This window comes from Ralstonia pickettii (assembly GCF_000607165.1).
GTDB lineage: Bacteria > Pseudomonadota > Gammaproteobacteria > Burkholderiales > Burkholderiaceae > Ralstonia > Ralstonia holmesii.
Map to the genome: position 1 here is coordinate 115,344 of NZ_JFZG01000026.1, position 56,815 is coordinate 172,158.

General features: G+C 63.9%; 53 protein-coding genes and 1 tRNA gene (2 of these 54 only partly in view). 17 read left to right on the forward strand and 37 right to left on the reverse strand.

What is annotated here, in order from left to right:
• The 3 genes in view from BG83_RS0124080 to BG83_RS0124090 are tightly spaced (at most 45 nt apart) and all read right to left on the reverse strand, a layout consistent with a single transcriptional unit that may run on beyond the window.
• A protein-coding gene (locus BG83_RS0124080) for an ATP-binding protein (RefSeq protein ID WP_024979150.1) crosses the window boundary here: on the reverse strand, window positions 1–853 show its 5' portion. It extends 1,187 nt beyond the left edge of the window; only the first 853 of its 2,040 coding nucleotides appear in the window; its start codon is at window positions 851–853; its stop codon lies beyond the left edge, outside the window.
• Window positions 850–1,116, reverse strand: a complete 267-nt coding sequence (locus BG83_RS0124085; RefSeq protein WP_024979151.1) for a hypothetical protein — start codon at window positions 1,114–1,116, stop codon at window positions 850–852. Before BG83_RS0124085 ends, BG83_RS0124080 begins: the two co-directional genes overlap by 4 nt.
• 45 nt (window positions 1,117–1,161) lie before the next feature.
• Window positions 1,162–2,070: a cytochrome C assembly family protein gene (locus BG83_RS0124090; RefSeq protein WP_024979152.1), complete on the reverse strand. Its 909-nt coding sequence runs from the start codon at window positions 2,068–2,070 to the stop codon at window positions 1,162–1,164.
• Between the two features lie 173 nt (window positions 2,071–2,243).
• On the opposite strand from BG83_RS0124090, the gene ffh reads away from it, so the two are divergent.
• Together ffh and BG83_RS0124100 are read left to right on the forward strand one after the other, a co-directional pair.
• Entirely contained in the window at window positions 2,244–3,659 is a 1,416-nt protein-coding gene (gene ffh / locus BG83_RS0124095) for a signal recognition particle protein (RefSeq protein ID WP_024979153.1), read from the forward strand.
• A gap of 68 nt (window positions 3,660–3,727) precedes the next feature.
• Entirely contained in the window at window positions 3,728–4,276 is a 549-nt protein-coding gene (locus BG83_RS0124100) for a hypoxanthine-guanine phosphoribosyltransferase (RefSeq protein WP_024979154.1), read from the forward strand.
• Window positions 4,277–4,343: 67 nt separating this feature from the next.
• On the opposite strand, the gene BG83_RS0124105 is transcribed toward BG83_RS0124100, so the two are convergent.
• The 4 genes from BG83_RS0124105 to BG83_RS0124120 all read right to left on the reverse strand — a co-directional run bounded on the left by BG83_RS0124105 (window position 4,344) and on the right by BG83_RS0124120 (window position 8,393).
• On the reverse strand, window positions 4,344–4,937 hold the full coding sequence (locus BG83_RS0124105) for a MarC family protein (protein ID WP_024979155.1): 594 nt from the start codon (window positions 4,935–4,937) through the stop codon (window positions 4,344–4,346).
• A gap of 13 nt (window positions 4,938–4,950) precedes the next feature.
• Window positions 4,951–5,817 (reverse strand): 2OG-Fe(II) oxygenase, encoded by an 867-nt coding sequence (locus tag BG83_RS0124110; RefSeq protein WP_024979156.1) that lies wholly within the window; start codon window positions 5,815–5,817, stop codon window positions 4,951–4,953.
• Window positions 5,818–5,883: 66 nt separating this feature from the next.
• Window positions 5,884–6,645 carry a lytic transglycosylase domain-containing protein gene (locus BG83_RS0124115; protein ID WP_024979157.1) on the reverse strand — a complete coding sequence of 254 codons (762 nt, stop codon included), beginning with the start codon at window positions 6,643–6,645 and terminating at the stop codon, window positions 5,884–5,886.
• 23 nt (window positions 6,646–6,668) lie between these two features.
• Window positions 6,669–8,393 carry a proline--tRNA ligase gene (locus tag BG83_RS0124120; protein WP_024979158.1) on the reverse strand — a complete coding sequence of 575 codons (1,725 nt, stop codon included), beginning with the start codon at window positions 8,391–8,393 and terminating at the stop codon, window positions 6,669–6,671.
• A gap of 220 nt (window positions 8,394–8,613) precedes the next feature.
• Between BG83_RS0124120 and BG83_RS0124125 the strand changes: the two genes are divergently transcribed.
• Both BG83_RS0124125 and BG83_RS0124130 read left to right on the forward strand, forming a co-directional pair.
• A complete protein-coding gene (locus tag BG83_RS0124125; protein WP_024979159.1) occupies window positions 8,614–9,321 on the forward strand; it encodes an RNA pyrophosphohydrolase in 708 nt (235 codons plus the stop codon).
• Window positions 9,322–9,326: 5 nt separating this feature from the next.
• Window positions 9,327–9,956, forward strand: coding sequence for a CNP1-like family protein (locus BG83_RS0124130; protein ID WP_024979160.1), 630 nt, complete (start codon window positions 9,327–9,329; stop codon window positions 9,954–9,956).
• Between the two features lie 91 nt (window positions 9,957–10,047).
• Here the strand turns inward: BG83_RS0124130 and proB are convergent, their stop codons facing one another.
• The 4 genes from proB to rplU form a co-directional block, all read right to left on the reverse strand.
• Window positions 10,048–11,172 (reverse strand): glutamate 5-kinase, encoded by a 1,125-nt coding sequence (proB, locus tag BG83_RS0124135; RefSeq protein WP_200869066.1) that lies wholly within the window; start codon window positions 11,170–11,172, stop codon window positions 10,048–10,050.
• 33 nt (window positions 11,173–11,205) lie between these two features.
• Window positions 11,206–12,300, reverse strand: coding sequence for a GTPase ObgE (gene obgE, locus BG83_RS0124140; protein WP_024979162.1), 1,095 nt, complete (start codon window positions 12,298–12,300; stop codon window positions 11,206–11,208).
• 194 nt (window positions 12,301–12,494) lie between these two features.
• On the reverse strand, window positions 12,495–12,755 hold the full coding sequence (gene rpmA / locus BG83_RS0124145; protein ID WP_004633021.1) for a 50S ribosomal protein L27: 261 nt from the start codon (window positions 12,753–12,755) through the stop codon (window positions 12,495–12,497).
• A gap of 37 nt (window positions 12,756–12,792) precedes the next feature.
• On the reverse strand, window positions 12,793–13,104 hold the full coding sequence (gene rplU / locus BG83_RS0124150; RefSeq protein ID WP_004633023.1) for a 50S ribosomal protein L21: 312 nt from the start codon (window positions 13,102–13,104) through the stop codon (window positions 12,793–12,795).
• A 336-nt stretch (window positions 13,105–13,440) separates the two neighbouring features.
• Between rplU and ispB the strand changes: the two genes are divergently transcribed.
• From ispB to BG83_RS0124195, 9 genes are all read left to right on the forward strand, one after another.
• Window positions 13,441–14,370 (forward strand): octaprenyl diphosphate synthase, encoded by a 930-nt coding sequence (gene ispB / locus BG83_RS0124155; RefSeq protein ID WP_050775659.1) that lies wholly within the window; start codon window positions 13,441–13,443, stop codon window positions 14,368–14,370.
• Window positions 14,371–14,396: 26 nt separating this feature from the next.
• Window positions 14,397–14,473, forward strand: a tRNA-Pro gene (locus tag BG83_RS0124160).
• 191 nt (window positions 14,474–14,664) lie between these two features.
• Window positions 14,665–15,939: an HlyC/CorC family transporter gene (locus tag BG83_RS0124165; RefSeq protein WP_024979163.1), complete on the forward strand. Its 1,275-nt coding sequence runs from the start codon at window positions 14,665–14,667 to the stop codon at window positions 15,937–15,939.
• Window positions 15,940–16,198: 259 nt separating this feature from the next.
• Window positions 16,199–17,926 carry a type IV-A pilus assembly ATPase PilB gene (gene pilB / locus BG83_RS0124170; RefSeq protein ID WP_024979164.1) on the forward strand — a complete coding sequence of 576 codons (1,728 nt, stop codon included), beginning with the start codon at window positions 16,199–16,201 and terminating at the stop codon, window positions 17,924–17,926.
• A gap of 44 nt (window positions 17,927–17,970) precedes the next feature.
• Window positions 17,971–19,236 (forward strand): type II secretion system F family protein, encoded by a 1,266-nt coding sequence (locus tag BG83_RS0124175; protein WP_024979165.1) that lies wholly within the window; start codon window positions 17,971–17,973, stop codon window positions 19,234–19,236.
• A 4-nt stretch (window positions 19,237–19,240) separates the two neighbouring features.
• The gene (locus BG83_RS0124180; RefSeq protein WP_024979166.1) at window positions 19,241–20,122 is read left to right on the forward strand and encodes a prepilin peptidase; all 882 of its coding nucleotides are present in this window, start codon (window positions 19,241–19,243) and stop codon (window positions 20,120–20,122) included.
• A gap of 13 nt (window positions 20,123–20,135) precedes the next feature.
• Window positions 20,136–20,750, forward strand: a complete 615-nt coding sequence (gene coaE, locus BG83_RS0124185) for a dephospho-CoA kinase (RefSeq protein WP_024979167.1) — start codon at window positions 20,136–20,138, stop codon at window positions 20,748–20,750.
• Between the two features lie 135 nt (window positions 20,751–20,885).
• Window positions 20,886–21,644, forward strand: a complete 759-nt coding sequence (gene zapD, locus BG83_RS0124190; protein WP_004633038.1) for a cell division protein ZapD — start codon at window positions 20,886–20,888, stop codon at window positions 21,642–21,644.
• Window positions 21,645–21,652: 8 nt separating this feature from the next.
• Window positions 21,653–21,856, forward strand: coding sequence for a DNA gyrase inhibitor YacG (locus BG83_RS0124195; RefSeq protein ID WP_024979168.1), 204 nt, complete (start codon window positions 21,653–21,655; stop codon window positions 21,854–21,856).
• On the opposite strand, the gene BG83_RS0124200 is transcribed toward BG83_RS0124195, so the two are convergent.
• The 5 genes from BG83_RS0124200 to BG83_RS0124220 all read right to left on the reverse strand — a co-directional run bounded on the left by BG83_RS0124200 (window position 21,849) and on the right by BG83_RS0124220 (window position 28,511).
• Entirely contained in the window at window positions 21,849–22,298 is a 450-nt protein-coding gene (locus tag BG83_RS0124200; RefSeq protein ID WP_024979169.1) for an NUDIX domain-containing protein, read from the reverse strand. The genes BG83_RS0124195 and BG83_RS0124200 overlap by 8 nt on opposite strands.
• Window positions 22,288–23,172 carry an ATP-binding protein gene (locus BG83_RS0124205; RefSeq protein ID WP_024979170.1) on the reverse strand — a complete coding sequence of 295 codons (885 nt, stop codon included), beginning with the start codon at window positions 23,170–23,172 and terminating at the stop codon, window positions 22,288–22,290. Before BG83_RS0124205 ends, BG83_RS0124200 begins: the two co-directional genes overlap by 11 nt.
• 16 nt (window positions 23,173–23,188) lie before the next feature.
• Window positions 23,189–24,418 (reverse strand): bifunctional glutamate N-acetyltransferase/amino-acid acetyltransferase ArgJ, encoded by a 1,230-nt coding sequence (argJ, locus tag BG83_RS0124210; RefSeq protein ID WP_024979171.1) that lies wholly within the window; start codon window positions 24,416–24,418, stop codon window positions 23,189–23,191.
• A gap of 74 nt (window positions 24,419–24,492) precedes the next feature.
• Window positions 24,493–27,297, reverse strand: coding sequence for a preprotein translocase subunit SecA (gene secA, locus BG83_RS0124215; RefSeq protein WP_024979172.1), 2,805 nt, complete (start codon window positions 27,295–27,297; stop codon window positions 24,493–24,495).
• Window positions 27,298–27,545: 248 nt separating this feature from the next.
• A complete protein-coding gene (locus tag BG83_RS0124220) occupies window positions 27,546–28,511 on the reverse strand; it encodes a M23 family metallopeptidase (protein ID WP_024979173.1) in 966 nt (321 codons plus the stop codon).
• 69 nt (window positions 28,512–28,580) lie between these two features.
• Between BG83_RS0124220 and BG83_RS0124225 the strand changes: the two genes are divergently transcribed.
• The gene (locus BG83_RS0124225) at window positions 28,581–29,102 is read left to right on the forward strand and encodes a DciA family protein (RefSeq protein ID WP_024979174.1); all 522 of its coding nucleotides are present in this window, start codon (window positions 28,581–28,583) and stop codon (window positions 29,100–29,102) included.
• Window positions 29,103–29,151: 49 nt separating this feature from the next.
• On the opposite strand, the gene lpxC is transcribed toward BG83_RS0124225, so the two are convergent.
• The 18 genes from lpxC to coq7 form a co-directional block, all read right to left on the reverse strand.
• A complete protein-coding gene (gene lpxC, locus BG83_RS0124230; protein ID WP_024979175.1) occupies window positions 29,152–30,069 on the reverse strand; it encodes a UDP-3-O-acyl-N-acetylglucosamine deacetylase in 918 nt (305 codons plus the stop codon).
• A 245-nt stretch (window positions 30,070–30,314) separates the two neighbouring features.
• Entirely contained in the window at window positions 30,315–30,815 is a 501-nt protein-coding gene (locus tag BG83_RS0124235; protein WP_024979176.1) for a peroxiredoxin, read from the reverse strand.
• A 389-nt stretch (window positions 30,816–31,204) separates the two neighbouring features.
• The gene (gene ftsZ / locus BG83_RS0124240) at window positions 31,205–32,404 is read right to left on the reverse strand and encodes a cell division protein FtsZ (protein ID WP_024979177.1); all 1,200 of its coding nucleotides are present in this window, start codon (window positions 32,402–32,404) and stop codon (window positions 31,205–31,207) included.
• 140 nt (window positions 32,405–32,544) lie between these two features.
• On the reverse strand, window positions 32,545–33,777 hold the full coding sequence (gene ftsA, locus BG83_RS0124245; protein ID WP_024979178.1) for a cell division protein FtsA: 1,233 nt from the start codon (window positions 33,775–33,777) through the stop codon (window positions 32,545–32,547).
• Window positions 33,774–34,685, reverse strand: a complete 912-nt coding sequence (locus tag BG83_RS0124250; RefSeq protein ID WP_024979179.1) for a cell division protein FtsQ/DivIB — start codon at window positions 34,683–34,685, stop codon at window positions 33,774–33,776. The genes ftsA and BG83_RS0124250 overlap by 4 nt, the downstream gene beginning before the upstream one ends.
• Before the next feature lie 37 nt (window positions 34,686–34,722).
• Entirely contained in the window at window positions 34,723–35,718 is a 996-nt protein-coding gene (locus BG83_RS0124255; RefSeq protein ID WP_024979180.1) for a D-alanine--D-alanine ligase, read from the reverse strand.
• The gene (murC, locus tag BG83_RS0124260; protein ID WP_024979181.1) at window positions 35,715–37,166 is read right to left on the reverse strand and encodes a UDP-N-acetylmuramate--L-alanine ligase; all 1,452 of its coding nucleotides are present in this window, start codon (window positions 37,164–37,166) and stop codon (window positions 35,715–35,717) included. The genes BG83_RS0124255 and murC overlap by 4 nt, the downstream gene beginning before the upstream one ends.
• A gap of 14 nt (window positions 37,167–37,180) precedes the next feature.
• Entirely contained in the window at window positions 37,181–38,281 is a 1,101-nt protein-coding gene (gene murG, locus BG83_RS0124265) for an undecaprenyldiphospho-muramoylpentapeptide beta-N-acetylglucosaminyltransferase (protein WP_024979182.1), read from the reverse strand.
• Window positions 38,278–39,519, reverse strand: a complete 1,242-nt coding sequence (ftsW, locus tag BG83_RS0124270) for a putative lipid II flippase FtsW (RefSeq protein ID WP_024979183.1) — start codon at window positions 39,517–39,519, stop codon at window positions 38,278–38,280. The genes murG and ftsW overlap by 4 nt, the downstream gene beginning before the upstream one ends.
• On the reverse strand, window positions 39,516–41,015 hold the full coding sequence (gene murD / locus BG83_RS0124275; protein ID WP_024979184.1) for a UDP-N-acetylmuramoyl-L-alanine--D-glutamate ligase: 1,500 nt from the start codon (window positions 41,013–41,015) through the stop codon (window positions 39,516–39,518). The genes ftsW and murD overlap by 4 nt, the downstream gene beginning before the upstream one ends.
• Window positions 41,016–41,158: 143 nt before the next feature.
• On the reverse strand, window positions 41,159–42,328 hold the full coding sequence (gene mraY, locus BG83_RS0124280) for a phospho-N-acetylmuramoyl-pentapeptide-transferase (protein WP_024979185.1): 1,170 nt from the start codon (window positions 42,326–42,328) through the stop codon (window positions 41,159–41,161).
• 15 nt (window positions 42,329–42,343) lie between these two features.
• A complete protein-coding gene (locus BG83_RS0124285) occupies window positions 42,344–43,780 on the reverse strand; it encodes a UDP-N-acetylmuramoyl-tripeptide--D-alanyl-D-alanine ligase (RefSeq protein ID WP_024979186.1) in 1,437 nt (478 codons plus the stop codon).
• The gene (locus tag BG83_RS0124290) at window positions 43,777–45,321 is read right to left on the reverse strand and encodes a UDP-N-acetylmuramoyl-L-alanyl-D-glutamate--2,6-diaminopimelate ligase (RefSeq protein WP_024979187.1); all 1,545 of its coding nucleotides are present in this window, start codon (window positions 45,319–45,321) and stop codon (window positions 43,777–43,779) included. The genes BG83_RS0124285 and BG83_RS0124290 overlap by 4 nt, the downstream gene beginning before the upstream one ends.
• On the reverse strand, window positions 45,318–47,105 hold the full coding sequence (locus BG83_RS0124295; protein ID WP_024979188.1) for a peptidoglycan D,D-transpeptidase FtsI family protein: 1,788 nt from the start codon (window positions 47,103–47,105) through the stop codon (window positions 45,318–45,320). The genes BG83_RS0124290 and BG83_RS0124295 overlap by 4 nt, the downstream gene beginning before the upstream one ends.
• A complete protein-coding gene (gene ftsL / locus BG83_RS0124300) occupies window positions 47,102–47,446 on the reverse strand; it encodes a cell division protein FtsL (protein ID WP_024979189.1) in 345 nt (114 codons plus the stop codon). The genes BG83_RS0124295 and ftsL overlap by 4 nt, the downstream gene beginning before the upstream one ends.
• A 19-nt stretch (window positions 47,447–47,465) precedes the next feature.
• Entirely contained in the window at window positions 47,466–48,425 is a 960-nt protein-coding gene (gene rsmH / locus BG83_RS0124305; RefSeq protein ID WP_024979190.1) for a 16S rRNA (cytosine(1402)-N(4))-methyltransferase RsmH, read from the reverse strand.
• Window positions 48,426–48,434: 9 nt separating this feature from the next.
• Window positions 48,435–48,863: a division/cell wall cluster transcriptional repressor MraZ gene (gene mraZ / locus BG83_RS0124310; protein WP_024979191.1), complete on the reverse strand. Its 429-nt coding sequence runs from the start codon at window positions 48,861–48,863 to the stop codon at window positions 48,435–48,437.
• 382 nt (window positions 48,864–49,245) lie between these two features.
• On the reverse strand, window positions 49,246–49,896 hold the full coding sequence (coq7, locus tag BG83_RS0124315; protein WP_024979192.1) for a 2-polyprenyl-3-methyl-6-methoxy-1,4-benzoquinone monooxygenase: 651 nt from the start codon (window positions 49,894–49,896) through the stop codon (window positions 49,246–49,248).
• A gap of 380 nt (window positions 49,897–50,276) precedes the next feature.
• Between coq7 and BG83_RS0124320 the strand changes: the two genes are divergently transcribed.
• Together BG83_RS0124320 and BG83_RS0124325 are read left to right on the forward strand one after the other, a co-directional pair.
• Entirely contained in the window at window positions 50,277–51,458 is a 1,182-nt protein-coding gene (locus BG83_RS0124320; RefSeq protein WP_024979193.1) for a porin, read from the forward strand.
• Window positions 51,459–51,644: 186 nt separating this feature from the next.
• Complete coding sequence (locus BG83_RS0124325) at window positions 51,645–52,961, forward strand: MFS transporter (protein WP_024979194.1); 1,317 nt, start codon at window positions 51,645–51,647, stop codon at window positions 52,959–52,961.
• A 21-nt stretch (window positions 52,962–52,982) separates the two neighbouring features.
• On the opposite strand, the gene arfB is transcribed toward BG83_RS0124325, so the two are convergent.
• Window positions 52,983–53,417, reverse strand: coding sequence for an alternative ribosome rescue aminoacyl-tRNA hydrolase ArfB (gene arfB, locus BG83_RS0124330; RefSeq protein ID WP_024979195.1), 435 nt, complete (start codon window positions 53,415–53,417; stop codon window positions 52,983–52,985).
• A 43-nt stretch (window positions 53,418–53,460) separates the two neighbouring features.
• Here arfB and trhA point away from each other — a divergent pair, with 43 nt between their 5' ends.
• Window positions 53,461–54,078, forward strand: a complete 618-nt coding sequence (gene trhA, locus BG83_RS0124335; protein ID WP_024979196.1) for a PAQR family membrane homeostasis protein TrhA — start codon at window positions 53,461–53,463, stop codon at window positions 54,076–54,078.
• A gap of 56 nt (window positions 54,079–54,134) precedes the next feature.
• Here trhA and BG83_RS0124340 read toward each other — a convergent pair whose 3' ends face one another.
• A complete protein-coding gene (locus BG83_RS0124340) occupies window positions 54,135–55,844 on the reverse strand; it encodes a long-chain fatty acid--CoA ligase (RefSeq protein WP_024979197.1) in 1,710 nt (569 codons plus the stop codon).
• A gap of 150 nt (window positions 55,845–55,994) precedes the next feature.
• A protein-coding gene (locus BG83_RS0124345; protein WP_024979198.1) for an aminopeptidase crosses the window boundary here: on the reverse strand, window positions 55,995–56,815 show its 3' portion. The gene runs 277 nt beyond the window's last position; 821 of the gene's 1,098 nt are visible here — the last part of the coding sequence; its start codon lies off the right edge, out of view; its stop codon occupies window positions 55,995–55,997.

Sequence of the window (56,815 nt, forward strand, 5' to 3'; positions counted from 1 at the left end):
GCAGGTGCGGCACGTCCTTCAAGTCAAACAACATCGCACCGCTGCCGACAAACGCGCTCTGTGGCACGCCCAGCAGCATGGCCGCAGCCGGGTTGGCTGCAACGACACGGCCATCGGCACGCACCAGCATCACGCCGTCCTGCATGTCGTAGACCATCAGGCGGTTGACGAGCTGTTGCAGACGCAGCTCGCGCTCGCGGGCCATCGTCAAACGTTCCTGCGCGATCTGGCGATGCGACAGGCCGTACATCATCGACGCGGCCATCATGTAGACCAGGCCGTACAGCCCGGCAGATGCCAGCCCCGGCGCAATCACTCCGTCGCTCATCATCCGCAGGAACGGATCGGCCAGCACCACGATCGAGGCCACGGCCGCCGTGAACAGCGCAAACAGCAGGCTGGTGAGCGCGCCGGCGGCCAGCACGGGCACCAGCAGCACCATCGCCACGCTGGCCGACAGGCGCGAGAGCGTCGCATACGCCAGCCCCAGGAACAGCAGATCGAGCACCACGTCCAGTCGCACGCGGAATTGGAATCGCGTGCGCCACCAGCCGGCCGCCGCCAGAATCAGCTGGGCCATCGCCAGATACGGCAGCGTCAGGCTAAGCAGGGCATCGCTATTGGGCAGGCCGACTGCGTCGTTGTGCTCGCGCGGCACCATCACGAACAGCAACAGCACCAGCGCCACCGCTGCGCGGCTGAAGGCGAAATAGCGCAGCAGGCGCCACTGGAATTCAGGCGGATCGGGCTCCAGCCAGACCGAACGGAGCGCGCGCCAGGCGTTCAGGCGCGAGAGCAGGCTACGCGCGGCGGATGGTGTTGCCCGCACGGCACCCGACGCTTCGGGCGTCACGTGTTGCCTCGGTCAGCATGCTCGGGGCAGCGATAGCGGCCGCCCGGCAGCGCGATCATGCCGGTGCGCGGTGCATGCACGCCGCACACGGCACATTGCTCGATGGGTTGCGAGGCCTGGGGCTCAGGCGTGCGATTGGCCGCGCCCTGCCCGCGCGAGGCTGCCTGGCCCTGCCCCGAAGAGCGGGAGGAACGCGTCCCAAGGCGGCTCAACCACCACCAGCCGGCGAGCAGCATCAGGATCAGCAGGACAGGACGGGACATGGAGAACAGACAAGGACAAGTAACGGCGCAGGCGCCAGGGGCGCACTAGGCGCGATGCAGGATGACTTCGAGCACGAAGCGGCTGCCCACGTACGCCAGCAGCAGGATCGCAAAGGACGCCATCACCCAGCGCAGCGCTACACGTCCGCGCCAGCCGCGAAAACGCCGACCGATCAGGATGCCACCGAACATCGCCCAGGACAGCACGGCAAAGATGTTCTTGTGATCGAAATGGAAGGCGCTGTGGAACAGTTGCTCGGAGAACAGCACGCCCGATGCGATCGTCAGCGTCAAGAGCACGAAGCCCGCGCCGATCAGGCGGAACAGCAGTTTCTCAAGCGTGAGCAGCGGCGGCAACAGATCCAGCCAGCGGCTGAACCAGCTTGCCTCCGGCCGGTTGATCGTATGCAGTCGGCGCTCTGCAGCCAGCATGAGGATCGCGTGGAATGCCGCCAGCGTGAACAGCCCGTAGGCGACGTTGGCAATAGCGAAGTGCAGCTTGAACAGCGGGCTGGCCGCATAGCCGAGAATCTGCGTGCCAGGGAAGACCACCGGCAACAGGCTTCCGACCAGCGCCACCGGCATCACGAGCAGGCCGAGGCCGGCAAGCGAGAAGAAAAGGCTTTCGATCCAGAAAATGCCCACGCCCAGCCACAGCATGGCCGACAGCGCATAGGCAAAGCCAAATACCATGGCGCTGGCCGGGAAAATCGTCTCGTGCAACAGGAACCCGTGCGCGATCAAAGCGGCCAGCAAACCCCAGCGCCACCAGGCCGGGACCGTGTCGGCGGCGCCCGGAGGCGGCGGAACGAGCACCGTGGCACCCGGCGACGGACCACCTGCCGCCATGGCTCCCGCCGGGGCCTGGGCACCCAGCCCACCGCGTCGCGCCCACGCTACCGAAGCGAGGATGCCGTAGAGAAGCGCCGTCAGCGCATACAGTACAATTGCCATTTGCACAGTTTACCGCAGCGCACCCCGGTTTTGGCTGGGGCCTGCCCCCGCCGAAAGCCTCGTTGGGCGGGAACGCAACATGCGCGCATTAAGTACATTCCCTGCCGGTGCAAGCCAAATGCGCGCCGGCCTCCTCTTCATCCCGTCCCCAATTCCGGATCTCTGTCACTGTCATGCTGGATAACCTGACCCAACGGCTTGCGCGCGTGGTCAAGACCATGCGCGGCGAAGCGCGCCTGACCGAAGCCAACACCGCCGAGATGCTGCGCGAAGTCCGCCTGGCACTGCTCGAAGCCGACGTGGCGCTGCCGGTCGTGCGCGAGTTCATTGCCCGCGTCAAGGAAAAAGCGCTCGGCGAAGACGTCATCACGAGCCTTTCGCCTGGCCAGGCGCTGGTCGGCATCGTGCAGCGCGAACTGACGGCCATCATCGGCGGCCAGGAAGCGCTGGAAGGCGTCGGCAGCAACATCATGGGCGGCCGCGCGGCGGAGCTGAACCTCAACGTCACGCCGCCCGCGATCATCCTCATGGCCGGTCTGCAGGGCGCGGGTAAGACCACCACGGTCGGCAAGCTCGCCAAGTGGCTCAAAGAGAACAAGAAGAAGAAAGTGCTGACGGTGTCGTGCGACGTATATCGCCCCGCCGCCATCGCGCAGTTGAAGACTGTTTCCGAGCAGGTCGGCGCGGACTTCTTCCCCTCGCAGCCGGACCAGAAGCCTGTAGACATTGCCGCTGCAGCACTGGACTGGGCCAAGAAGCACTACCACGACGTGCTGATCGTCGATACCGCCGGCCGCCTTGGCATCGACGAGGCGATGATGCAAGAAATCGCCGCGCTCCACGCCACGCTCAAGCCGGCCGAAACGCTGTTCGTGGTCGACGCGATGCTCGGCCAGGATGCCGTCAACACCGCCAAGGCCTTCAACGACACCCTGCCTCTGACCGGCGTGGTGTTGACCAAGCTCGACGGGGATGCGCGCGGTGGCGCGGCGCTGTCGGTGCGTCACATCACGGGCAAGCCGATCAAGTTCGTCGGCGTGGCCGAAAAGCTCGACGGGCTGGAGCCGTTCTATCCCGACCGCATGGCCCAGCGGATTCTGGGCATGGGCGACATCCTCGCGCTGGTGGAAGAAGCCCAGCGTGGTGTCGACATGGAAGAGGCGCAGAAGCTTGCCGCCAAGATCAAGAAGACCGGCGGCTTCGATCTCGAAGACTTCAAGGCCCAGATTGGCCAGATGAAGAAGATGGGCGGCCTGGGCGGCCTGATGGACAAGCTGCCTGCACAGTTCGCGCAGCAGGCGCAGGGTGCCAACATGGACCAGGCCGAAAAGCAGGTCCGCCGCATGGAAGGCATCATCAACAGCATGACGGCCGCCGAGCGTGCCAAACCCGAACTCATCAAGGCGAGCCGCAAGCGCCGCATTGCCGCCGGTGCGGGCGTGCAGGTGCAGGAAGTCAACCGTCTGCTCAACCAATTCGAGCAGATGCAATCCATGATGAAAAAGCTCAAAGGCGGCGGCATGATGAAGATGATGCGCGCCATGGGCGGCATGAAAGGCGGCATGAAGGGGATGTTCGGCGGCCGCTGAGCGGGCTACCCTCCTTCCTGAATCGCACCTTTGATCGACACACCGAACCGTTTCACCGAACTGACACGATGCTGAGCGCAGAACAGGCCCGCGAACTCTGGGCCAACTCCGAAGAAATCGTCAGCGAAGACGCCGTGCGCGGCTCGCTGGACCGCATGGCCGAACAGATCACCGAGAAGATCGGTGACACCTTTCCGATGGTGCTATCCGTGATGGGCGGCGCGGCCGTCTTTACCGGCATGCTGCTGCCCAAGCTGGCTTTCCCGCTGGAGTTCGACTACATCCACCTCTCGCGCTACAACAACAAGACGGTGGGCGGCGAGATGCAGTGGCGCGTGGCACCGCGCGAATCGGTCAAGGGCCGCACGGTGCTGGTGCTGGACGACATCCTCGATGAAGGCGAGACGATGGCCGCCATCCGTTCGCGCATCATCGACATGGGTGCCGCGGAGTTCTATTCCGCCGTGCTGTGCGAGAAGACGCTCAGCAAGTCCAAGCCGCTGTACCCGGACTTCTGCGGTTTCAACGTGCCGGACCGCTACGTGTTCGGCTGCGGCATGGACGCCAAGGGCTACTGGCGCAACCTGCCGACCATCCGCGCGCTCAAGAACACCTGAGGCGGCACCGCGGCAAACAAAAAGGGCGACTAATGTGTCGCCCTTTTTGTTTGCCCACGCCCCGCGTTCAAAGCTGGTGCGCGAACGTGCGGATGCCCTTGAGCAGCATCTCCACCGAGATCGCCACCAGAATCAGCCCCATCAGGCGCTCGAACGCCATCACCGTGCGCTCGCCCACGAGGCGCTGGATGTGCGTGGCGCTCAGTAGCACCACGGCGCACACGGCCATCGTCGCGCACAGCGAGCCGACCCACGTCCACATGCGCCCGGGCGCCTGTGACACGAGCAGCATCACCGTGGCCATCGCCGACGGCCCCGCAATGGCCGGAATCGCCAGCGGCACGATGAAGGGCTCACCGGTGGGCTGCGACTCTGCACCACCTTCACGCGGGAAGATCATCCGCAGCGCGATCAAGAACAGCACGATGCCGCCGGCAATCTGCAGCGACATGTCGGTCAGGCTCATCATGCGCAGGAAACTCTCGCCGAAGAACATGAAGACGAGCAGCAGCACGAACGCAATACCGACCTCGCGCAGCACGACGCGGTTGCGGCGCTCAGGCGCTACCGGCCTCAGCGCCGAGATGAAGATGGGGATGTTGCCGAGCGGATCGGTGATCAGCACCAGCAGGACGGTCGCAGAGAGGAACGTGTATTCCATCGCCCAACGTTGATCAGGCGCCGCGACGATAGGGGCGTTCACGCAGCCATTTGGTGGCGATCCATTTCTCACCGCGCTCGACCGGCAGCCCGGCATGCAGCGTGTCTTCGTCCAGCGTCCCGTCGGGGCGTTTGTAGACGAAAAAGACCGCGTTGCCCTTGACCGGCGCCACCTCCAGCCCGAGCTTCGGAAAGCCCGTCGCGCCGCCGGCCTGCACGCTGTTCAGGTAGATGACCATGGTAGCCACGCGCTGGCCGCCGACTTCAAGCTGGCGTGCCTCGCCGCTGCGGCCCGGGTTGAAGAAGTCGAAGTGCGGCTGATATTCGCCGCCGGGCTGGTAGTTCAGGACCTGGAAGCCTTCGCCGTGTTCGACCGGCACGCCCACGGCCTGCGCGATGCGTGCCTCGATCTTGGCAATCAAGGGATGCTCGCCCACTTGGAACATCCCGCCCTGGCTGGTGCGTGCCGAAATTAGATTTTCCTCGCCCGTATCGGGATTCACCACGGGCGAACGTTTGAGGCGGTTGCGCCCGATCGCGATCAGTTCGTCGCACTCGGCGTCCGACAGAAAGTGCTGGAACAGCACGATGCGCGGCGTTTCGATCGCAAACAGGATGGGGATATCGCCATCGGCGGTATGCACGGCGTTGCTGTTTTCGACCGCCTGATCGGCGACGGGTGTAGGCGAGGGCGCAGCAATCGGAGCGGGCGCGCGGGCGGTCAGTGCCTCATCGACGACACGGCGCGCGAAGGCGCGGTCGTAGCCAGATTGCACCATCGACGCCACCAGGGATTCGGCTTCGAAACCTTCGGTCACGTGACGCTGCAGCCAGTCGCGCAGCGCGTCAGACATCGTCGCGTACGGTTGGGAGGTGGACATGCGGGATGGAGATGCGGGCGAGCGAAAGATGGCCCTATTGTAGGCCGACCGTTCGTCGACTGAAGATCACGAACCGCCAGCCGGACCGCCAGCAATACGCAGCGGCGAGAACGGATTGCGCGCCGGCACTTCCGGCAACGCCTTGGCACGCGGAGCGGGCCGAAGGGGCTCGGCAGGAACCGGCGCAGACACCGTCATCGCGCTCGACTCCTGATATTGCCAGCGCTTCCAGGCGGCCAGCACGGCATTCGGATATTGCGGCTGCCCCCGGCTGCCGTTGTAGCGGCCCAGCGCCAGATACAGATTGCCGCCTTCCATGTCGAGGTAATGACGCAGGATCGTGCAGCCATAACGCAGGTTGCTCTGCAGATGGAAGAGCTTGCGCGCGTCGTTATCGCCGATGCTGCGTGTCCAGAACGGCATCACCTGCATCAGGCCCATGGCACCGGCACTGCTCATGGCGTACTTGCGGAAACCGCTTTCCACCTGGATGAGGCCGAGCACCAGCGCCGGGTCCAGGCCTGCGCGCTTGGCTTCGTAATACGCCGTCTCGATCAGCTCGACGCGTACCGATGCCTGCGGAATCTTGCCCGACATGCGCACCGACATCTCGGCCAGCCAGCGCAGGTAGCCGAGTTGTTCGTCGTTGCTGGCAAAGACCGGGCGCAGCGGGCGGCTATCGGCCACTGCGGCAGACAGCGCACTGCGCACGGAGTCCGCCAGGTACTCCTCTTTCTGGGCGCCCGCCCACGCCGCCTGCGTGCCCGCGAGCAACGCCCCTGCGCACAGCGCAGTGGCGATCAGGCGGGCGGAGAACAAGCGGGGCATGCGTGGTGGGTCCTGTCGTTGCGTTATTGCGCGAGACGCGCCTTCAGCGTAGCCAGCACGTCGGCCGGTGCCACGGCGGTGGCAGCTTCGTCGCGGCGGCCCTGGAATTCCAGCTTGCCGTCCTTCAGGCCGCGGTCGCCCACCACCACGCGGAACGGCACACCGATCAGCTCCCAGTCGGCGAACATCGCGCCGGGGCGCTCGCCGCGATCGTCCAGCATCACGTCGATACCGGCGGCGACCAGTTCGGCGTGCAGGCGGTCCGCTTCTTCGCGCACGGCGTCGGAGCGGTCGTAACCCACCGGGCAGATCACCACCTGGAACGGCGCGATCGACGCCGGCCAGATGATCCCGCGCGCATCGTAGTTCTGCTCGATGGCCGCACCCAGAATCCGCGTGATGCCGATGCCGTAGCAGCCCATCACCATCGGCTGGGTCTTGCCGTTTTCATCGAGGAACGTCGCGTTCATCGCCTCGGAGTAACGCGTGCCCAGCATGAAGACGTGACCGACTTCGATGCCGCGGCAGATGGCCAGCGTGCCCTTGCCATCCGGCGACGGATCGCCCGCCACCACGTTACGTAGGTCGTAGACCTCGGGCTCGGGCAGATCGCGGCCCCAGTTCACGCCAGTGAAGTGGTAATCCTCTTCGTTGGCGCCGACCACGAAATCACTCATGGCAGCCGCCGTGCGATCGGCCACGACCTTCACCGGCAGCTTCGTGCCGATCGGGCCGAGATAGCCCGGGCGCGTGCCGAACGCGCGCAGGATTTCACCTTCGGTGGCAAAGCGGAAGTCGGCCAGGCCGGGCACCTTCGATGCCTTGACCTCGTTGAGTTCGTGATCGCCGCGCAGCAGCAGCAGCCAGATCTGGGGCTCTCCGCCCTCGACTTCGGTTGCCAGCACGATGGATTTGATCGTGCGCTGCAGCGGGATACCCAATTGTTCGGCCACGGCCTCGCACTTGGCGCGACCCGGCGTATGCGTCTTGGTAAGCGCCTCGGTGGCAGCCCCACGCGGCGCGGCCGGAGCCACGGCTTCGGCGGCCTCGATGTTGGCGGCGTAGTCCGAATCTGGGCAATAGATGATGGCGTCTTCGCCCGTGTCGGCAATCACGTGGAATTCGTGCGAGCCAGACCCGCCGATGGCGCCGTTATCGGCGGCCACCGCACGGAATTCCAGGCCGAAGCGCTGAAAGATGCGCGTGTAGGCGTCGTACATCTTCTGGTACGACACCTTCAGGCCCTCGGCGTCGCGGTCGAAGGAGTACGCGTCCTTCATCGTGAATTCACGGCCGCGCATGATGCCGAAACGCGGGCGGCGCTCGTCACGGAACTTGGTCTGGATCTGGTAGAAATTGACCGGCAGTTGCTTGTACGAGCGGATTTCGGTGCGGGCGATGTCGGTCACCACTTCCTCCGACGTCGGCTGCATGACGAAGTCGCGCTCGTGGCGATCCTTGAAACGCAGCAGTTCGTCGCCCATCTTGTCCCAGCGGCCGGTCTCCTGCCACAGCTCGCCCGGCTGTACCACCGGCATCAGCACTTCCACCGCGCCAGCGGCATTCATTTCCTCACGCACGATCTGCTCAACCTTGCGGATCACGCGCAACCCCACGGGCATATACGTATAGAGGCCCGCGCCAAGCTTCTTGATCATGCCGGCACGCATCATCAACTTGTGCGAGACGATCTCCGCGTCGGCGGGCGCTTCCTTGAGCGTGGAAATGAAGAATTGGGACGCTTTCATGCGACTGACAATAAGGGATGACGCGGCCAACCAAAGCCGCGAAAACAAGGGCAAAAGCCACCGGAATCAGGAGATGAGACGAGGCGCCGGGCGCACATTCGCGCAATCGGCACCCCTCCCCCAGGAGGCGCGAGTGAGCGGCAACATTTCGGCGTCTGTGACAGCCGAGCGACGGGCCGCTCTATAATCGGCGTAATTCTAAAGTATTCGAGGTGCAGTCATGCTCGATCGTGAAGGCTTCCGCCCGAACGTCGGCATCATCCTCATCAACGCAAGAAACGAGGTGTTCTGGGGCAAGCGCATTGGCGAGCACTCCTGGCAGTTTCCACAAGGCGGCATCAAATACGGCGAAACGCCCGAACAAGCGATGTTCCGCGAACTGCACGAAGAAGTCGGCCTGTTGCCAGAACACGTCCGGATCGTCGGTCGCACGCGCGACTGGCTGCGGTATGAGGTGCCGGACAAGTTCATCCGCCGCGAAATTCGCGGCCATTACCGGGGCCAGAAACAGATCTGGTTCCTGCTGCGCATGGTCGGTCGCGACTGCGACATCCAGCTGCGCGCCACCGAGCATCCGGAATTCGATGCGTGGCGGTGGAGCCAGTACTGGGTGCCGCTCGAAGCCGTCATCGAGTTCAAGCGCGAGGTGTATCAGTTAGCGCTGTCGGAGCTTTCGCGCTTCGTGCAGCGGCAGACGCGCGCACCGCTCTCGCCCTACGGGCGCGGCGGGCAGCACCGTGAGCGCGACGGACGTGATGCGCGCGATCACCGTGAACGTTCTGGCGGCCAGAGCGGCCGAAACGAGCAGTACGCCCAGCCAGCCCTGACCGTCACCACCACGACGGTCATCGTCGAAACGGTGAGCGTATCCGCACCTGCCCCCTCCTCTCCCAACCCTGACGACACGGCTCCTAAGGACAATTCGTGAATTTGATGACGACGACACGTGGAGCGCGCCGCGCTCTCGTGCCGCTCGCGCTGGCGGCTGCGCTGGCGTTGACGGCATGTGGCCATAACCGCACCGGCGACCTCGAAGACAAGCTGTTGATGGACCCATTCAACGACAAGCCCTTCAAGGAAGACGCTGTGACCTTCCCGGCCCCGCCGGTCGATCGCGATGCCGTGCCGTTCGATGTGGGCGGCCGCAATGATTCGCCGCTGCGCTTTGCCATCGATCCGAAATCGGTGTCGATCGGCAAGGACAACGTAGTGCGCTACACCGTGCTGATCACCAGTAAGACCGGCGCGCGCAACGTGAACTACGAAGGCCTGCGCTGCGACACGGCCGAGCGACGCATCTATGCGACGCTGCGCAATGACACCAACCAGTGGGTCGGCAACCGCGCGGTCGACATGAACGAAACCGCGAATGCTGAATCCGCCAGCATGAACGCCTACAAGCCGGCCACCGATTGGCAGCGCGTTGGCAATGGCGGGCCGACGGACTACGCGTCGGCGCTGATGCGCTCTTACTTCTGCGACGTGCGCTCAGTAGCGGGAGATGGAAAGGCTTCTACGCTCGTGCAACGGTTGGGCGGCAGCGGGCGCTATTTCGGGCCGTAAAGAGCGCGGGGTATTTGGATTGGGCCTTGGTGGTCCACTGTCCCTTCGCTCCCTACCGGGATCGAAGGGGTCATACCACCAACGCTCCTACTCAGAGCAACACTAGATTGTCCCGGTGCACCAACTCCGCAGCGCTCACATACCCCAGCACCGCCTCGATCTCCGAAGACGACTTCCGCGCAATCAAGCGGGCCTCAGCTGACGAATAGTTCGTCAACCCACGGGCCACTTCCAGCCCCGCCGCGTCCACGCACGAGATCACTTCGCCGCGCGCAAACTCGCCCTGTACTTCGGTCACGCCAATCGGCAGCAACGACTTGCCGCCGGCCGTGAGTTTTTCTACCGCGCCGGCATCCAGCACCACGCGACCGCGCAGCTGCAGGTGGTCGATCATCCACTGCTTGCGCGCCGCCATCCGCCCGGTCGGCGCGCGAAGTTGCGTGCCGATGGCCTCGCCGTTCGCCAGCCGCGCAAGCACGTCAGCCTCCCGACCCGAAGCAATGATGGTGTGTGCGCCCGATTTTGCCGCGCGCTTGGCCGCCAGAATCTTCGTCAGCATGCCGCCCTTGCCGATGCTCGAACCGGCGCCGCCAGCCATCTGCTCAAGGTCGGGCGTGCCGGCTTGCGCCTCGTCGACAAAGCGAGCGCCTGGGTCCTTGCGCGGATCAGCGGTATACAGGCCGCGCTGGTCTGTCAGGATGATCAGCGCATCGCCTTCGATCAGGTTGGTGACAAGCGCACCCAGCGTGTCGTTGTCGCCGAACTTGATTTCATCGGTGACAACGGTGTCGTTCTCGTTGATGATCGGCACGACACCGAGGCTCAGCAGCGTGAGCAGCGTGGAACGCGCGTTGAGGTAGCGCTCCCGATCAGCCAAATCGCCGTGCGTGAGCAGCACCTGCGCCGTGCGGATGCTGTGCCGCGCGAACTCAGATTCGTACACCTGCGCCAGCCCCATCTGCCCGACGGCAGCGGCGGCCTGCAACTCATGAATTTCCTTCGGACGCTTGGCCCAGCCCAACCGCTGCATGCCCTCGGCGATGGCGCCGGAGCTTACCAGCACGACTTCCTTGCCCGCCGCCCGTAACGCCGCGATCTGCGCGGCCCAGCGGGCAATGGCGGCCTGGTCGAGGCCACGGCCATCGTTGGTAACCAGGCTGGAACCGACCTTGACGACAAGGCGGCGCGCATCGGCAATCAGCGAATGCAGGGCCATGGTGGGCGTGTCTCCGAAGAATGTCTGTTGTGTTTAGGCTTGATCGTCGTGGTCGACGTTGTGCAGTGTCGGATCCAGACGCTGGTCGGGCGCGGCCGCTGCGGCGTCCTCTTCAGCGCGCAGCTCGTCGAGGTATTCCTGGATCGCGTGGACAAGCGCCTGCGTGCCATCGTGCGTCAACGCAGAAATGCGGTGCACCGGACCCTTCCACTTGAAGCGCTTCACGAAGTCTTTCACGCGCGCTTCACGTTCGTCCTCGGGCACCATGTCGAGCTTGTTGAGCACGAGCCAGCGCGGCTTGTCGAAGAGTTCAGCGTCGTACTTCTTCAACTCGCCGACAATCGCCTTGGCTTCGGCCACCGGGTCGACGTTCTCGTCGAACGGGGCGAGATCCACCACGTGCAGCAACACGCGCGTACGCTGCAGGTGCCGCAAGAACTGGTGGCCCAAACCGGCGCCTTCCGCTGCGCCTTCGATCAGGCCGGGAATGTCCGCCACCACGAACGATTTCGATGGGCCACTCCGGACCACACCCAGGTTCGGGTGCAGCGTCGTGAACGGGTAGTCGGCAATCTTCGGGCGCGCATTGGAAATGGCGGTGATCAGCGTCGATTTGCCCGCATTGGGCATGCCGAGCAAGCCCACGTCGGCCAGCACCTTCAACTCGAGGCGGAGGTTGCGGCGCTCACCGGCCTTGCCGTCGGTCTTCTGGCGCGGCGCGCGGTTGGTGCTCGACTTGAAGTGAATGTTGCCCCAGCCGCCCTCGCCGCCCTGCGCCAGGCACAGGCGCTGACCGTCGACCGTCAGGTCGGCGATCAACTCTTCCGTGTCGGCATCGTAAATGGCAGTGCCCACAGGCATGCGCAGAGTGATGTCGTCGCCAGCGGCGCCGTAGCAGTCGGCACCGCGACCGTTTTCGCCGTTGCGCGCGAGATGCTTCTTGGCAAAGCGGTAGTCGATCAGGGTGTTGATGTTGCGGTCAGCCACGGCCCACACGCTGCCGCCACGCCCACCGTCGCCGCCGTCCGGTCCGCCAAACGGGACGAATTTCTCGCGGCGCATCGAGGCGCTGCCGTTGCCGCCGTCACCAGCGATCACTTCAATCCGGGCTTCGTCGATGAACTTCATGGAGGTCTCCGCCCGTGCGGCGTACGCACGGCAGGTAAAAAGAAATCGGCGCCACTCGCGCCGTCGCTAACAGAACGCACCTGGAACACGCGCCAAGAAGCAGCGTACCGCCCAGGATCAAAGTCGCGTTTTGTTAGCGGCCAGAAACGAAAAAGCCCCGCACGGGTGCGGGGCCTTTCTACTACAAGGCTGAATCAGGCCGCCGGAACAACGTCGACGAACTGCTTCTTGCCTTCGCCGCGGTTGGCGAACTTCACGTGGCCATCGACCAGCGCGAAGAGGGTGTGGTCCTTGCCCATGCCCACGTTCACGCCAGCATGCGTGCGGGTGCCGCGTTGGCGAACGATGATGCCGCCAGCGTTGATGGCTTGACCGCCGTACACCTTCACGCCCAGGCGCTTCGACTCGGAATCGCGGCCGTTCCGTGTGGAACCGCCGCCTTTTTTCTGTGCCATGACTGAACTCCTATCCGGTTACGTAGACGACGCAGCCTTAGGCCACGATCGAGTCGATACGCAACTCGGTGTAATTTTGACGATGCCCTTGGCGCTTTTGATAGTGCTTACGACGGCGCATCTTGAAGATGTGCACTTTGTCGTGACGACCATGGGAGATGACGGTGGCTTTGACGGCAGCCCCGCTCACCAGCGGCGCACCAACCTTGAGTTGGTCGCCGGCGCCCACTGCGAGCACCTGGTCAAGCGTGATTTCTGCGCCAACGTCCGCCGGTATCTGTTCTACTTTCAGTTTTTCGCCAGCAGCAACCTTGTATTGCTTACCGCCGGTTTTTACGACCGCGTACATTGTCGGACCTCGATAAAAGAACTAAAACATGACTCTTGCGCCACTTGTCGACCGCATGCGCAGACAACGGACACAGAGAACTCGCAACTATACAAGAAAAACTCAAGCAAATCAAAGGCTAATCGCCCAATGCGTGTGCTGCGCCCGCACAACGGCCAGCCACATCAAGCGTCGGGCGACACGCCATCGGGCAAACTACTTGGTTGCTCTATAATCTCGCGGTTTTTTGCGCCGCATCGCTCGCGCGCAAGTCGACTATCAGCCACACGCCTTCTGTCGGAATTCGCCTTGACCCAAACCTCCGCCTCCGTCCTGCTCGCCCCTGTCGCTGAAGACATGCGCGCCGTCGATGCCGTGATCCGCCGCCGCCTGGGCTCGGAGGTGGTACTGATCAATCAGATTGGTGAATACATCATCAGCGCCGGCGGCAAGCGGCTGCGTCCAGTGATCCTGCTGCTGGTGGCAAATGCCCTCGGCTACAAGGGCGAGCATCAGCACGAGCTGGCCGCCGTGGTCGAGTTCATCCACACAGCCACGCTGCTGCACGACGACGTGGTTGACGAATCCGACTTGCGCCGCGGCCGAAAGACCGCCAACGCCGTGTTCGGCAATGCGGCCAGCGTGCTGGTGGGCGACTTCCTGTATTCGCGCGCCTTCCAGATGATGGTGCAGGCCAACAGCATGCGCATCATGCAGATCCTGGCCGACGCAACCAACATCATTTCCGAAGGCGAGGTTCTGCAGCTGCTGAACATGCACGACCCGGACGTGACGGAAGAGCGCTACCTGCAGGTCATTCGCTACAAGACCGCCAAGCTTTTCGAGGCGGCCGCACAGATTGGCGCAGTGCTCTCAGGCGCGGACGCCGCCACTGAAGAAGCCGCCGCCGAATACGGCCGCCGCATCGGCACCGCGTTCCAGATCGTCGATGACCTGCTCGACTACACGTCCACCGCGGATCAAATGGGCAAGAACGCCGGCGACGACCTGCGCGAGGGCAAGCCAACCCTGCCGCTCATCCACCTGCTATCGAACGGCACGGAAGAACAACGCGCACTGGTGCGCCAAGCCATCGAGCAAGGCGGCACGGAACATTTCGATGCGATCTTCGCCGCCATTCAGGCTTCCGGCGCATTGGAGTACACGCGCCAAGCCGCCGAGCGCGAAGCCGCCGCAGCTGAAGCAGCAGCAAACGCATTACCCCCTTCCCTTTTCCGCCAGACGCTGATAGACTTGTGTGCTTTCTCGCTGCAACGTCAGTCCTGACACGCACGAGATCTGCGAAGAAGCATCGGGGTGTAGCTTAGCCTGGTAGAGCGCTACGTTCGGGACGTAGAGGCCGGAGGTTCGAATCCTCTCACCCCGACCAGTTTCTCGTATTCAAGTCATTCCTGCGGCACGGTTTTCAGCATCGCCGCACAGCAATTCCCAGGCATTTTCCGCATCGCGTCCGCTCAATCCAGCGGGGTGTTGCGCTGTCCGCGCGGCCAATGGCCGTGTGCGCAGAAGCGGCAAACCCCTCTGTTATAGTGGGCGCTTCGCCGCCCTTCCCCTCCCGCTTTGGACTCTTGGCCGCTCTGGGCACAAATCGGCGCCGTCGTGCTGCTGTTGTGCTGCTCCGCCTTCTTCTCGATTTCCGAAACCGCGATGATGGCGCTCAACCGCCATCGCCTGCGGCATCTTGCCAAGTCCAACGTATCGGGCGCGCGCAATACGCAGCAGTTGCTCGGTCAGACCGACAAGCTGCTTTCACTCATCCTGATCGGCAACAATCTGATCAACACCGCCGTGCCGGTGCTGATCACCACCTTGGCCATCCACTACTTCGGCAACAACGGAACGACGCTGTCGATTGCCACGGCCATCGTCGCGTTTCTTATCATCGTATTCGCCGAGATTGCCCCCAAGATCGTGGGCGCGACCTACCCCGAACGCGTGGCCTTCCCGGCCAGCTTCATCATCAAGCCGCTGCTGCAGATTTCGACGCCGCTGGTCGCGGTGGTCAACGCGTTTGCCATGGGTGTGCTGCGATTGGTGCGCATCAACACGCGTAAGGCGCCAGAGCAGCGCATGTCGACCGAGGAACTGCGCACGCTGGTGCTGGAATCAGGCAACTTCATTCCGCACAAGCACCGCAGCATCCTGCTCAACCTGTTCGATCTTGACGTCATCACCGTGGACGACGTGATGACGCCGCGCGCGCGGGTTGAATCGCTCGATCTGTCGCGCCCGATTGAAGAAGTCATCCAGCAGCTCGAGACCTGCTATCACAACAAGCTGCCGGTGTTCGAGCAGGACAGCGATCAGGTGATCGGCATCCTGCATGTGCGCAAGGCGCTGTCGCTGCTCGGGCACACCGAACTTACGCACGACGATTTCCGAGGCCTGCTGGCCGAGCCATATTTCGTACCGAGCGGCACGCCCGTTTTCCGGCAACTGCAGTACTTTCAGGAGAATCGCCGCCGCATCGGTCTGATCGTCAATGAGTATGGCGACATGCTGGGGCTGGTGACGCTCGAAGACATCATCGAAGAGATGATCGGCGAGTTCACCACCACGCTGCCCAACGCCGGCAAGCTGGCCTGGGACAAGGAAGGCACTTATCTTGCGGATGCAGGAATGTCATTGCGCGATCTGAACCGGCGCCTCGGCCTGAGCCTGCCGACCGACGGCCCGAAGACGCTCAACGGGCTGGTACTGGAAGTGCTGGAAGAGATTCCCGAGGCGACGGTCAGTGTGAAGATTGCGGGCTGCGTGATGGATATCGTCCAGATGGACAGCCAGTCGATCCGCACGGTGCGGCTGCATCAGCCGCCGCAGCCAAAGCGCAGTTGACGCCACACTCGAAAGCAAACGCTTCAGTTGGGGCGGTTTTCTGCCGATGTGGCACAAATGCAAGCTGCGCTTTGATGTGCGCTTTACAAATACAGGGGCGGTCGGCAAACTGCCCCGGTTCCGGACACCACCCCCCACGAATGGGTGGGGCACCGGCTGCAGAACATAAAACAATCGCCTTGGGGGGCGAGCGCACGCTGGAGGCGGTGGGGCCCGGCGCACGCTGAAATGGTCAGCTTCAGCCTGACGGACTGGACTCATGACACTCGGACTCGCTCTAGCGCAGAGCCGGCGGATCGCGCCGACGTTACTCACCCAGCTCGAACAGAGCGCGCGTGAAAAACGCACGCAATTGATCGACGAACTGGTGAGCAGCGGGATCATGAGTGCGCACGACCTTGCCGTGTTTGTCGCCGGCAAGTATCAGATGCCGCTGCTGGACCTGGCGCAGTACAAGCTCGACACCGTACCGGCCGTGCTGTCGGCCAACAAGCACTTTGCTCAGTTGCGCCTGTTGCCGCTGGGCCGTCGCGAAAACCGTCTCATCCTGGCCACGTCAGACCCGAGCGATCCGAAGCCAATCGAAGAGCTGCGTCAGAAGATGAACGTGGCCATCGAAACGGTCATCGTGGAGCACGACAAGCTGGTGCGGCAACTGAGCATCGCCAATGAAGCGCCGGCCGAGATGAAGTCGCTCTTCCCCAAGCAGGAAGCTACGCAGATCGAGTACGACCCGGGCGCTGCTGCCGCCACGCGTCGCACCACCACCGATGGCATCGACGATGCCCCCGTGGTGCGCTTCCTGCAGAAGCTCTTCACCGAGGCCCTGTTGCGCGGCGCGTCGGACTTGCATTTCGAGCCCTTTGAAACGTTTTACCGCGTGCGTTTCCGTATTGACGGCATCCTCGCGCAGGTCGCGCAGCCGCCGCTGGATATCCGGGACAAGATCGCCACCCGCATCAAGGTGCTCTCGCGCCTCGACATCTCGGAAAAGCGCGTGCCGCAAGACGGCCGCATGAAGCTGCTCATCACCGTCCCGAAAGACCGCAAGGACAAGGACAACAAAGAGATGATCGAGCGCGCCATCGACTTCCGGGTGTCGACGCTGCCGACGCTGTTCGGCGAGAAGATCGTGATCCGGATTCTGGAGTCGTCCACCGAGCGGCTCGATATCGACCAGCTCGGCTACGAGCCGGAGCAAAAGCAGTTGCTGCTCGACGTGATCAAGCGCCCGTATGGCATGGTGCTCGTGACGGGACCAACCGGCTCAGGCAAGACGGTGTCGCTGTACACTTTCCTGAACAGGCTGAACCAAGGCGACATCAATATCTCTACCGCCGAAGATCCGGCGGAAATCCAGTTGCCCGGCATCAACCAAGTCAACGTGAATGACAAGGCGGGCCTGACCTTTGCGGCGGCGCTGAAGTCGTTCCTGCGGCAGGATCCGGACATCATCATGGTGGGCGAAATCCGGGATCTGGAAACGGCCGACATTTCGATCAAAGCCGCACAGACCGGTCACTTGGTGTTTTCCACGCTGCACACCAACGACGCCCCGACCACGCTGACCCGCCTGATGAACATGGGGGTGGCGCCGTTCAACATCGCGTCGTCGGTGCTGCTGATTACGGCGCAGCGTCTGGCACGCCGGTTGTGCAAGGATTGCAAGAAGCAGGGGCCGCTGCCCAAGGAAACGCTGCTCGACGCGGGCTTTACCGAAGCGGACGTCGACGGCTCCTGGCAGCCGTATCACCCGGTCGGTTGTGAGACCTGCAACGGCAGTGGCTACAAAGGCCGGGTCGGCATTTACCAGGTCATGCCGATCACCGAAGCGATCCAAGAGATCATTCTCACGCACGGCACGGCGCTGCAGATTGCCGAGCAGGCACGCAAGGACGGCGTGATGTCGCTGCGCGAATCGGGCTTGCGAAAAGTGAAGCAGGGGCTGACTTCCCTAGAGGAAGTGCTGGCCACAACGAACCAATAACCTTCTCGATCAATCGTTCCCATACCGGGGGGTAGGAACCAACCATGGCCACACGAGCACCTGCCGCGAATCGCGCGGCCGCCGCGCCAGCGCGAAAGACCGCCAAGACAAAGGCGCCCACGCAGTACATCTTCGAGTGGGAAGGCAAAGATCGCAAAGGCAAGATCTTCAAGGGCGAGATGCGCGCCGAGAGCATCACCGAGGTGAATGCCGTCCTGCGCAAGCAAGGCTTGTCGATCACCAAGTCCAAGCGCCGTCGTGCGGCCCGCGGCAAGAAGATCACGCCGAAGGACATCGCCTACTTCACGCGCCAGCTCTCGACCATGTTGAAGGCCGGCGTCCCGCTGCTTCAGTCGGTCGACATCATCGCGAAGGGCCACGCCAATCCGAATTTCACACAGCTGCTGACGGAAATCCGTTTCGACATCGAGTCGGGCAGCAGCATGGCGCAAGCCTTCCGCCGACATCCCAAGTACTTCGACACGCTGTACTGCAACCTGATCGACGCGGGCGAGCAAGGCGGTATTCTGGATGCGCTGCTCGAGCGGCTTTCGCTGTACATGGAGAAGTCGATCGCGCTGAAGGCACAGATCAAGTCGGCGATGATCTATCCGATCTCGGTGCTGACGGTGGCGTTTGCCGTGACCGTCGTCCTGATGATTTTTGTGGTGCCGTCGTTCAAGGGCGTGTTCTCCAGTTTCGGCGCCGATTTGCCGGCGCCGACGCTGTTCGTCATTGCGATATCGGATTTCTTCGTCAAGTGGTGGATACCCATCGTGCTGGGCCCCATCGCCGGCATCGCGCTGTTTTCACGCGCATTCAAGCGATCCGAAAACGTCCAGCGTTCGACGCATCGCGTTATCCTAAATATCCCCATCTTTGGCGACATCATTCGCAAAGCGACCATTGCTCGCTGGACTCGCACGCTGGCGACAATGTTCGCAGCGGGCACACCGTTGGTGGAATCGATGGAGTCGGTCGCCGGTGCCGCCGGCAACTGGATCTACCATGATGCAACCCTGGAGGTTCAGCAAGCGGTACGTATCGGCACAAGTCTCACCAACGCCATGCAGGCCACGCATGTGTTCGACAACATGGTTCTGCAGATGACGCAAATCGGTGAAGAGTCTGGTGCCCTGGACAACATGCTGCTCAAGGTGGCCGAGTTCTACGAGCGTGAGGTGGACGATGCGGTCGCCAACATCTCGACTTTGATCGAGCCAATCATCATCGTCTTCCTCGGTGTGATGATCGGTGGCATGGTTGTGGCGATGTATTTACCGATCTTCAAACTTGGTACGGTGGTCTGACGCAATGCCCGAGATGTTCATCATCTCCACGCTGACGCAACTGCCGGCGTGGTTCGTGATTGCCGCCGGCGGACTGGTGGGCTTGCTGGTCGGCAGCTTCCTCAACGTGGTGATCCACCGCCTGCCGCGCATGATCGAGCGAGAGGAGGCCAACTACATCGCCGAGCTTCGCGAAGAGCCACTGCCTCATCCCGACGCATACAACCTGATCGTGCCGCGCTCGGCGTGCCCGTCGTGCGGTCATCAGATCAAGGCGATCGAGAACGTCCCCGTGTTGAGCTGGCTTGCGCTGCGCGGCCGGTGCAGTGCCTGCAAAACGCCCATCTCGTGGCGATATCCCGCGGTGGAACTGGTCACCGGTCTGCTGACGGCGGCCTGCCTGTGGCACTTCGGCCCGACGTGGGTGGCAATTGCGTCGGCGGTGCTGCTTTGGTTCCTGATCGCCGGCACGATGATCGACGCCGACACGCAGCTGTTGCCCGACGCCATCACGCAGCCCCTGCTCTGGCTTGGGCTGGGCGTGAACCTGTTCGGCATGTTCACGCACCTGCCCGATGCGGTGATTGGCGCGATGGCCGGCTACCTGTTCCTGTGGTCGATCTACTGGGCCTACAAGCTGCTGCGCGGCCGTGAGGGCATGGGCTACGGCGACTTCAAGCTGATGGCCGCACTCGGCGCGTGGTTCGGCTGGCAGGCGCTGCCACTGGTGGTGCTGCTCTCGTCGGTCGTGGGGCTAGTGTTTGGGCTCGTGCGCATTGCGCGTGGTGCGAAGAGCGAATCGCCGTTCTCGTTCGGGCCGTTCATTGCCGGGGCCGGCGTGATCGCACTGCTGGCCGGCCCGCAATTGCTGATGATGGCGGGCCTCGGTCCTCTGTTTGCGCCATAAGGGCACGGCGAATATGCGCGTGATCGGTTTGACCGGCGGCATCGGCAGCGGCAAAAGCTACGTGGCTGACCGCCTGGCGGAGCGCGGTGCGGCCATTGTCGACACCGACGCCATCGCCCACGAGATCACCGCACCGGGCGGTGCCGCCATCGCCAAGCTGGTCGAGACTTTCGGCGCCGGTATCCTGCGCGCCGACGGCGCGATGGACCGCGATGCCATGCGCGCGCTCGCCTTCTCCGATGCCACCGCCAAATCGCGGTTGGAGCAGATCACGCATCCGCTCATCCGCGAGATTGCGCTGTCACGTGGTGCCGCGGCGCGGGCGTCGGATGCGCATCCGTACCTCGTCTACGTGGTCCCCCTGTTGGTGGAGTCCCTCGCCGGGCATCACAGCTGGCGCACGCTGGTCGACCGCATTCTGGTGGTCGACTGCCCGGTTGAGACGCAGATCGCCCGCGTGATGGTCCGTAACGGGCTGCCGCGCGCGCAGGTGGAAGCCATCATCGCGCGCCAGGCCTCACGCGAAGCCCGCCTTGCTGCAGCCGACGACGTGATCGACAACAGCGGCGCGCTGGCCGACCTCCTGCCGCAGATCGACCGTCTGGACCTAACCTACAGGTCGAACTGAAACGATCTGAAAGCGGTCGTCACAGCCCTTTGCATTGTGATGAACGAGGGTCTCGCATAGAATGCGGGCAGATCGAGGCCAAATGGGCTTCGGGGCCGCATATGCCAGCGGGCCAGCACACCGGGCACCCAAGTTTTGATCCTGTACGAATATCCCTTCAACGAACGCATTCGGACGCTGCTGCGCCTCGAAGACTTGTTCGAGCGGCTGGATTTCTTTCTCGTGCAGGAACACCCGCTGCAGCACCATGTGGCGCTGACCACGTTGTTCGAAGTGGTGGACGTGGCAGGGCGCGCCGACCTCAAATCCGACCTGCTGAAGGAACTCGATCGCCAGCGCCAGACGCTCACCGCCCTGCGCGCCAATCCGCAGATCGACCAGGACGCGCTTGATGCCGTCATCAGCGAGCTGGAAACCGCCTCGGGCAATCTCACTGCCACGCATGGCAAAGCCGGCCAGCTTATCGCCGACAATGAATGGCTGACGAGCATCCGCAGCCGCGCGATCATCCCCGGCGGTACGTGCGAGTTTGATCTGCCGGCGTATTTTGCATGGCAGCATCATCCTGCCGAGCGCCGCCGCGCCGACATCATCAAATGGGCTCAACCGCTGGTGCCGCTGCGGGACGCCACGATGATCGTGCTGCGCCTGCTGCGCGAATCGGGCCAGAGTGGCAAGGTGATTGCTAACGCTGGTAGCTATCAGCAGATGCTGTCGGGCCGCGTGTACCAGCTGATGCAGGTGCGCTTGGATGAGTCGGCACTGGGGTTCATCCCCGAGATCAGTGCCAACAAGTACATGCTCTGGGTGCGCTTTACCCAGCAGGATGGCGACCTGCGACCCAAGCCGGTCGATGCGGATATCCCGTTCCAGCTGAAGCTCTGTAATTTCTGAGCCGCACCATGAATGTGAAGACCGTCAAATGCCCCAGCTGCGGCAAGCCCGTGCCTTGGGTGGCTGAGAGCCGCTACCGCCCCTTCTGCTCCGAGCGCTGCAAGCAGATCGACCTGGGCGCCTGGGCCGCCGAGCAGTACACCATCCCCGTGGTCGAAGAAGACGACCTGCCCGACGCTCCTGGCGGCGATACGAGCGGCAAGCTCAACTAGCCGTCGCTTCCTCGCGCATCCATTCGAAGACGGGCAACGTTGCCGGCAGCACCGGATCAACGCTGATCGGCAGCGTCTGCCAGGCGAAATCCTGGCCTTCCAGCGGGCGCAGTGTCCCGTCCCACGCCGTTACCTTGCAGAAGTGCAGACGCACGTACGCGTGTGGGTAGTCGTGCTCGATGGTGTGCCACGGCACGCAGGTGCGCAGCGTGACATCCAGCTCTTCCTTCAACTCACGCGTGAGCGCGGCTTCCACCGATTCGCCCGCTTCCAGCTTGCCGCCAGGGAATTCCCAGTAGCCCGCATACGGCTTGCCCTCGGGACGCTGTGCCAGCAAGAACTGGCCGTCCGACTGCACCAGCACGCCGACGGCCACTTCGGTGATCTTGCGGCCGTCTGGCGTGTGTGTCGGTGGCACTTGAGTCAGGTTGTCAGTCGACATGCTGCCGCCCATGCTTGCCGCCCCAGTCGCGGGCGAATTGCCAGGCCACGCGGCCCGAACGCGAACCACGCTCGAGCGCCCAGACCAGCGCATCGCCACGTGCGGCAGCGATGTCCTCCTCGCTGCAGCCGAAGTGCCGGAGCCAGTGGCCGACGATGGTCAGGTATTCGTCCTGCTTGGGCGGGTAGAACGACAGCCACAGCCCGAAGCGCTCCGACAGCGATATCTTCTCCTCCACCACCTCGCCCGGATGGATTTCGCCGTCCGATGTGTGCTGATAGGTCTCGTTGTCCTTCATGTACTCCGGCAGCAGATGGCGCCGGTTGGACGTCGCGTAGATCAGCACATTGTCCGACTGCGTTGCCACCGAGCCGTCCAGCGCGGACTTCAGCGCCTTGTAGCCCGATTCGCCCTCTTCGAACGAAAGGTCATCGCAGAAAATCGCGAAGCGCTCCCGACGCGTCGAAAGTTGCTCGACGATATCGCCCAGATCAGCCAGATCATCCTTGTCGACTTCGACAAGGCGCAGGCCTTCCTTCACGAATTCGTTCAGGCACGCCTTGATGAGCGATGACTTGCCGGTGCCCCGCGCACCCGTGAGCAGCACATTGTTGGCCGGCAACTTGCGCACGAACTGGCGGGTGTTGGCGACGATGGCGTCTTTCTGGCGCTCGATGTTGTGCAGATCGCTCAGGTGGATCGGCGGCAGCTGGCGGATCGGCGCGAGATAGCCGATGTTGCCGAACAGGCTCTGACGTTTGCGCCAGCGGAAGGCAACGGCCTCGTTCCAATCCGCCTCGGTCAGTTCGGGCGGCAGCCATTGCTCCAGCCGCCCGAGAAAGCGGTCGAGCCGTGCGGAAAGGTCGGACGACATAGCGGCGGACTCCGGATTACGAACGGTAGTCCGCGTTGATCGACACGTAGTCATGCGAGAAGTCGCACGTCCACACGGTGGCAGAGGCATGGCCGCGGCCGAGCGCGATGCGCACGGTGATCTCCGCCTGCTTCATCACGCGCTGACCGTCTTCTTCGCGGTATTCGGGGTTACGGCCACCGTCACGCGCGACCCACACGTCGTCGAGCCACAGGTTGACGCCGTTCACGTCGAGATCCGCCACGCCGGCGTAGCCGACGGCGGCCAGGATGCGCCCCAGATTGGGGTCCGAAGCGTAGAACGCGGTCTTGACCAGCGGCGAGTGCGCGACCGCGTAGGCGATCAGGCGGCACTCCGCAACGTTCCGGCCGCCCTCGACCTGGATGGTCATGAACTTGGTCGCGCCCTCGCCGTCGCGCACGATCTTCTGCGCCAGCTCCTGTGCGAGGCCCGTCAACGCATCGCGCAACGCAGCATAGTCGGGGTGCAATTCGGAATCGATGCGCGGCGTGCCAGCGCGGCCCGTGGCGATGACGACGAACGAGTCGTTGGTCGACGTATCGCCGTCCACCGTCACGCTGTTGAACGAATGATCGGCGGCGTGGCGCACCAGACCTTGCAGCACGGCTTCATCCACATTGGCATCGGTGGCGATGAAGCCGAGCATCGTCGCCATGTTCGGACGGATCATGCCCGCCCCCTTGCTGATGCCCGACATGCGCACGGTCTTGCCTGACAGCGTGCACGTGGCGGACGCTGCTTTGGGTACGGTGTCAGTGGTCATGATGGCCTCAGCGGCGGCCAGCCAGTTGTCGGGCTTCGCGTTGGCCTGCGCAGCCGGCAGCCCTGCGACGATGCGATCGACGGGCAGCGGCTCCAGAATCACGCCCGTGGAGAACGGCAGCACCTGTTCCGCCGACACGCCCAGCAGCTTGGCCACGGCATCGCAGGTCTGGCGTGCATGTGCAAGGCCAGGTGCGCCCGTACCGGCATTCGCGTTGCCCGTGTTCACAACGATCGCACGCGCGCCCTTGCCGCTCGCCAGATGCTCGCGGCACACCTGCACAGGTGCCGCGCAGAAACGGTTCTGCGTGAACACACCGGCCACCGTCGAGCCCTCGGCGATACGAACCAGCAGCACGTCCTTGCGATTGGCCTTGCGCACACCGGCCTCGGCCCAGCCCAGGTCCACACCGTCGATCGGCAACAGGGTGTCAGCGGCGGGCGCGACGAGATTCACAGCCATGGAGCACACCTTTCAAAATGAGGATGCCCGCATTGCGGGCATCGTGAATCAACAGAAAACAGGTCTAAACAGCGTCAGGCGAGCTTGCCGTGGCACTGCTTGTACTTCTTGCCCGAACCGCATGGGCACGGATCGTTGCGGCCAACTTTCGGCACTTCGCCAGCCAGTACGGCAGCAGCGGCAGATGCCGCCGAACGCGGTGCGGCCATGGCTGGCGTAGCGCCGTGGATCTCCGCATCACCCGCAGCCACTTCGGCCAGTTCGCTGAACTCGTCATGCTTGTACTGCAGGTTGGTCAGCGCGGAAAGATCTTCCTCGATCTGCTCGGAGGCCTGCTCCAGCTCTTCCTGCGACTGGATACGCACCGTGAAGACAATACGCGTGACCTCGTTGCGGATGGTATCGAGCAGGCGGCCGAACAGTTCGAACGACTCGCGCTTGTATTCCTGCTTCGGGTCCTTCTGTGCATAGCCGCGCAGATGGATGCCCTGGCGCAGCATGTCGAGCGCAGCCAGGTGTTCACGCCAGTGCGTATCGAGGCTTTGCAGCATCACCGAACGCTCGAAACCGGCGAAGGACTCGCGGCCAACCTGGGCCACCTTGCCTTCGTACACTGCTTCAGCGGCCTCCAGCACCATCTTGAGCAGATCTTCGTCTTCGATCGACTGTGCGTCTTCCAGCGTCTTCACCAGCGGCTGATCGACACCCCAGTCCTCGCGCAGAGCCTTTTCCAGGCCGGCGACATCCCACTGCTCTTCCATGGTCTCGGCCGGCACGTACGTGCGGAACAGCTCGGTGAACACGGACTCGCGCAGGTTCTTGACCAGATCGCCCACATCCTGCGCTTCGAGAATCTCGTTACGCAGCTTGTAGAGTTCCTTGCGCTGATCGTTGGAGACATCGTCGTACTGCAGCAGTTGCTTGCGGATATCGAAGTTGCGGCCTTCGACCTTGCGCTGCGCAGATTCGATCGAGCGCGTGACGATGCCGGCTTCGATCGGCTCGCCTTCGGGCATCTTCAGGCGGTCCATGATCGCGCGCACGCGGTCGCCCGCGAAGATGCGCAGCAGTTGGTCATCCAGCGACAGATAAAAACGCGACGAACCCGGGTCGCCCTGACGGCCGGCACGGCCACGCAACTGGTTGTCGATCCGGCGCGACTCGTGGCGCTCGGTGCCGACGATATGCAGACCGCCGGCGGCCTTCACCTGCTCGTGCAGCGATTGCCATTCGTCCTGGAGCGTCTTCACGCGCGAGGCCTTCTCAGCGTCGGAGAGCGACTCGTCGGCCATCACGAAGCCGGACTGCTTCTCCACATTGCCGCCCAGCACGATGTCGGTACCACGGCCAGCCATGTTGGTGGCAATGGTGATCATCTTCGGACGACCGGCCTGCGCGATGATCTCGGCTTCGCGTTCGTGCTGCTTCGCGTTGAGCACCTGGTGCGGCAGCTTCGCCTGGTCCAGCAGGTTCGACAGCAGTTCGGAGTTTTCGATGGACGTCGTGCCCACCAGCACCGGCTGGCCACGCTCGTAGCAATCGCGAATATCGCGAATGACGGCGTCGTAGCGCTCCTTCGAGGTCTTGTAGATCTGATCCTGCAAGTCCTTGCGCTGCGGCGTGCGGTTAGTCGGGATCACCACGGTTTCCAGGCCGTAGATCTCCTGGAATTCATACGCTTCCGTGTCCGCCGTGCCAGTCATGCCCGACAGCTTGTTGTACATGCGGAAGTAGTTCTGGAAGGTGATGGTCGCCAGCGTCTGGTTTTCCTGCTGGATCTGCACGCCTTCCTTGGCTTCCACGGCCTGATGCAGACCGTCGGACCAGCGGCGGCCCGCCATCAGCCGGCCCGTGAATTCATCGACGATCACCACTTCACCGTTCTGCACCACGTAGTGCTGATCGCGGAAGAACAGGCTGTGCGCACGCAGGGCGGCGTACAGGTGGTGCATCAGCGTGATGTTCTGCGGCGCGTAGAGCGATTCGCCCTCGCCGATCAAGCCGGCTTGCAGCATGATCTGCTCGGCTTTCTCGTGCCCCGATTCGGTCAGGTAGACCTGGTGCGATTTTTCGTCGACGTAGTAGTCGCCCGGCTTCTCGACGCCAGTGCCATCCGACTTCTCTTCACCGATCTGGCGCGTGAGCTGCGCCGGAATGCCGTTCATGCGGCGGTACAGGTCGGTGTGGTCTTCGGCCTGGCCGGAGATGATCAGCGGGGTCCGCGCCTCATCGATCAGGATCGAGTCGACTTCATCGACGATCGCGTAGTTCAGCGGACGCTGCACGCGCTGGCCGGCGTCGTACACCATGTTGTCACGCAGGTAGTCGAAGCCGAACTCGTTGTTGGTGCCGTAGGTGATGTCCGACGCGTAGGCGGCCTGCTTCTGGTCGTGGTCCATGGTGGTCAGGTTGACCCCCACCGACAGGCCCAGCCAGTTGTACAGGCGGCCCATCCACTCGGCGTCGCGCTGGGCTAGGTAATCATTGACCGTCACCACGTGCACGCCCTGACCCGAAATGGCGTTCAGATACACAGCCAGCGTTGCGGTCAGCGTCTTGCCTTCACCCGTGCGCATTTCAGCGATCTTGCCGTCGTGCAGGACCATGCCGCCGACAAGCTGCACGTCGAAGTGCCGCATCTTCATCACGCGCTTGCTGGCCTCGCGGCACACGGCGAACGCTTCGGGCAACAGCGCGTCGAGCGTCTCGCCCTTGGCAAAGCGTTGGCGGAATTCTTCGGTCTTGGCCTGCAGCTCGGCATCGGAGAGCGCTTCGAACTTGGGCTCGAGCGCATTGATCTGCGCCACCTTGCGGCGGTACTGTTTGATCAGCCGTTCATTACGGCTGCCGAAAATCTTCTTGAGAAGGCCCGTGATCATCGATGGCTAGGGCTGGTGAGCCACCCGGAAAACGCGTCGGAGAGACCGCGAAACACAGGCAGCACAACGGCCCAGAAAGGGTTGGCGCAAAGGCGGGAGTTTAGCATGTGCAAAACACCCGCTTGATGGCGGCAGAACCGCCGGATGTGGCAGGAACGCCGCACTTTAGGGCCGCACGAACGCCGTCCGGGCGGCTACACACTCACGCTGAACTGGGGACGGGCGCCCCGATTGCAACCCGCGCTAGATCAATGGCCGGCCGCCGCCATGCTCTTTCCGATATCGGCCGCCGCAACCTTCGGCGCAGGGGCCTTGTTGGCCGCCATCTTGGGCTGGCCGGCGTTCTCCAGGAAAGCTACCGGATTCTGCGGGACATCGTTGACGTGCACCTCGAAGTGCAGATGCGGCCCAGTGGCGCGGCCGGTACGGCCGATCAGCGCGATGCGCTCGCCCGCCTTCACGATGTCGCCGACCTTCACAAATACCTTGGACGCATGCGCATAGCGCGTCTTCAGGCCGTTGCCGTGGTCGATATCGATCATGTTGCCGTATTCGTGGTGGAACTCGCTGGCCACCACCACACCACCGGCAGCCGCCACGATGGGCGTGCCAACCGGGCCGACAAAGTCGACGCCGTCATGCTGCGTGCGCCGGCCCGTGAACGGATCGATTCGCGTGCCAAAGCCCGAAGAATCGTAGCCCGTGGCCACCGGGCGCACGGTGGGCATCATCTTGGCGTGGATCTGCCGGTCCATCAGGGTGCTCTCGAGCACGCTGAGATAATCGTTGCGTTGGTCGGCCGAGCGCGTCAGGCGATTCAGCTCGGACTGAATTTCCGGCATCGACATCGGCCGAGAGAATGCACCCTCCGGGCCGCCGCGGCTCGGTTGCGATTTGAAATCGAACTCGCGGGGCTGCACACCCGCCAGGCCCGACACACGGGCGCCCAGCGCGTCAAGGCGGGCGATCTGCGCCTGCATTTCGCCAATGCGCGCGGCCATCAGGTTGAGGTTTTCGCGGGTGACACGCTGGTCTGCGCCGGCAACCGCAGAAGCGGCCGCCCCCGGCAGCAGGCCTTGCTTGGCGGCCAGCCACGTACCGCCGACGGAAAGGGTCGCCACGGCCAGCAGCGCCGCGCCGATAGCCACAAAGACGCCGCGTCGCGACAGGTGCGTTGCACCGGCCTTGCGCGGGTGAATCAGGATGATTTGCATCGCTCGTTTTCCGGACAAAAAAGCTGCCCACCGGCACGAAAGCGCGACGAAGCGCCCTACAATGCCGGCATGCGAATCTTTGTTCATCCCGCTCTCAAGACGCCTGTGGCAAAACCCGTCCAGGACTGGCTCTCGGGTGCCGGTTCGGTCGGCCCGCTGATGCAGGCGGCCAGGCAATTGGCGTCGTTGGAAGCGGAGGTGTTGTCGCTGTTGCCGCCCGGCTTGGGCGGCGGCGTGGCGATCGGTGGCATCAAGAACGATGCGCGCGATAGCCGGGAAGCGACTCTGGTGTTGCTCGCCGCACATAGTGCAGCTGCGGCGCGCTTACGGCAGGTGGTACCCACCTTGCTTGAGCGTCTGCAGCGCCGGGGATCGCAGATTACCGCAATTCGTGTACGGGTACAACCGCAGGGCGGGAGCGACAGTTTATGGCCACAAGAGACCGAAAAGCCGCCTAAACGCGCCAAGATGACGGCAGTTGGTGTCAACAGTCTGGCGGCGCTCGCCAACGAACTGCCCGATTCACCGCTGCGCCAAGCGTTGGCGGAAATGATCGCCCGGCACGTTCCGCCTGCCGCACGGCCCAAATAAAAAGCGCCCCGCGGGGCGCTTCTTTCATGCAGACGGCCGCGTCAGCCGGTCAAGAAAACGCAGGTTGCAACTGGGGCAGGAACGCGCGCGGCGCCTCTTCCGCCTTGTCGAACGTCACGATCTCGTAGGCCGTTTCATCGGCCAGCAGCGCGCGCAGCAGCGCGTTGTTCAGGCCGTGGCCCGATTTGTGCGCCGTGTACGCAGCAATCAGCGGGTGGCCGACCACATACAGATCGCCAATCGCATCGAGAATCTTGTGACGGACGAACTCATCGCCGTAGCGCAGTTCGTCGTTGTTCAGCATGCGGTGCTCGTCGAGCACGATGGCGTTGTCGAGACTGCCGCCGCGTGCCAGACCGACCTCGCGCAGCATTTCAACTTCATGCGCGAAACCGAACGTACGGGCGCGGGCGATTTCGCGCGTGTAGCTGGTGTCGGCAAAGTCGATCTCGAACGTCTGGCCGGTCTTGTCGACGGCCGGGTGGCGGAATTCGATCGTGAACGACAGCTTGAAGCCGAAGTATGGGTCGAGGCGGGCAAGCTTGTCGCCCTCGCGGATTTCCACCGGCTTGATCACACGGATGAACTGCTTGGCCGCGCCCTGCTCTTCGATGCCCGCCGATTGCAACAGAAATACGAACGAGGCCGCGCTGCCATCCATGATGGGGATTTCTTCGGCGTCCACGTCGACATAGAGATTGTCGATGCCAAGGCCAGCGCAGGCGGACATCAAATGTTCGACGGTCGACACACGGGCGCCGTCCTTCTGCAGCACGGACGCTAGGCGGGTGTCGCCGATGGCGCTGGCGGTGGCGGGAATCTCGACGGCCGGGTCGAGGTCAACGCGTGTGAAGACGATGCCGGTGCCTGCGGCTGCCGGGCGCAACGTCAACGTCACCTTACGGCCCGAGTGCAACCCGATGCCGACGGTCTTGACGAGGGACTTGATGGTGCGTTGTTTCAACATGGCCGCCCTCAACTCACGAAATTTCTACGATTGTTTTTATCTATGCGGTCTGCATAGGTGATAACCCTAATCATACCATTTTCACGTCCCTGCCTTCAAAACGACTTTTGTATCGGGATGTTAGGGGTGCCCACACTTTGCTCAACCTCAGTGCACGCAGATTCGGCGCCACGGTCTCGTCGGCCTTGAGGCGGGGCGGGATAGCGGGCGGTACTCCGCCATTTGGGGGAACCGCTGGCGTGGCGTCAGAGTATCGCCAGGATCGATTCGGCGCTGCTGACGGCGAACTGGCCGGGCGCTTCCACCTGTAGCGCTGTTACCACACCGTCCTTCACGACCATCGCGTAGCGCTGCGAGCGCACGCCCATGCCGCGCTTGGAGAGGTCCTGGTCAAGGCCTAGCTTGCTGGTGAACTCTGCGCTGCCGTCGCCCAGCATGCGGATTTTGTCGTCGGTGCCTTGCGCGCGAGCCCAGGCGCCCATCACGAAGGCGTCGTTGACGGACACACACCAGATCTCGTCGACGCCCTTGGCGCGCAGCGCGTGGAAGTGAGCGAGATAGCCAGGCACATGACGCGCCGAACAGGTCGGCGTGAACGCACCGGGCAGCCCAAAGATGACGATCGTCTTGCCCTCGGCCAGATGCTGGACGGAAAAAGCATTGGGGCCGAGCGCGCAGCCGTCCTTTTCCAGTTCAAAGAACTCGTAGAGCGTCGCATCGGGAAGCGGTTGACCAGGCTGGATCATGATCGTCAAGGAGCGTGAGCGGATATCGCGATCATAGAACTTGCCGCGCGACCGCGCAGCACGTTCCTAAAACAAGACCGCCCGCGTGAACGAATCACGCGGGCGGTCTTGGGAGACAACACCATCAGGCCGCTTGGGTCGGAACGCACCGCGCGCGGCACAACGAACGGATACACCCGCCGGGCGGGGTGAACCCTTCCGGGGAGGCGGCCAGAGGCCAACCTGCCCGGCGGCAACGACTGTGTCCGGTTCGTCGAGCGCTGTCGACTTGCGAGCAGCGAGCCATCACACAACGGCGATCACGGGAGGGGAGCCGTGAACCGCGCGCGGCGTGCGGTGCCGCAGGCAGTCGGACGTGCGCGAGCGCTATCGAACCAATGCGGGCCCGATCAGTCCGCCTGCTTGCGCAGGAATGCCGGAATGTCGTACGTGTCGACGCCCTTCTCTTGCAGTGCTGCCACGTGAGCCGATGCCGACTCACGCGAGCTGCGCCACACGGCGGGGGTGTCGAAATTGCTGTAGTCCGGCGCAGCTGCCACCGAGTGACCGGCGCTACCGCCGAACGCCACCGGCTGGTTGTCGGTACCGGTCTTCAGCAGCGTCATCGTCTGTTGCTGTTGCTGCTTGTTGCGAGCAGCGCGGCCCAGGCCCGTCGCAACCACGGTCACACGCAGTGCGTCGCCCATGGCGTCGTCGTAGACCGTACCGAAAATGACGGTGGCATCTTCCGCGGCATAGCTGCGGATGGTGTTCATCACTTCCTTGGTCTCGGACAGCTTCAGCGAGCGGCTGGCCGTGATGTTGACCAGCACGCCGCGCGCACCCGACAGGTCCACGCCTTCCAGCAGCGGGCTTGCCACGGCTTGCTCAGCGGCCAGACGTGCACGGTCGACGCCGGACACGGTGGCCGTGCCCATCATCGCCTTGCCTTGTTCGCCCATCACGGTCTTCACGTCTTCGAAGTCGACGTTCACCAGACCATCGACGTTGATGATTTCCGCAATGCCGGCAACCGCGTTGTGCAGCACGTCGTCGGCGCACTGGAAGCACTTGTCCATCTCGGCATCATCGCCCATGACTTCGAAGAGCTTTTCGTTGAGCACGACGATCAGCGAATCGACGTTGCCCTCGAGGTCGTTCGCGCCGTGCTCGCCAACCTTCGAGCGGCGTGCGCCTTCGAATTCGAACGGCTTGGACACCACGCCCACGGTCAGGATGCCCATTTCTTTGGCGACCTGTGCAACCACCGGTGCTGCGCCCGTGCCCGTACCGCCGCCCATGCCGGCGGTGATGAAGACCATGTGCGCGCCGCGCAGTGCGTCGGCGATCTGCTCGCGGGCTTCCTCTGCGCAGTGCTTGCCCACTTCCGGCTTGGCGCCAGCGCCAAGGCCCGTGCTGCCGAGCTGCAGCACGCGCGATGCGGTCGAGCGCTTGAGCGCCTGCGCATCAGTGTTCATGCAGATGAATTCCACGCCTTGCACGCCGCGGTTGATCATGTGCTGCACGGCATTACCGCCCGCGCCGCCGACGCCGACCACCTTGATGATGGTGCCGTCCTGCATTTCCGTTTCAATCATGTCGAAGTCCATCATTGCCTCCAGAAGTGATCAGTCCCAGACGATGCAGCCTCCCCGCCGCAACTCCTGGTTCCTGAACAAAAAACATCAAAACAAGAAACTCAACTTGCTCCCCCCAGGGAGCACATCGTCAACACCCAGCACACACGTGCTTAGAAGTTGCCGATGAACCATTCCTTCATGCGCGTCCAGATCTGCTTGGCCGACCCGGACTGCACGACGACCTTGCGTCCGCGCACGCGCTGCACGCGACCTTCCTGCAGCAAGCCCATCACCGTGGCGTAACGCGGGCTCTTCACCACCTCGTGCAGATTGCCGCGGTACTCAGGCACGCCCACGCGTACGGGCTTCAAGAACATGTCTTCACCCAGCTCGACCATGCCCGGCATCATTGCGGTACCGCCAGTCAGGACCACGCCGCTGGAGAGCAGTTCCTCATAACCGGATTCGCGCACCACCTGATGCACCAGCGAGAACAGCTCTTCCACACGCGGCTCAATCACAGCGGCCAGCGCCTGGCGCGAGAGCGTGCGCGGGCCGCGATCACCGACGCCCGGCACGTCGATCATCTCGTCCGGATCGGCCAACACCTGCTTGGCGATGCCGTACTGGATCTTGATGTCTTCTGCATCCGGCGTTGGCGTGCGCAGAGCCATGGCGATGTCGTTGGTGATCTGGTCACCGGCGATGGGAATCACGGCCGTGTGGCGGATCGCACCTTCACTGAAGATGGCGATGTCGGTCGTGCCGCTGCCGATGTCGACCAGCACCACACCGAGTTCCTTCTCGTCTTCGGTCAGCACCGCCAGGCTTGAAGCCAGCGGCTGCAGGATCAGGTCATGCACTTCCAGCCCGCAGCGGCGCACGCACTTGACGATGTTCTGCGCTGCGCTGACGGCGCCCGTCACGATGTGCACCTTCACCTCAAGCCGGATGCCGCTCATGCCGATCGGCTCGCGCACGTCTTCCTGGCCGTCGATGATGAATTCCTGCGTGAGGATGTGCAGGATCTGCTGATCGGTCGGGATGTTGACGGCCTTGGCGGTCTCGATCACGCGCGCCACGTCGGTGGAGGTGACTTCCTTGTCCTTGATCGCAACCATGCCGCTCGAGTTGAAGCTGCGGATGTGGCTGCCCGCGATGCCGGTGAAGACCTCGCTGATCTTGCAGTCGGCCATCAGCTCCGCTTCTTCGAGCGCTTTCTGGATCGACTGGACGGTCGCCTCGATGTTGACGACCACGCCCTTTTTCAGCCCCTTCGATTCGGTCTGGCCCATGCCGATGACCTCGTAGGCGCCGTCAGGACGCAGCTCGGCCACCACCGCCACCACCTTGGAGGTGCCGATGTCCAGCCCGACCAGAAGATCCTTGTATTCCTTGCTCATCGCGTTTTCTCTGTGCTTCGCGTTGCTTTGTTGTTGGCCGCCGGCTTACCCCCCAGCGTGGCTTTCGGCTTTGCAGCACCGCTGGTGCCATTCGCGGTGCCGGGCAACTTGCCCCCCTTGGCCAGCACCGCGGCCTGCGCATCGGTCAGGAAGCGCACACCCGCCGCCCGAACTGCGAATCCGTTCGGATACCGCAGATCGGCGTATTCGATCTGACCGCCCCAGCGCTTCGTCACCTCGGGCCACGCACGCACAAAACGGCGGGCACGCGCGGCCAGCGCTGTGCGGTCATCGTCATTCAGTTCGCGGCCCAGCTCGATGACCGTGCCGTTGGACAACCGCGCGCGCCAGGCGTAGCGGTCGGTAAGGGTCACGCTCAACGGCTCGACATTCATCGGCTTGAACCACTCGGTCATGGTCTCCAGCTTGTCGACCACGTCCTGTTCAGTACCTTCGGGACCGGCCAGCGCAACGAGGTCGGTGTCGTCTTCGGCTTCAGCCAAGTTGGCCACGAAGACTTCGCCATACGTGTTGACCAGCTTGCCGGACTCATTGCCGCCCCAGGTGCCCAGAGCTTCGTGTTCCTGCACTTCCACCAGCAGCCCGTTGGGCCACACGCGCCGCACGCTCGCACGTCGCACCCACGGCACGGATTCGAACGCAGCGCGCGCATCGTCCAGATTCAGCGAGAAGAAATTGCCGCGCAGCTTGGCCAGCGCGTTGGCGCGCAGGCTAGGCACATTCACGTGGCGCAACTCACTGCCGGCCATCGGCATCACACGCACCTGTTGCAGCTGGAACATCGGTCGCTGCATCAGCCAGACCGCCCCAACACCCAACGCACCAAGCGCAAGCAGCGCATATAGCGCGCTCGCGACGGCGTTGAGGAGACGGGTGTTGTGCCACATAACGTTGTGTTGTCCGGTTTCGCTGACGTTGCGTTGATTACTCTGGTTTCCAGTCGGTGCTCGCGTGCAGCTCCAGCGACGCACTCGCCGCCAGTTGCAACACGAAATCTTCATAGCTGATACCAGCAGCGCGTGCGCCCATCGGCACCAGCGAATGGCCAGTCATGCCCGGCGACGTGTTCATTTCCAGCAGGAACGGCGTGTTGTCGGACTTGCGCAGCATGATGTCGGCGCGGCCCCAGCCGCGGCAGCCCAGCCCGCGATATGCCTGCACCACCAGCGCCTGCACGCGGGCGGCCACGTCGGCGGGAATCGGTGCCGGGCATTCGTAGCGCGTGTCGTCGGTGAAGTACTTGTTCTGGTAGTCGTAGTTGGCCTGCGGCGCGACGATGCGAATGAGCGGCAATGCCGTGGCGCTCTCGCCCTCGCCGATGATCGGGCAGGTCAGCTCGTCGCCTTCGATGAACTGCTCGGCCATCACGTCGCGGTCCAGGCGCGCGGCCTTTTCGTAGGCGGCGGGCAGCTCGGCGGCGCTCGTGACCTTGGTCAGACCGATCGACGAACCTTCGCGCGCCGGCTTGACGATCAGCGGCAGGCCAAGGCGGTCGGCCACGGCTTGCCAGTCGGCACCGGCATGCAACATCACGAAATCGGGCGTGGGCAGGCCGTGGGTCTGCCATTGGCGCTTGGTGGCTTCCTTGTCCATCGCCAGCGCAGACGCGAGTACGCCGCTGCCGGTGTACGGAATGCCGAATTGCTCGAGCAGGCCCTGGATCGTGCCGTCTTCGCCAAAGCGGCCATGCAGCGAGATCACCACGCGGTCGAACCCTTGCTTGGCCAGATCGGCCACGGCCTGCAGGCCCGGGTCGAACGGGTGCGCATCGACGCCGCGCGCGCGCAGCGCAGCCAGCACGCCGTTGCCGGACATCAGCGAGATTTCGCGCTCGGCGGACCGGCCGCCCATGAGCACGCCCACCTTGCCGAGGGACTTCGGGTCGATCGTCGGATTTGGAACAAACGGACCGGTCGTCATGCTGCGGCGCCTCCGTTCAGATCCACGACGTTTGCCGTGCGCGCCTGCGCCTGCAACGCAACCACTTGACCGGGCACCTGCCCGATCGATCCCGCACCCATGGTGATCACCACGTCGCCGTCCTGCGCTGCATCCAGAATCGCTTGCGGCATGTCTTCGATCTGCTCCACGAAGACCGGCTCGATCTTGTTGGCCACGCGCAGCGCACGCGTCAGCGCGCGGCCGTCGGCGGCGACGATGGGCGGCTCACCGGCGGCGTACACCTCAGCCAGCAGCAGCGCATCTACGGTGCCGAGCACCTTCACAAAATCTTCGAAGCAATCGCGCGTGCGCGTAAAACGGTGCGGCTGGAACGACAGCACGAGCCGGCGACCGGGGAACGCACCGCGCGCTGCGGCCAGCGTGGCGGCCATCTCGACGGGGTGATGGCCGTAGTCGTCGATGAGCGTGAAGCGGCCCTTGCCGTCAGCGGTCGGCACTTCGCCGTAACGCTGGAAGCGGCGGCCCACGCCGTTGAACTCGGCCAGCGCCTTGACGATGGCCTCGTCCGGCACTTCCAGTTCGGTGGCGATTGCAATGGCGGCCAGCGCGTTCTGCACGTTGTGCATGCCCGGCAGGTTCAGCGTGATCGACAGCGGCGGCTCGGCATGGCCGTTGAGCTGGCGGATCACGGTGAATTCCATCCTGCCATCGACGGCGCGCGCATTGACGGCACGCACTTGCGCATCTTCGGCAAAGCCGTAGCGCACAACAGGCTTGGAGACGAACGGCAGAATTTCGCGCACGTTCGGGTCGTCCACGCACAGCACGGCAATGCCGTAGAACGGCAGCCGTTGCGTGAACTCGATGAAGGCCTGCTTCAGGCGCGCGAAGTCGTGCCCGTAGGTATCCATGTGATCGGCATCGATATTGGTGATGACCTCGATCACGGGGAACAGGTTGAGGAACGACGCGTCGGATTCGTCCGCCTCAGCGACGATGAAATCGCCCGTGCCCAGCCGCGCGTTGGCGCCGGCCGAGTTCAGGCGGCCGCCGATCACGAAGGTCGGGTCCAGGCCGCCTTCGGCCAGCACGGAGGCGACCAGGCTGGTGGTCGTCGTCTTGCCGTGCGTGCCGGCAATGGCGATGCCCTGCTTCAGGCGCATCAGCTCAGCCAGCATCACCGCACGCGGCACGATGGGGATGCGCTTGGCGCGCGCGGCCAGCACTTCCGGGTTGTCGCCGCGCACGGCGGTGGAGACAACCACTGCATTGGCGCCGATTACGTGCTCCGGCGCGTGACCCTGCATGATCGTCGCGCCGAGCGTTGCGAGGCGCTGCGTGGTCGCGCTGCTGCCCAGGTCCGAGCCCGTCACGCGATAGCCGAGGTTCAGCAGCACCTCGGCGATGCCGCTCATGCCGGCGCCGCCGATGCCTACAAAATGGATGTTCTTGACGATGTGCTTCATATCGATTCGATTCCCTATGCCCGTGCCACCGCTACACACACGTCGGCGACACGCTCGGCCGCTTCGGGCCGTGCCTGCTCACGTGCTTTAGCCGCCATATCGGCCAATTGAGCACGCGTCAGGGACGCGAGTGTATCTGCCAGCGATGCCGGACCCAGTTCCTGCTGCGACACCAACAGCGCCGCACCGCGTTCGGAGAGGAAGCGCGCGTTGGTGGTCTGGTGATCGTCCACGGCATGCGGGAACGGCACGAACAGCGCCGCGACACCAGCCGCGGCCACTTCTGAAACAGTCATTGCGCCCGCACGGCAGATCACGAGATCGGCGTGCGCATACGCGGCCGCCATGTCGTCGATGAAGGGCACGGGCTGCGCGTGGGCATCGTCAATGCCGGCGGCTGCATAGTTGGCGCGCAGCGTGTCGATCTGCTTGGCGCCCGCCTGGTGGATGACGATCGGGCGCGTATCGGCCGGCAGCAACGCCAGCGCCTTGGGCACCACATCGTTGAGCGCCGCCGCGCCCAGGCTGCCGCCCACGACCAGCACGCGCAGCGGGCCGGTTCGCTCGGCGTAGCGCGCTTGCGGCGAAGCCAGCATGGCCAAGTCGGCGCGAATCGGGTTGCCGACCCACTCGGCGCCGGACAGCGCATTCGGAAACGCGCAGAGCACGCGATCGGCCACGCGCGCGAGCACGCGGTTGGCCAGACCTGCGATGGAATTCTGTTCGTGCAGCACCAGCGGGCGACCCAGCAGCACACTCATCATGCCGCCCGGGAACGTGATATAGCCGCCCATGCCCAGCACCACGTTCGGACGCACGCGGCGCACCACGCCAAGGCTCTGCCAGAACGCGCGCAACAGGTTGAGCGGCAGCAGAAACTTGGTGACGAGGCCCTTGCCGCGCAGGCCACCAAACTGCACCGACTCCAGCGGAAAGCCGTGCTTGGGTACGAGTTGGCCTTCCATGCCATTGGCGTTACCAAGCCACACCACCCTCCAGCCGCGCCCGGCCAGCAGCTTGGCCACCGACAGCGCGGGGAAGATGTGACCGCCCGTACCACCGGCCATGACGAGGAGCGTGCGCGGCGCCAGATCGGCCGAAATGCGTGCCGTCATACCTTGCCCCCACGCATCAGCACGCGGTTTTCATAGTCGATGCGCAGAAGCAGCGCGAGCGCCACGCAGTTCATCAGGATGCCCGAGCCGCCGTAGCTGACCATCGGCAGAGTCAGGCCCTTGGTTGGCAGCAGGCCGAGGTTCACACCCATGTTGATGAAGGCCTGCCAGCCGATCCAGATACCCAGGCCCTTGGCGACCAGGCCGGCGAACGTGCGGTCGAGCTGCAACGCGGTGCGACCGATCTCGAACGCGCGGCGCACCATCCAGTAGAACAGCAGGATCACGATCAGCACGCCGACGAAGCCTAGCTCCTCGCCGATCACGGCCAGGATGAAGTCGGTATGTGCTTCAGGCAGGTAGTGCAGCTTTTCGATGCTGCCGCCCAGGCCCACGCCGGTCCACTCGCCACGGCCGAAAGCGATGAGCGAGTGCGTAAGCTGGTAAGCCTTGCCCTGTGCGTATTCTTCTTGCCAGGGGTTCAGGTACGCGAAGATCCGCTCGCGCCGCCAGGGCGACGCCACGATCAGCAGCGAGAAGGTCGAAATTGCCGTCAGTACCAGCCCGCCGAACAGCTTGCCGTTCACGCCGCCCAGAAACAGGATGCCCATGGCCACGGCCGCGATCACCAGGAACGCGCCCATGTCCGGCTCCAACAGCAGGAGCGAGCCGACAAACGCCACGGCCACGCCCATCGGCAGGAAGCCCTTGCGCACGCTCTGCATCCAGTCCTGCTTGCGCACGGTGTAGTTGGCGGCGTACAGCACCACCGCCAGCTTCATCAGCTCGGACGGCTGGAAGTTCATCACGCCCAGCGGCAGCCAGCGGCGCGCGCCGTTCACGCCCTTGCCCACGTGCGGGACGAGCACGATCACCAACAGCACCAGCGCGATGATGAATAGCTTCGGTGCGTACTTGTCCCAGAACTTGACCGGAATCTGGAATGCGACGATCGCTCCGATGAGCCCGATCACCAGCGAGAAAATGTGGCGAATCAGGAAGTGCCCGTTGCTGTAGTTGGCGTACTTGGGCGAATCCGGCAATGCGATCGACGCGGAATACACCATCACCAGCCCGAGGCCGAGCAGCACGATCGCCACCCACATCAGCGGCTGGTCGTACTCCATCATCTTCGAGCGCGTGGGCTTGACCCCCGAAACAGCATCGCGCAGGCCTTCCCACGCATTGCCGATGGTCGCGCCGATGAAGCCGCTGCGCTTGATCTGGGTGTCGCTCATAGGAGGACTCCTCGGTCTGCCGCCAACGCGGCCACGGCCTCGTGGAACACCTGGGCGCGGTGTTCATAGTTGCGGAACATGTCAAAGCTGGCACACGCCGGCGACAACAGCACGGCATCGCCCGGTTGCGCGTGCGCGGCGGCTTCCTGCACGGCGACTTCCAGCGTCGGGGCATCGACCAGCGTGACGCCGGTATTGGCCAGAGCCTCGCGAATCAGCGGCGCATCGCGGCCGATCAGCACGACGGCGCGCGCGTATTGCGCGACCGGCTCTGCCAGCGGCGAGAAATCCTGACCCTTGCCATCGCCACCCGCGATCAGCACGACGTGCTTGGACAAGCCCGAGAGTGCAGCTACCGTGGCGCCGACGTTGGTGCCCTTGCTATCGTCGAAGAATTCGATATCGTCAAACGCGGCGATCAGCTCGACGCGGTGCGGCTCGCCGGCGTAGTCGCGCAGGCCGTGCAGCAGCGCGCTCACCGGCAGGCCGATCGCCCGGCACAGTGCCAGCGCAGCCATCGCGTTGGTCGCGTTGTGCAAGCCACGGATGCGCAGTGCGTCGGCGGGCATCAGGCGCTTGAGGCGCACCGGCACCGGCGCTGCCGGCACGTTGTCGCTTTTCTTGCGGCGCGTGGGCTTGGGCAGATCGTCCTCATCGACTTCGGCCAATACGATCCAGGGCATGCCGCCATCGCGCAGCAGGCCGAGCGCATCGGGCGTGCCCGGCTCGTCGATACCGAACGTGATATCGCCGCCCTTCTTGCTGGCGAATGCCATCACGCCGGCGTCCTGACGGTTCAGCACACGCACGGTGTTGGCGCCGAAGATACGGCCCTTGGCTGTGGCATAGGCGTCCATCGTGCCGTGCCAGTCGAGGTGGTCCTGCGTGATGTTCAGGACGGTGGCGGCATCGGCGTCCAACGTGTGCGTGGTTTCGAGCTGAAAGCTGGAAAGCTCGAGCACCCACACGTCGGGCAGCGTGCCGGCGTCAACGCATTCGCCGAGCTTATCGAGCGCCGACGGACTGATGTTGCCTGCCACGCCGACAGTCTTGCCGGCGCGCTCCACCAAGGCGCCCGTGAGCGCCGTGGTGGTCGTCTTGCCGTTAGTCCCGGTGATGGCCAGCACGCGCGGTGTGTAGCCTTGCGCGGCCTTGAGACCCGCCAACGCGCGGGCAAACAATTCGATCTCGCCCCACACCGGCACGCTGCGCGCATTGGCGGCGCTCAGCAGCGCGGCGACGTTGGCATCCAGCGGCGACAGCCCGGGGCTGATCGCCACCAGCGTCACATCGTCCAGCAGCGACACGACGAACGGACCGCTAACGAATTCGGCATCCGGCACGTGTGCACGCAGTGTCGGCAGGTTGGCCGGTGCCTCGCGCGTGTCCGCCACACGCACTCGCGCGCCATGACGGGCACACCAGCGCGCCATTGCCAAGCCGGACTCACCGAGACCGAGCACCAACACCACCGGCGAGTCGAAGTCGCCGAACATGCGCGGCGCCTGCGCGGTTTCAGCGGCGGGCATCGGCTCGGCAGAATCGAGCGTCGCAACAACGGCGTCCACGGCCGCTTCCGGCTGCGTGGCGTCCATGTCGTCCGGGCTGATCGATTCGGTCATGTCGGTCATGTCCGTGTTCACCGCAGCTTCAGGGTCGACAGGCCGATCAGCACCAACATCATGGTGATGACCCAGAAGCGCACGACCACTTGCGTTTCCTTCCAGCCGGAGAGCTCGAAATGGTGATGCAGCGGTGCCATGCGGAACAGGCGCCGGCCCTCTCCATAACGCTTCTTGGTGAACTTGAACCACGTGACCTGCAGCATCACGGAGACGGTCTCGGCTACGAAAATGCCGCCCATGATGAAGAGCACGATTTCCTGACGCACGATCACGGCGATCGTGCCCAGCGCGCCGCCAAGCGCCAGCGCGCCAACGTCACCCATGAACACCTGCGCCGGATGCGCGTTGAACCAAAGGAAGGCAAGCCCCGCCCCGGCCATCGCCGAGCAGAAGATCAGCAGCTCACCTGCGCCCGGAATGTGCGGGAACAGCAGGTACTTGCTGTAGACGGCACTGCCCATCACGTAGGCAAACACGCCCAACGCACTGCCCACCAGCACGACCGGCATGATGACCAGGCCATCGAGGCCATCGGTCAGGTTCACGGCATTGCTGGAACCGACGATCACGAGGTACGTCAGGATGATGAAACCGAACACGCCCAGCGGGTAGCTGATCTCTTTGAAGAACGGCACGATCAGGTGCGACTTGGCCGGCAGGTTCAGTGACAGGCCGCTGCGCACCCAATCCATGAACAGCTCAAGCACGCGCATGTTGCTCGTCTCGGACACCGAGAACGCCAGATAGGCCGCCGCAAACAGGCCGATCACGGTCTGCCAGAAGAACTTCTCGCGCGAAGACATACCCTTTGGATCGCGGTGCACGACTTTGCGGTAGTCATCCACCCAGCCGATCGCGCCATAGCCAAGCGTGACCAACAGCACGATCCAGATGAAGCGGTTACCCCAGTCCGCCCACAGCAGCGTCGACACGGCAATGCCGATGAGCACCAGCACACCGCCCATGGTGGGCGTGCCGGCCTTGACCAGGTGCGTCTGCGGACCGTAGCTGCGCACAGCCTGCCCGACTTTCAGTTCCGTCAGGCGACGAATCACAAACGGCCCGAACCCGAGGCCGATCACCAGCGCCGTGAGAGATGCCATCACGGCGCGGAACGTCAGATAGTTGAAGACGCGCAGGAAGCCGTAGTCGTTCTGCAACCATTGCGCCAATGCCAATAACATGGGTTCTTGCTTCCCTTAATGCTGCTGTTGTGTGCTGGAACCGGCCGACAAATCCGCAACCGGGTCTTTCAAGACCAGCGCTTCCACAATGCGTTCCATCCGCATGAAGCGCGAGCCCTTCACCAATACCGTCGCGGCCGGCGCAATGGCGGGCACGCCGTGTTCAATCAAGTCCTCTGCCGACGCAAAATGCTGCGCGCCTGCGCCGAATGCGTCGACCGTGTGGCGCGCAAGCTCGCCGGTTGCCAGCACTGCGTCGATGCCGTGCTCGCGCGCGTAAGCGCCGATTTCTTCGTGGAAAGCCGGGCCCTGCGAACCAACCTCGCCCATGTCACCCAGCACCAGCCAGCGCGGCGCCGGCAGCGTGACGAGCGCATCGATCGCCGCGCGCATCGAATCCGGGTTCGCGTTGTATGTGTCGTCGATGACGAGGCCGCCGTGCGTGCCCTGCTTGCGCTGCAGCCGCCCCTTGACCGGAGCAAAGTTGCCCAGCGCTTGTGCGATCACCTCGGGAGCGACACCGGCCGCCAGCGCGCATGCCGTCGCGGCCAGCGCATTGCGTGCGTTGTGCAGACCGAGCAGCGGCAAGGTGATGACGAAGCGCTGGCCAGGGGCCTGCACATGAATGCGTTGACCGTCGGCGGTGTCCACCACCGTGCCTGTCACAGCCCCGGCCTCGATACCGAAATCGAGCACGCGGCGCGCACCGGCCGCGGCCTGCCACACCGGCGCATATTCGCCACCGTTGGCCGCGTCGCGCGGGAACACCCCCACGCCATCGGCCGGCAACGCTGCCAGCACGGCGGCGTGTTCTTCAGCCACCGCTTCCACGCTGACCATGAATTCCTGGTGCTCGCGCTGGGCGTTGTTGATCATCGCCACGGTCGGCTGGGCAATGGCGGCCAGCACGGCCGTCTCGCCCGGATGATTCATCCCGAGTTCGAGCACGGCCAGCTTGTGTTGCGCGTTCAAGCGGAACAGCGTGAGCGGCAGGCCGATGTCGTTGTTGAAGTTGCCGGCGGTCGCCAGGCGGGCGTCTTCACCTACGGCCTGCGCGAAGATCGCGGAGATCATTTCCTTGACCGTGGTCTTGCCGTTGCTGCCTGTCACGGCGACGACGGGAATCGGGAACTGGCGGCGCCAGCCGGCGGCAAGTTGGCCCAGGCCGATGCGCGTATCTGCAACGGTCAGCACGGCCACGTTGGTCACATCCAGCGTGGCAGCAGGTGCGCGCGACACCAGCACGGCGGCAGCGCCACGCGCCACCACCTCAGGCAGGAAATCGTGTGCATCGAAACGCTCGCCGATCAGCGCGACGAACAGGTCGCCGGGCTGCACGGCTCGGCTGTCAGTCGTCACGCGCAGGATCGCCGCGTCGGGGCCAGCCAGATGGGCGCCGGCCATCCAGGCAGCGGCGTCGGTGGCATGCATCATCACGGTCTGGGCGCTCATGCATTCACCCCGCGGGCTGCAAGCGCCAGGCGCACATGCTCCTGATCGGAGAACGGTCGCTTGCGACCGGCAATCTCCTGCGTCGATTCATGCCCCTTGCCGGCCACGACGATCACGTCATGCGCATCGGCGTGCCGCACGGCATGCAGGATGGCAGCCGCGCGGTCTTCGATCTGGGTGGCGGCACGCGGGTTGTCCATGCCGTCGGCGATCTCGTCGAGGATGTGCTGAGGATCTTCGCTGCGCGGGTTGTCGGAGGTCAGCACAACGTGCGGCGCCAGGCGCTCGGCGATGGCGCCCATGTGCGGACGCTTGCCGGGGTCGCGGTCGCCGCCACAGCCGAACACGGCCCACAACTTGCCGCCGCGCGCCTCGGTAATCGGCCCAAGCGCACGCAGCGTCTGCTCCAGCGCGTCGGGCGTGTGGGCGTAATCGACCACCACCAGCGGACCGTCTTCGCCGCCGAAACGCTCCATGCGGCCGCTCACGGGTTGCAGCTTTTCCAGGCGCGCGATGGCGTCCTGCCACGGCACGCCAGCGGCCAGCAATGCGCCCAGCACACCGAGAAGATTCGATACGTTGAACAAACCCACCGTGGGCGCATGGACGGTTGCATGGCCAAAACTGCCGTCCACGTCGAATGTCGTTCCGGTGCGGTGCGCACGCACGTTGCTGGCGCGCAGCCATTGCTTGGCACCGTGCCGCGCAGCGGCTTCGCCGTCGATGCCGTATTCGATGGTTTCGACATCGGCTCGGGCGCTCTGCAGCAAGCGCACACCGGCTGCGTCGTCGCGGTTGATGACGGCTGCACGCAGGCCCGGCCAGCCGAACAGGCGCGCCTTGGCGAGTTCGTACTCGGCCATCGTGCCGTGATAGTCGAGGTGATCCTGCGTGAGGTTGGTGAACACCGCGATGTCGAAGCAAGTGCCATCGACGCGGCCTTGCTCCAGACCATGCGACGACACTTCCATGGCGATGGCGCGGGCACCCGCACGGTGCAGATCGGCGAGGCTGTGCTGCAGCTGGATGGCATCCGGCGTGGTAAAGCCGGTAGCGGCCAGCGCATCGACAAACCCGGTGCCGAGCGTACCCACCACTGCGCAACGCTGGCCGTGTTTGGTCAGCGCCTGCGCAATCCATTGCGAACAAGATGTCTTGCCGTTGGTGCCCGTCACGCCAATCACACGCAAGGCATCCGGGCCCGGCACGCCGTACCACTGTGCCGCCAGCGGCCCGGCCAGTTCAGCCAGACCGTCTACGGGCAGGATGCGCACGGGCGCGTCTGCGGGCATTGCATAGCCATGGGCTTCGGCCAGCACGGCGGAAGCGCCAGCCTCGATCGCCTGCGGAATATGCGGACGGCCATCGCCGCGCTGGCGCACATTGCCGAGCACGTAGGCGACGAACACGTCGCCGGTCTTGAGCTTGCGCGTGTCGCTGGTGAGGTCGGCACCCGCCGGCGCCTGGGCGCGCAGCCAATCCACCACGGGCGCGAGGCGCGCGGCGATGGTCGGGCGGTCAGAGGTGGGCTTGATTGTCATTGCAGCCCCCCCACCGGCTCTTCCGGCACGTCCGGGGTCATCACGAGTTGTCGCACCGGCGAATCCGGCGGCACGTTCAACGCACGCAGGGTGCCACCCACGATTTGGGAGAACACGGGGCCGGCCGCGCCGCCGCCATAGCGGTTACCCACGGTGGGCTCGTCCACGCTCACCGCCACGATGATGCGCGGGTTCGACATCGGCGCCAGGCCGATAAACGAGGCGCGATACTTCGAGCGGTCATAGCCGCGCCCGGTGTGCTTCCACGCTGTGCCGGTTTTGCCGCCGACGCGGTAGCCCATCACCTGGGCCTGCGGTGCGGTGCCGCCGGGCGCCGTCACGGTCTCAAGCATCTGACGGACCTGCCGCGCCACCTCCGGCGAAATCACGCGCTCGCCCTGCGGCGGCTGGCCATCAGTGCGGTACATCGTGATCGGGATCAGCTCGCCATCGTGCGCGAAGATGGTGTACGCATGTGCAATCTGGAACAGCGACACCGACAGGCCGTAGCCGTACGACATGGTCGCCTGCTCGATGCGGCGCCATTTGTTTGCCGGTCGCAGCCGCCCTGCCACCGCGCCCGGAAAGCCGATCTTCGGCGCCTGCCCCAAGCCAACGCTGGTGAACATGTCCCACATTTCCTGCGGCTTGAGCATCATCGCGATCTTGGTCGTACCGATGTTGCTGGAGTGCTGAATCACTTGCGCGACCGTCAGCGTGCCGTAGTTGCCGGTATCGGAAATGGTCGCGCCTTCAAAGCTGTATTTGCCGTTGGTTTGTACCAGCGTGGTGGGCGTCACGCGCTTGAGCTGCAGCGCCAGGCTGATGGTGATCGGCTTCATCATCGAGCCGGGCTCGAAGGTGTCGGTCAGCACGCGGTTGCGCAGTTGCTCGCCCGAGAGGCGGCTTCGGTCGTTCGGGTTGTAGGTCGGATAGTTGGCGAGCGCCAGCACCTCGCCGGTCTGCGCATCCAGCACGATCGCACTGGCGGCCTTTGCGCGGGTACGCTCAATGGCGGCCTTCAGTTCGTTGAACGTCAGGTACTGGATCTTGGCGTCGATCGACAGCGTCTGATCATGCCCATCACGCGGGGCCTTGAGCACCCCCACGTCTTCCACCACGCGGCCCAGCCGATCCTTGATCACCTGACGCTGGCCGGCGGCACCCGCGAGGTCGGACTCGCGCGCCAGCTCCATGCCTTCCTGGCCTTTGTCCTCGACGTTGGTGAACCCGACGATGTGCGCCATCGCCTCGCCTTCCGGATAGAAGCGCTTGTACTCACGCGTCTGATAGATGCCTTCGATCTTCAGCGCGGCGATTTGGTCGGCCACCTCGGGCAGCACCTGGCGCTTGAGGTAGACAAAGCCTTTGTCTTCCCCCAGCTTGCCCGAAAGCTCCTTGTTGTTCATGTCAAGCAGCTTGGCGAGCTTCTTCATGTCTTCGCCAGGCACGTTGTTGGGCACGTCTTCCGGCACGGCCCAGATGGCCTTCACCGGCAGACTCGTGGCCAGCACCAGACCATTGCGATCGAGAATCTTGCCGCGCGTGGCCGGCAATTCCAGCGTGCGCTGGAAGCGCTTCTTGCCCTCGACTTCATAGAAGCGGTTGCCAGGACCTTGAATCCACAGCGCGCGGCCGATCAGTGCCAAGAACGCCGCGAACATCAGGAACACGACCAGCTTCGAGCGCCACATCGGCAGGCGCAGGCCAAGCACAGGGCTGGCAGAGAACTGGCCCAGGCGCGCGCGCGCCGTGGTGCCGTTGGACTTGCGTGCGCCGCTCATGGCTGTACTCCGGAAGCCGTGGGCGCGCTCGCCGCTGCCGAGGACGCCCCGGAGGCCCCCCCTGCTGCCGGCAGATCGGCAAACCCCTGCAGATACTGCGTGCGACCCGCCTGCGCGGGCGACATCTTCAATTGCTTGCTCGCGATGTCGGCAATGCGAGCGCTCTTGCCCAGCGCGCTCTGCTCATATTGCAGGCGCGACCAGTCGGTGTTGAGTTGCTTCTCTTCCGCCTGCGCGCGATCCAGCGCGACAAACAGTTGCCGCGCCTGATGCTGTGCGTTGACCAGCGACAGCGCGCACAGCACCAGCGCAGTCAGCAGGAACATGTTCAGGCGGTTCATGGCGTGCGTCTCCGTCGGCTCAGCAACGCTCGGCCACGCGCATGATGGCCGAGCGCGCACGCGGGTTGGCCGACACCTCGGCCTCCGACGGCTTCACGCGGCCAAGCAGGCGCAACTGCGGCGCCGGCAGCTCATGCGCACGCAGCGGCGCCCGACGCAGTTCCGGCGCGGCGGATTGCTCCGGGCGCGCCAGGGCCTGCATAAAGCGCTTGACGATGCGGTCTTCCAGCGAATGGAAGCTGATCACGACGAGACGTCCCCCCTGTTCCAGGCGTTCAAAGGCGGCCTTCAGACCGGTTTCGAGGTCCGCAAGCTCTTGATTGACGTGAATCCGTAAAGCTTGAAAGGTGCGGGTCGCAGGGTCTTGGCCCTTCTCGCGTGTTTTGACGGCTTGCGCCACGAGCGCGGCAAGCTCGGATGTGCGATCGAGAGGACCTCGATCCCCGGATTGGCCCCGGCGAGCAACAATCGCCTTTGCAATCTGTACAGCAAACCGTTCTTCCCCATAGTCCCGTATCACCCTCGCAATGTCGCGCTCATCAGCCTCGGCCAGCCATTGGGCTGCGGTGATGCCGCGCGTGGTGTCCATCCGCATGTCGAGCGGGCCATCCATCCGGAACGAGAAGCCACGTGCGCCTTCGTCGATCTGCGGCGAGCTGATGCCGAGATCGAGCAGCACGCCGGCCACCCGTTCAATGCCGCGCGCATCCAGAGCCGAGGCCATCTGCGCGAAGCTGTCATGCTCAATAGCGAAGCGGGCATCCTCTACGGTGCCCGCTTCGGTGATTGCTGCCGGGTCCTTGTCGAAGGCGACAAGTCTGCCGCCGGGCCCCAGCCGTTTCAGGATGAGCCGGCTGTGCCCGCCTCTCCCGAAGGTTCCATCGATATAGATGCCGTCGTCGCGCCAGATGAGCGCATCGACCGCTTCGTCTAAGAGCACCGTCTGATGGCGCAGTCCCGTACTGGCTTGGGTTGTCATCGTGCGTCATCAAAAGGAGAAATTCTTGAGGGCGTCGGGCATGCCTTGCGCCATGGCGGCTTGCTCCTTCGCGGTGTACGTGGCGGCGTCCCAGACTTCGAAGTGGCTGCCCATGCCGAGCAGCATCACGTCACGTTCAAGGGAGGCAGCCGTGCGCAGTTCTGGGGTGATGAGGACGCGGCCGGCGGTATCGAGTTCGACATCGGCGGCGCTGCCCAGGAAGATCCGTTTCCACCAGTGGGCTTCCATCGGGAGCGCGGCGATGCGCTCGCGAAAGCGTTCCCACTCGGGGCGCGGAAACAGCATGAGGCAACCGTCCGGGTGCTTGGTCACAGTCACCCGGCCCTCGGCCTGCAGCTGGAGCGCTTCGCGGTGCCGCGACGGAATGGACATCCGCCCCTTGGCATCCAGCGTCAGCGCCGACGCACCCTGGAACACGTTGGTTTCTCTCTCCGTGTGGCGATTCGATCGCCACTCACCTTGCCGTCAACTGGCCTGCAAACGGCCTCTTTAAACCACAAAACTACACTTTCTGACACTGTTTCCCACTTTAGAGGAACGACTTTAGGCGGTCAAGGCTTGCGGAGGGCTGCGAGACGGAAAATTTGCAATCAGAACAATGACTTAGCGCACCCTCCCGGAGGAGACAAGTCACTTTTCCCAATCAAATGAAGGAGATAGCGTGGTTTATGCAGAAACCACGTGAGCGAATGGCGAGCGACCGCGCCCTCATACGAGGGCACAGACCGCGGGCGGCAAAGCTCGGGCGAATGGAGGAGCCAGCGCCGTGTCGTCGGGCCGTCGACCCGCCACACGCGCGTCAGATGCGATAGGCGGCGGTGGTCATGACGCGTGACGCGGCACGCATGGCTTGGCGGATCGGCGCAGGCAGATCAATGCCACCGGCCTGGCGCGCATTGTCGCCGTGGCGGATTTCGTCGTCGCGCATCTGGGCGACGATGGCGCGCGAGCGTGTGTCCTGCTCGGGCAATGCATCGAGATGGCCGTCGAGGTGATGCTCGACCTGGCGCTCGGTTTCGGCGACGAAACCAAGGCTGATCTTGTCGCCGAGGCGTCCGGCCACCGCGCCGATGGCGAAAGCGCCGGCATACCACAGCGGGTTGAGCAGGCTTGGGCGGTCGTTCAGTTCCTGTAGGCGCTGGGCGCACCAGGCGAGATGGTCTTCTTCTTCGCGTGCGGCTTCGTCGAGCTGGGCCCGGATGGCCGGGTCCCGGGCAAACAGCGCTTGCCCTTGGTACAGGGCCTGCGCGCAGACCTCGCCGACATGGTTCACGCGCATCAGGCCGGCAGCATGGCGGCGGTCGGCCTCAGAAGGCTTGGTCGCGTTATCGGTCCTGTCCGCGGAGGTGGACACGATAACGGCGTCAGCAGGGTTCGGTCGGCTGGCGCGGGTGACGCCTGCCACAGCGCGCAAAGCGCGGTCGAATTCGGGGATGAAGCGGTCGAGCATAGGTACGGGCACCGCCGGCAATGGCGTGCGGCGCGATCGCCATTGTAAAGCCGGCACCGCGCGGCACATTGCCTCCGGTCAGAACCTGGTAGACCAAACACTACTGTACGGGATAACCCTGTTGGCGCGGGGATCGCATCTAAAACCGCAAGGAATCGAGCACGCCTATCGCCGATCTATTTCAAATTCGGAAACAGCCTGTTGCCGAGATCAGACAGCAAACGCGCGTTTACGAACATTCGTTCGCAAATTTCGACCGAGCCCAGTACCGCGTTGCTACATTAGTCAGCGACTTCGTTTGAAAGTCATGGGGCGGGAAGACGAGAACGGAGGGTCTGCCTGCCACTGAACTCAATAATTAAAGATCTGGAGACCGACCGATGAAGAAATCGCTGCTGGCATTGGCAGTGCTGGGCACGTTTGCGGGTGTTGCGCAGGCTCAGTCGAGTGTGACGCTGTATGGCGTGGTCGACGCGAACGTCGAATACGTCAACCATGAGCAGGCCGTGACTGCGGCGGGGGTTGCCATTCCGGGCAGCAGCGGATCGCGCCTTGCGATGCAGGCGGGCGGCCTGTCTTCAAACCGCTGGGGCTTGCGCGGCGTTGAAGACATCGGCGGCGGGCTCAAGGGCCTGTTCGTGCTGGAATCGGGCTTCGGTATGGACACTGGCACGCTGCAGCAAGGTGGCCGTCTGTTCGGCCGGCAGGCGTTTGTGGGCTTGCAGGGCAACTGGGGCAAGATCACTCTGGGTCGTCAGTACACGACGATCTTCGACATGATGGCGAACTTCTCGCCGAGCGGTTATGCCACGCAGTGGGAGCCGGTGGTCGGCCTGCTGGGTGCGAACTTCCGCGAAGACAACATGATCAAGTACGGCGCTGCATTCGGTCCGCTGACGGTCGAAGCCCACTGGGCGTTCGGCGAGCGCACGGGCAGCAACACGGCCAACTCGGCCTACGGCGCCGGCGCGAACTACTTCGCTGGCCCGTTTGGCTTGGGCGTCGCGTATGACGAAGTGAAGGTGCTGACGGCCGCAGAAGCCCTGGGTCTGTCGGGCGGCAACGAATATGCCCGCGACAAGCGCGCTGCCATTGCAGCCAGCTACACCACGGGCCCGATCAAGGTGATGGCAGGCTTCCGTTATGGCAACACCGAAGCGCCCTCCAGCGGCGCCACGGCAGCACTGACGCCGCACCGCGACGACCTCTACTGGCTGGGCGTGAACTACCAGGCCACCCCGGCACTCGGCCTGACGCTGTCGTACTACTACGACAACATCAAGGAAGCGACCATCGGCGGCGCCACGATCAACCCGCGCAATCCGCAGCAGTGGAACTTCATTGCTGATTACAACTTCTCGAAGCGCACCGACGTGTACCTGACGGCCGCGTATTCGCGCAATGGCTCGCTGAACTGGGATTCGATCGGCTACGTGACCAACCCGGCAACGGGCGCACAAACGTCGGTAGGCTATCTGCCGGCTGCATCGCAGACGTACTTCATCACGCCGAACTCGGATAACCAGGTCGGTGTGGCCGTGGGTGTGCGCCACAAGTTCTGACGCACGCTTTGGTTTTTGCCCGCCGCCCCTCTCCTTGGCGGGCGCAGGAAGGCACCTTCGGGTGCCTTTTTGCATGGCCGCGCGCTATGCTCCTGCGTTCGAGCCCGCCGCCGGACAGCAAGACGGCAACACAACAGCGAGCGGCGCTTCATAACGACAACAACGCGAACCTTACCGGAGACCCGCATGTCCTCTTCGACATCTCCAACCATGGCGCCCGCCGCCCCCGGCGCGGCCGCCGACGCCAGCCGCTCACGCATCGTCTTTGCGAGCTTCATCGGTACGGCCATCGAGTTCTACGATTTCTATGTCTATGCGACAGCCGCGGCGCTGGTGATCGGCCCGGTGTTCTTTCCGCATGGGTCTGCCACAGCCCAAGCGCTGTCGGCGTTCGTCACGTTTGGCATCGCGTTTATTGCGCGGCCGATCGGCTCGTTCCTGTTCGGCCACTTTGGCGATCGCATCGGGCGCAAGTCGACGCTGGTGGCGTCGCTGCTGGTGATGGGCATTTCGACAACGCTGATCGGGCTGGTGCCGGGATACGACAGCATCGGCACGCTCGCACCGATCCTGCTATGCGTGCTGCGCTTCGGGCAGGGCATCGGCCTGGGCGGTGAATGGGGCGGCGCAGCGCTGCTGGCCACGGAAAATGCGCCGGCCGGCAAGCGCGCGTGGTTCGGCATGTTTCCTCAGCTCGGCCCCTCGGTCGGTTTCCTGGCATCGAACGGCCTCTTCTTCGGGCTGGCGATCGCACTGTCGGACGAGCAGTTCCGCAGCTGGGGCTGGCGCGTGCCGTTCCTGGTCAGCGCAGTGCTCGTGGCGCTGGGCTTGTATGTGCGATTGAAGATCGCCGAGACCCCGGCCTTCCAGGCCGCCATCGATCGGCAGGAGCGCGTGAAGGTGCCCGTGGCCGAACTGCTGGCGCACCATTGGTGGCCGACGCTGCTGGGCGCGCTGGCCATGGTGGTCTGCTACACGCTGTTCTATATCTCGACGGTGTTCTCGCTGTCGTACGGCGTGGGCACGTTGCACTTCTCGCGCCCGAGCTTCCTGGGACTGCTGTGCCTGGCGGTGGTGTTCATGGGGCTGGCGACGCCACTGTCGGCGTGGGCGTCGGACCGCTTCGGGCGCAAGCCGGTGCTGATCGTCGGCATCATCGCGGCCATTCTGTCGGGCTTTACGATGGCGCCGCTGCTGGGCAGTGGCCAAACGCCGCTGGTAGCGCTATTCCTCATCGTCGAGCTGTTCCTGATGGGCGTGACCTTCGCGCCGATGGGTGCGCTGCTGCCAGAACTGTTTCCGACCAACGTGCGCTACACAGGCGCCGGCGTGTCGTACAACCTCGGCGGCATTCTCGGCGCGTCGATTGCGCCGTATATCGCGCAGAAGCTTGCCGAGCAAGGTGGCCTGAGCTGGGTGGGCATGTATGTGTCGGCCGCCGCGGTGGTCAGCCTGATCGGTGTGCTCTGCATGCGCGAGACGCGCGATACCCGGCTGATGTAAGGCCCCCCCATAGCAACGCGCTTAATCCCACGAGTGGCGGCCCGAGCGACCACGCTTGACGTCGCCACGCGCGCGCTTGCCTTCCAGACGGCGCGTCTTGGAAGCTCGCGTAGGCTTGGTGGCGATGCGCGACTTCGGCACCGAAAGCCCCGTCGCAATGAATGCGGCCAGACGTTCACGGGCGTCCTGGCGATTGCGGTCCTGCGTGCGAAACCGTTGCGCATCGATCACAATCATGCCTTCATCGGTCAAGCGCCGGTCGCGCTTTCCCAACAGGCGAGCCCGCAATGCCTCCGGCAACGACGGCGATTGGGCGATGTCAAAGCGCAACTCCACCGCCGTCGATACCTTGTTGATGTTTTGCCCCCCCGCCCCGCTTGCGCGCACAAAGCGCTCGACCAGCTCGGACTCAGGAATGGACAATTGGGGAGTGATTTCGAGATCGGTGCCGGGCATTGGGGCATTGTAGGAAGAACCGGGTTTTTCTGGAGATCAGCGTATGTATCGCGGAGAACGTTTCAACGGCTTCAGCCACCTCGCCGGGGCCATCCTTGCCGCCGGGGGCATGGCCGTTCTGGTAACGTCATCCGCCCTGCACCACGACGCGTGGAAGGTCGTCAGCTCCGTGGTGTACGGCACCACGCTCGTCCTGCTCTACACAATCTCCACGCTGTATCACAGCCTGCGCGGCCCCGCCAAAAGCATCTTCCAGCGGCTGGACTATTGCGCCATCTACCTGTTGATCGCCGGTAGCTACACACCGTTTGCGCTAGTGACGCTGCGCGGCCCCTGGGGCTGGGCGCTGTTCGGCATCAACTGGGTGCTGGCAGCCATCGGCATTGCACAGGAACTCTGGATCGGCCACCGCACGCGCCTGTTCTCACTGCTGATCTACGTAGTGATGGGCTGGCTGGTGCTGATTGCCATGGGGCCGCTGGCAGCCGCGCTGCCTGCGCCGGGCCTGTGGTGGCTGGTAGCGGGTGGCGCGCTTTATACGACGGGCATCGGCTTCTTTCTCTTTGACGAGAAGGTGCGGCACTTCCACGGCATCTGGCACCTGTTCGTGCTGGCCGGCAGTGCGTGCCAGTTCGTCAGCATCCTGCTGTACGTCGGTTGATACGCTATGAAAAAAGCCGCGACGAATCGCGGCTTTTTCTTTACAGCTACGCAGACTCAGGCACGCTTTTTCATCGCTTCGTCGCGCAGTTCGCGGCGCAGGATCTTGCCGACGTTGGTCTTCGGCAGTTCATTGCGGAACTCGATGAACTTCGGACGCTTGTAGCCGGTGAGCTGTTCCTTACAGAACTCCTGCAGCTTCTGCTCCGTGAGCGTCGGATCGCGACGCACCACGAACAGCTTCACCACTTCGCCGGAATGCACGTCGGGCACGCCCACGGCGGCCACTTCCAGCACGCCCGGGCACATCGCCACCACGCCTTCGATCTCGTTCGGGTACACGTTGAAGCCCGATACCAGGATCATGTCCTTCTTGCGATCGACGATCTTGGTGTAGCCGCGCTCGTCCATCACGCCCACGTCGCCGGTCTTGAAGAAGCCGTCGGCGTACATGACCTTGGCGGTCTCGTCCGGGCGCTTCCAGTAACCGGCCATGACCTGCGGGCCACGGATGCAGATTTCGCCCGGCTGGCCGATCGGCTGATCGCGGCCTTCGTCGTCGCGAATGGCGATTTCAGTGCCCGGAATCGGCAACCCCACGGTGCCCGAAAACTTGTCGGTATCGGTCGGGTTGCAGATGGCCGACGGCGAGGTTTCCGACAGACCATAGCCTTCGATGATCGGGCAGCCCGTCACCTCGAGCCACTTTTTGGCAACGGCTTCCTGCACCGCCATGCCGCCGCCGTTGGCCACGCGCAGGTTGGAGCAATCGACGTCCTTGAACTCGGGGTTGTTCAGCAGCGCGTTGTACAGCGTGTTCACGGCTGGGAACATGTGGAAGCGGTACTGCTTGAGCACCTTGATGAAGCCGGGGATGTCGCGCGGGTTCGGGATCAACACCGCCAGCCCGCCCTTGCGCATCGACAGCAGGCAGCACACCGTCAGCGCAAAGATGTGATACAGCGGCAGCGCCGTGATGGTGATGATTTCTTCGTCGGCAGCCAGCATGCGGCCGTCGCGGCCGGGCTTGGTGAGCGCCGGGTTCATCCACGCTTCCGATTGCAGCACGTTGGCAACGATGTTCCGATGCAGCAGCGTCGCGCCCTTCGACACGCCGGTCGTGCCGCCTGTGTATTGCAGGAAGGCCACGTCGTCGGGCCCGACGGAGGTCGGCTTGAGCGTCTGCTTGGTGCCCTCTTGCAGCGCGGTGTTGAAGCGGATGCAGCTGGGCAGTTCCCACGCCGGCACCATCTTCTTGACGCTGCGCACGACGAAATTGACCAGCATGCCCTTGAGCCCGCCAAGCATGTCGCCCATGCTGGCCACCACGATGTGCTTGATCGGTGTATTGGGCAGCACCTGCTGTAGCGTCGTCGCGAAGTTCTCCAGGATGATGATGGCCTCGGCGCCACTGTCCTTGAGCTGGTGTTCCAGTTCGCGCGGGGTGTAAAGCGGATTGACGTTGACGACCACATAGCCGGCGCGCAGCACGGCGGCTAGAGCCACCGGGTACTGCAGTACGTTCGGCATCATCAGCGCAACACGTGCGCCAGGCGCCAGGCCACGCGATTGCAGCCACGCCGCAAGTTGGCGCGAGAGCGTATCCAGCTCGCCGTAGGTCAGCACCTTGCCCATGCATTCAAACGCACGGCGGTTGCGGTTCTTCTGGAAAGAATCCTCAAGCAGATGGGCCAGTGATCGATACTGCGATGCATCGATCTCGGCCGGCACCCCAGCGGGGTACTGCTTCAGCCACGGCTTATCCATGGGTGTGTCTCCTGGCGATTGTCGATTTTTTCGAATGGTCGTTCGTTTTTTTCGGCATCCTACGCGGATGTCTGTGTCAAAACAATAACTTAGACAGTTCCCTCAGCCGGTCCAGGCTGCTTGAAACTGGTGCAGAAAACGATCTTGGCATCACTTTTGCGTGATGCCCTCCGACTTGGCCATCGCCGCAGGCGCGAGCACCCGCAGTGCTGCCTCGCGCTGCTGTTTGGATTCGCGCGCCATGGCTTTGACGTCGGCATAGAAGCGCGCCCAGTCGCCGCCGTCGCGGTGGTACAGCGCCGTGAACGCCGGCACCCATTCCAGGTAGCTCGCGACCGCGCCCAGGTGCGCGTTCGACAGCGGCTGCGCAAACCAGCGGTCGTAACCGGTATAACCGCCCCAGCTTGCTTTGAGCTTGGCGTAATCCGCCTGCAGGCTCGCGAAGATGGCGCGTTTTCCGGCGCGTTTCTCATTGTCTGAGACGGGGCTCGCATACAGCGCCTCGAGCCGGTTGCGGTACTCCAGCAGCAGGGCGCGGAATTGTACGCGCCGGGCGTCGTACGTAGCGTATTCCGCGCGAATTTCCGGGGTGGCGGCATCGGCCAGCCAGCGTTCGACGCCAATGGTCTCGACGGTGGTAGCAAACGATTCGTTGAACGCCGTATCGCCCTTGGCGTAGACGATCTGATGCGCCAGCTCATGAAAAATCAGCCGCGCCAGCTCGCCTTCGGGCAGGCCGACGAAGGTGTTGAGCAATGGATCGTCGAAATAACCCAGTGTGGAATACGCAGGAATGCCGGCCACATCCACGTCAAGGCCTTGGGCGCGCAAGGTATCGGCGTAGGCCATGGCGGCGTTGCGGTCGTAATACCCGCGATAGGTCACGCAGCCGACGACAAGAAAGCACCATTCCTTGAGCTTGACCGACAGTTCGGGTGCGGCAAATACGTTCCACACCGCAAAGGGGCGCT

Coding starts and splice junctions, on each gene's coding strand:
- BG83_RS0124285 (WP_024979186.1), bottom strand. CDS start 43,780: ATGAGCGCCCAGACCGTGATGATGCATGCCACCGACGCCGCTGCCTGG.
- BG83_RS0124295 (WP_024979188.1), bottom strand. CDS start 47,105: ATGAGCGGCGCACGCAAGTCCAACGGCACCACGGCGCGCGCGCGCCTG.
- BG83_RS0124220 (WP_024979173.1), bottom strand. CDS start 28,511: ATGCAAATCATCCTGATTCACCCGCGCAAGGCCGGTGCAACGCACCTG.
- lpxC (WP_024979175.1), bottom strand. CDS start 30,069: ATGTTGAAACAACGCACCATCAAGTCCCTCGTCAAGACCGTCGGCATC.
- BG83_RS0124180 (WP_024979166.1), top strand. CDS start 19,241: ATGCCCGAGATGTTCATCATCTCCACGCTGACGCAACTGCCGGCGTGG.
- BG83_RS0124325 (WP_024979194.1), top strand. CDS start 51,645: ATGTCCTCTTCGACATCTCCAACCATGGCGCCCGCCGCCCCCGGCGCG.
- murC (WP_024979181.1), bottom strand. CDS start 37,166: ATGAAGCACATCGTCAAGAACATCCATTTTGTAGGCATCGGCGGCGCC.
- obgE (WP_024979162.1), bottom strand. CDS start 12,300: ATGAAGTTCATCGACGAAGCCCGGATTGAAGTGATCGCTGGTGACGGC.
- coq7 (WP_024979192.1), bottom strand. CDS start 49,896: ATGCTCGACCGCTTCATCCCCGAATTCGACCGCGCTTTGCGCGCTGTG.
- ispB (WP_050775659.1), top strand. CDS start 13,441: ATGCGCGCCGTCGATGCCGTGATCCGCCGCCGCCTGGGCTCGGAGGTG.
- BG83_RS0124195 (WP_024979168.1), top strand. CDS start 21,653: ATGAATGTGAAGACCGTCAAATGCCCCAGCTGCGGCAAGCCCGTGCCT.
- secA (WP_024979172.1), bottom strand. CDS start 27,297: ATGATCACGGGCCTTCTCAAGAAGATTTTCGGCAGCCGTAATGAACGG.
- murG (WP_024979182.1), bottom strand. CDS start 38,281: ATGACGGCACGCATTTCGGCCGATCTGGCGCCGCGCACGCTCCTCGTC.
- trhA (WP_024979196.1), top strand. CDS start 53,461: ATGTATCGCGGAGAACGTTTCAACGGCTTCAGCCACCTCGCCGGGGCC.
- rsmH (WP_024979190.1), bottom strand. CDS start 48,425: ATGACAACCCAAGCCAGTACGGGACTGCGCCATCAGACGGTGCTCTTA.
- ffh (WP_024979153.1), top strand. CDS start 2,244: ATGCTGGATAACCTGACCCAACGGCTTGCGCGCGTGGTCAAGACCATG.
- BG83_RS0124125 (WP_024979159.1), top strand. CDS start 8,614: ATGCTCGATCGTGAAGGCTTCCGCCCGAACGTCGGCATCATCCTCATC.
- BG83_RS0124105 (WP_024979155.1), bottom strand. CDS start 4,937: ATGGAATACACGTTCCTCTCTGCGACCGTCCTGCTGGTGCTGATCACC.
- BG83_RS0124090 (WP_024979152.1), bottom strand. CDS start 2,070: ATGGCAATTGTACTGTATGCGCTGACGGCGCTTCTCTACGGCATCCTC.
- BG83_RS0124175 (WP_024979165.1), top strand. CDS start 17,971: ATGGCCACACGAGCACCTGCCGCGAATCGCGCGGCCGCCGCGCCAGCG.
- BG83_RS0124290 (WP_024979187.1), bottom strand. CDS start 45,321: ATGACAATCAAGCCCACCTCTGACCGCCCGACCATCGCCGCGCGCCTC.
- murD (WP_024979184.1), bottom strand. CDS start 41,015: ATGTTCGGCGACTTCGACTCGCCGGTGGTGTTGGTGCTCGGTCTCGGT.
- ftsL (WP_024979189.1), bottom strand. CDS start 47,446: ATGAACCGCCTGAACATGTTCCTGCTGACTGCGCTGGTGCTGTGCGCG.
- BG83_RS0124100 (WP_024979154.1), top strand. CDS start 3,728: ATGCTGAGCGCAGAACAGGCCCGCGAACTCTGGGCCAACTCCGAAGAA.
- rpmA (WP_004633021.1), bottom strand. CDS start 12,755: ATGGCACAGAAAAAAGGCGGCGGTTCCACACGGAACGGCCGCGATTCC.
- coaE (WP_024979167.1), top strand. CDS start 20,136: ATGCGCGTGATCGGTTTGACCGGCGGCATCGGCAGCGGCAAAAGCTAC.
- argJ (WP_024979171.1), bottom strand. CDS start 24,418: ATGGCTGTGAATCTCGTCGCGCCCGCCGCTGACACCCTGTTGCCGATC.
- ftsW (WP_024979183.1), bottom strand. CDS start 39,519: ATGAGCGACACCCAGATCAAGCGCAGCGGCTTCATCGGCGCGACCATC.
- mraY (WP_024979185.1), bottom strand. CDS start 42,328: ATGTTATTGGCATTGGCGCAATGGTTGCAGAACGACTACGGCTTCCTG.
- ftsA (WP_024979178.1), bottom strand. CDS start 33,777: ATGAGCAAGGAATACAAGGATCTTCTGGTCGGGCTGGACATCGGCACC.
- BG83_RS0124340 (WP_024979197.1), bottom strand. CDS start 55,844: ATGGATAAGCCGTGGCTGAAGCAGTACCCCGCTGGGGTGCCGGCCGAG.
- proB (WP_200869066.1), bottom strand. CDS start 11,172: ATGGCCCTGCATTCGCTGATTGCCGATGCGCGCCGCCTTGTCGTCAAG.
- BG83_RS0124225 (WP_024979174.1), top strand. CDS start 28,581: ATGCGAATCTTTGTTCATCCCGCTCTCAAGACGCCTGTGGCAAAACCC.
- arfB (WP_024979195.1), bottom strand. CDS start 53,417: ATGCCCGGCACCGATCTCGAAATCACTCCCCAATTGTCCATTCCTGAG.
- BG83_RS0124120 (WP_024979158.1), bottom strand. CDS start 8,393: ATGAAAGCGTCCCAATTCTTCATTTCCACGCTCAAGGAAGCGCCCGCC.
- BG83_RS0124255 (WP_024979180.1), bottom strand. CDS start 35,718: ATGACGACCGGTCCGTTTGTTCCAAATCCGACGATCGACCCGAAGTCC.
- rplU (WP_004633023.1), bottom strand. CDS start 13,104: ATGTACGCGGTCGTAAAAACCGGCGGTAAGCAATACAAGGTTGCTGCT.
- BG83_RS0124250 (WP_024979179.1), bottom strand. CDS start 34,685: ATGTGGCACAACACCCGTCTCCTCAACGCCGTCGCGAGCGCGCTATAT.
- BG83_RS0124205 (WP_024979170.1), bottom strand. CDS start 23,172: ATGTCGTCCGACCTTTCCGCACGGCTCGACCGCTTTCTCGGGCGGCTG.
- BG83_RS0124130 (WP_024979160.1), top strand. CDS start 9,327: ATGACGACGACACGTGGAGCGCGCCGCGCTCTCGTGCCGCTCGCGCTG.
- BG83_RS0124110 (WP_024979156.1), bottom strand. CDS start 5,817: ATGTCCACCTCCCAACCGTACGCGACGATGTCTGACGCGCTGCGCGAC.
- BG83_RS0124115 (WP_024979157.1), bottom strand. CDS start 6,645: ATGCCCCGCTTGTTCTCCGCCCGCCTGATCGCCACTGCGCTGTGCGCA.
- pilB (WP_024979164.1), top strand. CDS start 16,199: ATGACACTCGGACTCGCTCTAGCGCAGAGCCGGCGGATCGCGCCGACG.
- BG83_RS0124200 (WP_024979169.1), bottom strand. CDS start 22,298: ATGTCGACTGACAACCTGACTCAAGTGCCACCGACACACACGCCAGAC.
- BG83_RS0124320 (WP_024979193.1), top strand. CDS start 50,277: ATGAAGAAATCGCTGCTGGCATTGGCAGTGCTGGGCACGTTTGCGGGT.
- BG83_RS0124085 (WP_024979151.1), bottom strand. CDS start 1,116: ATGTCCCGTCCTGTCCTGCTGATCCTGATGCTGCTCGCCGGCTGGTGG.
- ftsZ (WP_024979177.1), bottom strand. CDS start 32,404: ATGGACTTCGACATGATTGAAACGGAAATGCAGGACGGCACCATCATC.
- BG83_RS0124235 (WP_024979176.1), bottom strand. CDS start 30,815: ATGATCCAGCCTGGTCAACCGCTTCCCGATGCGACGCTCTACGAGTTC.